The organism is Pseudarcicella hirudinis, assembly GCF_900115665.1.
GTDB lineage: Bacteria > Bacteroidota > Bacteroidia > Cytophagales > Spirosomataceae > Pseudarcicella > Pseudarcicella hirudinis.
Genome location: NZ_FOXH01000006.1, coordinates 173,014 through 230,684, shown reverse-complemented (window position 1 = coordinate 230,684; position 57,671 = coordinate 173,014). Strand labels below are relative to the sequence as shown.

Annotated in this window: 53 protein-coding genes (2 of these 53 only partly in view); 14 read left to right on the top strand and 39 right to left on the bottom strand. The window is 39.1% G+C overall.

Going from position 1 to position 57,671, the window contains the following annotated elements; all coding sequences use genetic code 11:
* The 4 genes from hutH to BM179_RS12770 all read left to right on the top strand — a co-directional run.
* Nucleotides 1-445, top strand: partial view of a histidine ammonia-lyase gene (gene hutH / locus BM179_RS12785; protein WP_229632946.1) — the end only. It extends 1,130 nt beyond the left edge of the window; only the last 445 of its 1,575 coding nucleotides appear in the window; the start codon falls outside the window, past its left edge; the stop codon is at nt 443-445.
* 64 nt (nt 446-509) lie between these two features.
* Entirely contained in the window at nt 510-2,186 is a 1,677-nt protein-coding gene (gene hutU, locus BM179_RS12780; protein WP_092017397.1) for a urocanate hydratase, read from the top strand.
* 1 nt (nt 2,187) lies between these two features.
* Entirely contained in the window at nt 2,188-3,417 is a 1,230-nt protein-coding gene (gene hutI / locus BM179_RS12775) for an imidazolonepropionase (protein ID WP_092017395.1), read from the top strand.
* 10 nt (nt 3,418-3,427) lie between these two features.
* Complete coding sequence (locus BM179_RS12770) at nt 3,428-4,432, top strand: formimidoylglutamase (RefSeq protein WP_092017393.1); 1,005 nt, start codon at nt 3,428-3,430, stop codon at nt 4,430-4,432.
* Nucleotides 4,433-4,480: 48 nt separating this feature from the next.
* Here the strand turns inward: BM179_RS12770 and BM179_RS12765 are convergent, their stop codons facing one another.
* Nucleotides 4,481-5,323 carry a helix-turn-helix domain-containing protein gene (locus tag BM179_RS12765; protein WP_143095221.1) on the bottom strand — a complete coding sequence of 281 codons (843 nt, stop codon included), beginning with the start codon at nt 5,321-5,323 and terminating at the stop codon, nt 4,481-4,483.
* A gap of 43 nt (nt 5,324-5,366) precedes the next feature.
* On the bottom strand, nt 5,367-5,969 hold the full coding sequence (locus tag BM179_RS12760; RefSeq protein WP_092017391.1) for a TetR/AcrR family transcriptional regulator: 603 nt from the start codon (nt 5,967-5,969) through the stop codon (nt 5,367-5,369).
* A gap of 290 nt (nt 5,970-6,259) precedes the next feature.
* Here BM179_RS12760 and BM179_RS12755 point away from each other — a divergent pair, with 290 nt between their 5' ends.
* Complete coding sequence (locus BM179_RS12755) at nt 6,260-6,976, top strand: SDR family oxidoreductase (RefSeq protein ID WP_092017389.1); 717 nt, start codon at nt 6,260-6,262, stop codon at nt 6,974-6,976.
* A gap of 11 nt (nt 6,977-6,987) precedes the next feature.
* Here the strand turns inward: BM179_RS12755 and BM179_RS12750 are convergent, their stop codons facing one another.
* The 7 genes from BM179_RS12750 to BM179_RS12715 form a co-directional block, all read right to left on the bottom strand.
* A complete protein-coding gene (locus tag BM179_RS12750) occupies nt 6,988-10,545 on the bottom strand; it encodes a VCBS repeat-containing protein (protein WP_092017387.1) in 3,558 nt (1,185 codons plus the stop codon).
* Nucleotides 10,546-10,561: 16 nt separating this feature from the next.
* A complete protein-coding gene (locus BM179_RS12745; RefSeq protein ID WP_143095220.1) occupies nt 10,562-10,987 on the bottom strand; it encodes a hypothetical protein in 426 nt (141 codons plus the stop codon).
* A 79-nt stretch (nt 10,988-11,066) separates the two neighbouring features.
* Complete coding sequence (locus tag BM179_RS12740) at nt 11,067-12,515, bottom strand: RagB/SusD family nutrient uptake outer membrane protein (RefSeq protein ID WP_092017383.1); 1,449 nt, start codon at nt 12,513-12,515, stop codon at nt 11,067-11,069.
* A 31-nt stretch (nt 12,516-12,546) separates the two neighbouring features.
* The gene (locus BM179_RS12735) at nt 12,547-16,014 is read right to left on the bottom strand and encodes a SusC/RagA family TonB-linked outer membrane protein (RefSeq protein ID WP_092017382.1); all 3,468 of its coding nucleotides are present in this window, start codon (nt 16,012-16,014) and stop codon (nt 12,547-12,549) included.
* 77 nt (nt 16,015-16,091) lie between these two features.
* Complete coding sequence (locus BM179_RS12730) at nt 16,092-17,126, bottom strand: FecR family protein (RefSeq protein ID WP_092017380.1); 1,035 nt, start codon at nt 17,124-17,126, stop codon at nt 16,092-16,094.
* A 266-nt stretch (nt 17,127-17,392) separates the two neighbouring features.
* Nucleotides 17,393-18,217 (bottom strand): class I SAM-dependent methyltransferase, encoded by an 825-nt coding sequence (locus tag BM179_RS12720; protein ID WP_092017376.1) that lies wholly within the window; start codon nt 18,215-18,217, stop codon nt 17,393-17,395.
* Nucleotides 18,218-18,472: 255 nt separating this feature from the next.
* On the bottom strand, nt 18,473-19,852 hold the full coding sequence (locus tag BM179_RS12715) for an MFS transporter (RefSeq protein WP_229632945.1): 1,380 nt from the start codon (nt 19,850-19,852) through the stop codon (nt 18,473-18,475).
* Between the two features lie 439 nt (nt 19,853-20,291).
* On the opposite strand from BM179_RS12715, the gene BM179_RS12710 reads away from it, so the two are divergent.
* Entirely contained in the window at nt 20,292-21,164 is an 873-nt protein-coding gene (locus tag BM179_RS12710) for an AraC family transcriptional regulator (protein ID WP_092017374.1), read from the top strand.
* A gap of 57 nt (nt 21,165-21,221) precedes the next feature.
* Here the strand turns inward: BM179_RS12710 and BM179_RS12705 are convergent, their stop codons facing one another.
* Both BM179_RS12705 and BM179_RS12700 read right to left on the bottom strand, forming a co-directional pair.
* A complete protein-coding gene (locus tag BM179_RS12705) occupies nt 21,222-21,971 on the bottom strand; it encodes a GLPGLI family protein (protein ID WP_092017372.1) in 750 nt (249 codons plus the stop codon).
* A 41-nt stretch (nt 21,972-22,012) separates the two neighbouring features.
* On the bottom strand, nt 22,013-24,814 hold the full coding sequence (locus BM179_RS12700; RefSeq protein ID WP_177219388.1) for an outer membrane beta-barrel protein: 2,802 nt from the start codon (nt 24,812-24,814) through the stop codon (nt 22,013-22,015).
* Between the two features lie 269 nt (nt 24,815-25,083).
* Between BM179_RS12700 and BM179_RS12695 the strand changes: the two genes are divergently transcribed.
* Nucleotides 25,084-26,085 carry a Gfo/Idh/MocA family oxidoreductase gene (locus BM179_RS12695; RefSeq protein ID WP_092017368.1) on the top strand — a complete coding sequence of 334 codons (1,002 nt, stop codon included), beginning with the start codon at nt 25,084-25,086 and terminating at the stop codon, nt 26,083-26,085.
* A 61-nt stretch (nt 26,086-26,146) separates the two neighbouring features.
* Here the strand turns inward: BM179_RS12695 and BM179_RS12690 are convergent, their stop codons facing one another.
* Together BM179_RS12690 and BM179_RS12685 are read right to left on the bottom strand one after the other, a co-directional pair.
* Nucleotides 26,147-26,563, bottom strand: coding sequence for an organic hydroperoxide resistance protein (locus tag BM179_RS12690; protein ID WP_092017366.1), 417 nt, complete (start codon nt 26,561-26,563; stop codon nt 26,147-26,149).
* Nucleotides 26,564-26,626: 63 nt separating this feature from the next.
* On the bottom strand, nt 26,627-27,061 hold the full coding sequence (locus tag BM179_RS12685; RefSeq protein WP_092017364.1) for a MarR family winged helix-turn-helix transcriptional regulator: 435 nt from the start codon (nt 27,059-27,061) through the stop codon (nt 26,627-26,629).
* A 201-nt stretch (nt 27,062-27,262) separates the two neighbouring features.
* Between BM179_RS12685 and BM179_RS12680 the strand changes: the two genes are divergently transcribed.
* Nucleotides 27,263-29,536: a GH92 family glycosyl hydrolase gene (locus tag BM179_RS12680; RefSeq protein ID WP_092017362.1), complete on the top strand. Its 2,274-nt coding sequence runs from the start codon at nt 27,263-27,265 to the stop codon at nt 29,534-29,536.
* A 110-nt stretch (nt 29,537-29,646) separates the two neighbouring features.
* On the opposite strand, the gene BM179_RS12675 is transcribed toward BM179_RS12680, so the two are convergent.
* Nucleotides 29,647-30,831, bottom strand: coding sequence for a lanthionine synthetase LanC family protein (locus BM179_RS12675; protein WP_092017360.1), 1,185 nt, complete (start codon nt 30,829-30,831; stop codon nt 29,647-29,649).
* An 85-nt stretch (nt 30,832-30,916) separates the two neighbouring features.
* A complete protein-coding gene (locus BM179_RS12670) occupies nt 30,917-31,603 on the bottom strand; it encodes a LuxR C-terminal-related transcriptional regulator (RefSeq protein ID WP_092017358.1) in 687 nt (228 codons plus the stop codon).
* 538 nt (nt 31,604-32,141) lie between these two features.
* On the opposite strand from BM179_RS12670, the gene BM179_RS12665 reads away from it, so the two are divergent.
* The 3 genes from BM179_RS12665 (at nt 32,142) to BM179_RS25340 (ending at nt 34,330) form a co-directional block, all read left to right on the top strand.
* A complete protein-coding gene (locus BM179_RS12665) occupies nt 32,142-33,353 on the top strand; it encodes a sensor histidine kinase (RefSeq protein ID WP_092017356.1) in 1,212 nt (403 codons plus the stop codon).
* Nucleotides 33,353-34,084, top strand: coding sequence for a LytR/AlgR family response regulator transcription factor (locus tag BM179_RS12660; RefSeq protein WP_092017354.1), 732 nt, complete (start codon nt 33,353-33,355; stop codon nt 34,082-34,084). Before BM179_RS12665 ends, BM179_RS12660 begins: the two co-directional genes overlap by 1 nt.
* Before the next feature lie 102 nt (nt 34,085-34,186).
* Nucleotides 34,187-34,330, top strand: coding sequence for a hypothetical protein (locus BM179_RS25340; protein WP_177219387.1), 144 nt, complete (start codon nt 34,187-34,189; stop codon nt 34,328-34,330).
* A 169-nt stretch (nt 34,331-34,499) separates the two neighbouring features.
* On the opposite strand, the gene BM179_RS12655 is transcribed toward BM179_RS25340, so the two are convergent.
* From BM179_RS12655 to BM179_RS12560, 22 genes are all read right to left on the bottom strand, one after another.
* Complete coding sequence (locus BM179_RS12655; protein WP_092017353.1) at nt 34,500-35,996, bottom strand: TolC family protein; 1,497 nt, start codon at nt 35,994-35,996, stop codon at nt 34,500-34,502.
* A 66-nt stretch (nt 35,997-36,062) separates the two neighbouring features.
* Complete coding sequence (locus tag BM179_RS12650) at nt 36,063-36,308, bottom strand: hypothetical protein (protein WP_092017352.1); 246 nt, start codon at nt 36,306-36,308, stop codon at nt 36,063-36,065.
* A 44-nt stretch (nt 36,309-36,352) separates the two neighbouring features.
* Nucleotides 36,353-36,763, bottom strand: coding sequence for a hypothetical protein (locus BM179_RS12645; protein ID WP_092017351.1), 411 nt, complete (start codon nt 36,761-36,763; stop codon nt 36,353-36,355).
* Nucleotides 36,764-36,802: 39 nt separating this feature from the next.
* Nucleotides 36,803-37,042 carry a hypothetical protein gene (locus BM179_RS12640; RefSeq protein WP_092017349.1) on the bottom strand — a complete coding sequence of 80 codons (240 nt, stop codon included), beginning with the start codon at nt 37,040-37,042 and terminating at the stop codon, nt 36,803-36,805.
* Nucleotides 37,043-37,393: 351 nt separating this feature from the next.
* A complete protein-coding gene (locus BM179_RS12635) occupies nt 37,394-37,606 on the bottom strand; it encodes a hypothetical protein (RefSeq protein WP_143095219.1) in 213 nt (70 codons plus the stop codon).
* A 24-nt stretch (nt 37,607-37,630) separates the two neighbouring features.
* A complete protein-coding gene (locus BM179_RS12630; protein WP_092017345.1) occupies nt 37,631-37,849 on the bottom strand; it encodes a hypothetical protein in 219 nt (72 codons plus the stop codon).
* 300 nt (nt 37,850-38,149) lie between these two features.
* On the bottom strand, nt 38,150-38,446 hold the full coding sequence (locus tag BM179_RS12620; protein WP_177219386.1) for a YbaB/EbfC family nucleoid-associated protein: 297 nt from the start codon (nt 38,444-38,446) through the stop codon (nt 38,150-38,152).
* Nucleotides 38,447-38,485: 39 nt separating this feature from the next.
* Nucleotides 38,486-38,737 carry a hypothetical protein gene (locus tag BM179_RS12615; protein ID WP_143095218.1) on the bottom strand — a complete coding sequence of 84 codons (252 nt, stop codon included), beginning with the start codon at nt 38,735-38,737 and terminating at the stop codon, nt 38,486-38,488.
* A gap of 93 nt (nt 38,738-38,830) precedes the next feature.
* A complete protein-coding gene (locus tag BM179_RS25335) occupies nt 38,831-38,992 on the bottom strand; it encodes a hypothetical protein (protein WP_177219385.1) in 162 nt (53 codons plus the stop codon).
* A 230-nt stretch (nt 38,993-39,222) separates the two neighbouring features.
* A complete protein-coding gene (locus BM179_RS25330) occupies nt 39,223-39,378 on the bottom strand; it encodes a hypothetical protein (protein ID WP_218159214.1) in 156 nt (51 codons plus the stop codon).
* A gap of 604 nt (nt 39,379-39,982) precedes the next feature.
* On the bottom strand, nt 39,983-40,156 hold the full coding sequence (locus BM179_RS25325) for a hypothetical protein (RefSeq protein ID WP_177219383.1): 174 nt from the start codon (nt 40,154-40,156) through the stop codon (nt 39,983-39,985).
* Between the two features lie 12 nt (nt 40,157-40,168).
* Nucleotides 40,169-40,348, bottom strand: coding sequence for a hypothetical protein (locus BM179_RS12610; protein ID WP_092017338.1), 180 nt, complete (start codon nt 40,346-40,348; stop codon nt 40,169-40,171).
* A 48-nt stretch (nt 40,349-40,396) separates the two neighbouring features.
* Nucleotides 40,397-40,573: a hypothetical protein gene (locus tag BM179_RS25320; RefSeq protein WP_177219382.1), complete on the bottom strand. Its 177-nt coding sequence runs from the start codon at nt 40,571-40,573 to the stop codon at nt 40,397-40,399.
* A gap of 546 nt (nt 40,574-41,119) precedes the next feature.
* A complete protein-coding gene (locus BM179_RS12600) occupies nt 41,120-41,305 on the bottom strand; it encodes a hypothetical protein (protein WP_092017335.1) in 186 nt (61 codons plus the stop codon).
* 107 nt (nt 41,306-41,412) lie between these two features.
* The gene (locus tag BM179_RS12595) at nt 41,413-44,991 is read right to left on the bottom strand and encodes an ABC transporter permease/M1 family aminopeptidase (RefSeq protein WP_177219381.1); all 3,579 of its coding nucleotides are present in this window, start codon (nt 44,989-44,991) and stop codon (nt 41,413-41,415) included.
* A 37-nt stretch (nt 44,992-45,028) separates the two neighbouring features.
* Nucleotides 45,029-45,892, bottom strand: a complete 864-nt coding sequence (locus tag BM179_RS12590) for an ABC transporter ATP-binding protein (protein ID WP_092017331.1) — start codon at nt 45,890-45,892, stop codon at nt 45,029-45,031.
* 39 nt (nt 45,893-45,931) lie between these two features.
* Nucleotides 45,932-48,124, bottom strand: a complete 2,193-nt coding sequence (locus tag BM179_RS12585; RefSeq protein ID WP_092017329.1) for a peptidase domain-containing ABC transporter — start codon at nt 48,122-48,124, stop codon at nt 45,932-45,934.
* 28 nt (nt 48,125-48,152) lie between these two features.
* Nucleotides 48,153-49,343, bottom strand: a complete 1,191-nt coding sequence (locus BM179_RS12580) for an HlyD family secretion protein (RefSeq protein ID WP_092017326.1) — start codon at nt 49,341-49,343, stop codon at nt 48,153-48,155.
* Between the two features lie 320 nt (nt 49,344-49,663).
* Nucleotides 49,664-49,843: a hypothetical protein gene (locus BM179_RS12575; RefSeq protein WP_092017324.1), complete on the bottom strand. Its 180-nt coding sequence runs from the start codon at nt 49,841-49,843 to the stop codon at nt 49,664-49,666.
* Nucleotides 49,844-50,019: 176 nt separating this feature from the next.
* Nucleotides 50,020-50,199, bottom strand: a complete 180-nt coding sequence (locus tag BM179_RS12570; RefSeq protein WP_092017322.1) for a class I lanthipeptide — start codon at nt 50,197-50,199, stop codon at nt 50,020-50,022.
* A 46-nt stretch (nt 50,200-50,245) separates the two neighbouring features.
* Complete coding sequence (locus tag BM179_RS12565; RefSeq protein WP_143095217.1) at nt 50,246-50,542, bottom strand: hypothetical protein; 297 nt, start codon at nt 50,540-50,542, stop codon at nt 50,246-50,248.
* Between the two features lie 221 nt (nt 50,543-50,763).
* A complete protein-coding gene (locus BM179_RS12560; RefSeq protein ID WP_092017318.1) occupies nt 50,764-51,354 on the bottom strand; it encodes a hypothetical protein in 591 nt (196 codons plus the stop codon).
* A 181-nt stretch (nt 51,355-51,535) separates the two neighbouring features.
* On the opposite strand from BM179_RS12560, the gene BM179_RS12555 reads away from it, so the two are divergent.
* The 3 genes from BM179_RS12555 to BM179_RS12545 all read left to right on the top strand — a co-directional run bounded on the left by BM179_RS12555 (nt 51,536) and on the right by BM179_RS12545 (nt 56,065).
* Nucleotides 51,536-52,333 carry an ABC transporter substrate-binding protein gene (locus BM179_RS12555; protein WP_092017316.1) on the top strand — a complete coding sequence of 266 codons (798 nt, stop codon included), beginning with the start codon at nt 51,536-51,538 and terminating at the stop codon, nt 52,331-52,333.
* Between the two features lie 132 nt (nt 52,334-52,465).
* On the top strand, nt 52,466-53,734 hold the full coding sequence (locus tag BM179_RS12550) for a sensor histidine kinase (RefSeq protein WP_092017314.1): 1,269 nt from the start codon (nt 52,466-52,468) through the stop codon (nt 53,732-53,734).
* A 156-nt stretch (nt 53,735-53,890) separates the two neighbouring features.
* Nucleotides 53,891-56,065 (top strand): TonB-dependent receptor, encoded by a 2,175-nt coding sequence (locus BM179_RS12545; protein WP_310586948.1) that lies wholly within the window; start codon nt 53,891-53,893, stop codon nt 56,063-56,065.
* Between the two features lie 65 nt (nt 56,066-56,130).
* On the opposite strand, the gene BM179_RS12540 is transcribed toward BM179_RS12545, so the two are convergent.
* Together BM179_RS12540 and BM179_RS12535 are read right to left on the bottom strand one after the other, a co-directional pair.
* On the bottom strand, nt 56,131-57,072 hold the full coding sequence (locus BM179_RS12540; RefSeq protein WP_092017312.1) for a YeiH family protein: 942 nt from the start codon (nt 57,070-57,072) through the stop codon (nt 56,131-56,133).
* Nucleotides 57,073-57,159: 87 nt separating this feature from the next.
* Nucleotides 57,160-57,671: the 3' portion of a LysR family transcriptional regulator gene (locus BM179_RS12535; RefSeq protein ID WP_092017310.1), read on the bottom strand. 373 nt of this gene lie beyond the right edge of the window; 512 of the gene's 885 nt are visible here — the last part of the coding sequence; the start codon falls outside the window, past its right edge — the gene reads right to left on this strand; its stop codon occupies nt 57,160-57,162.

The following is a 57,671-nucleotide window of genomic DNA, read 5'->3' as shown; positions in this document are numbered from 1 at the left end:
GCTTATTTCAGGTCAAAGGAATCTCCCGCCATTTTTAGTTAAAAATCCGGGTTTGCATTCAGGATTAATGATTCCGCAATATACTGCCGCCAGTGTAGTCAGTGAAAACAAACAATTATGTACCCCCTCTTCGGTTGATTCCATTGTTTCTTCAAACGGACAGGAAGATCATGTCAGCATGGGCGCTAACGGCGCAACCAAATGTCTGCGTGTTCTGAATAACATTGAAAAAGTACTGGCCATAGAATTACTTACAGCAACTCAGGCACTGGAGTTCAGAAGGCCTTTGAAAAGTGCAGGAATTATTGAGGATTTCGTAAAAGAGTACAGAACACAGGTCTCATTTAACGAACAGGACAGGGTTTTATCTTCAGATATAGCCAGAACGATCGCTTTTATGCAAAACGATAAAACGCTCCGTTTTCTGGAAAACATATTACACTAACACACCGGAATATTCTTAATACATATTTTAAAGTACTGTAAATCAACGCTAAAATTTGTCAAAAATGGAAATCATTTCAGCGAAATACAACGTTCAAAAATATAAAACGCCAACCGGAAACACATTAACCTGTAAAGGCTGGATTCAGGAAGCAGCTTTAAGAATGTTGCTGAACAACCTTGATCCGGAAGTAGCAGAGCGACCGGAAGACCTTATTGTTTATGGAGGAAGGGGAAAAGCAGCCCGTAATTTCGAAGCACTTGACATGATTATAAAAGCGCTGAAAGTACTGGAAGATGATGAAACGCTGCTAATCCAATCCGGGAAACCTGTGGGTATTATGCCTACCCATAAGAATGCGCCAAGGGTTTTGATCTCAAATTCTCAACTTGTGCCAAAATGGGCGAACTGGGAGCATTTTGATGAATTGGAGAAAAAAGGATTAATGATGTACGGGCAAATGACTGCCGGGTCATGGATTTATATTGGTTCTCAGGGAATTGTGCAGGGAACTTATGAAACTTTTGCCGAGCTGGCAAGGCAGCATTTCGGCGGGAGTTTAAAAGGAACGCTCTCTGTCACAGCTGGTTTAGGGGGAATGGGAGGTGCTCAACCACTCGCAATCACCATGAATGAAGGTGTTTGCCTGGTAGCAGAATCAGAAAAATGGAGAATTCAGAAACGACTTGAAACAAGATATCTTGATATAGAAACTGAAGGTATTGACGAAGCCATCGACAAAGCTTTGGAAGCCAGAAAACAACAGAAACCTCTTTCAATCGGAGTACATTGTAATGCCGTAGAGCTATTAGAGCGTTTATTGGAAAGAAATATTATTCCTGACACACTTACTGATCAGACTTCTGCGCATGATCCTTTAACCGGATATTTTCCGCATACTTTAAGTTTATCACAGGCAAAGGTTTTAAGAGAACAAAATCCGGAAGAATACATCCGGCTGGCCTATGATTCTATGGCAAAACATGTAGAATTAATGCTTTCTCTACAGGAAAAAGGAGCTGTTACCTTCGATTATGGCAATAATCTGAGAGGCAGGGCATTTGAGCATGGTATTAAAAATGCCTTTGATTTCCCGGGTTTCGTTCCGGCTTATATCCGCCCGCTTTTTTGCGAAGGAAAAGGCCCGTTCAGATGGGCAGCATTATCGGGAGATCCTGAAGATATTAAGGTTACTGATGATTTAATTTTAAGTATTTTCCCTGAAAATGAATCTTTAAAAAAGTGGATCAAAATGGCCGGAGAAAAAATTGCCTTTCAGGGACTTCCGGCAAGAATCTGCTGGTTAGGTCAGGGAGAAAGAGAGAAAGCCGGACTCGCATTTAATGAATTGGTAAAAACCGGAAAAGTAAAAGCTCCGATTGTAATTGGCCGTGACCATCTCGATACAGGCTCTGTTGCTTCTCCCAATCGTGAAACTGAGGCTATGATGGACGGCTCAGACGCCGTAGCAGATTGGCCGGTTCTCAATGCACTGATGAATACTGCCGGAGGCGCAAGCTGGGTTTCACTGCATCATGGCGGGGGGGTTGGTATTGGCTATTCTATCCATGCCGGGATGGTAATTGTAGCTGACGGTTCTGAAGATGCTGCTGAAAGATTAGGAAGAGTATTAAGAAATGACCCCGGACTTGGTGTAATCCGTCATGCAGATGCGGGTTATGAAATTGCGAAGCAAAAATCCAGGGAACATGGGCTTGATTTAGTGGAAAAACTATCATAAAATGCTGATTATTAACATAAAGGAATTATTCGGCATCAGAGAAAGTGTTCATTTTCTGAGAGGAAAGGAAATGGCAGAACTACCTTCAGTCAGGAATGCCTATATCCGGATTACAGAAGACCGGATTGCCGCTTTCGGAAGCATGAGCGATCTTTCACCAAGAGAAATAAATGAAACAGATTGTATTAATGCAGCAGGTCAATTCATCCTGCCGGCATGGTGCGACTCACATACACATCTGGTATTTGCAGGAAGCAGAGAAAACGAATTTGTTGATAAAATTAAAGGACTGAGCTATGAGGAAATTGCCCGGAAAGGCGGTGGAATCCTCAATTCTGCCGGATTGCTGAACGAAACTTCTGAAGAAGAATTATTCCGTCAATCCTGGCAAAGACTACAGGAGGTCAGAAGTTCGGGAACCGGATCAATTGAAATAAAAAGCGGTTACGGCCTTAATACAGAAGCTGAGCTGAAAATGCTTCGGGTTATTCGAAGATTAAAAGAACATTCTGACCTGAATATAAAAGCAACGTTCCTGGGGGCTCATGCTTATCCAGCCGATTTCAGAAACAATCATCAGGGTTATATCGATCAGATCTGTCAGGAAATGCTTCCACGGGTCGCTGAAGAAAAACTGGCTGATTATATAGATGTCTTTTGTGAAGAAGGCTTTTTCGGAATACCTGAAACACAGCAAATCTTAGATGTTGCCAGTCAGCTTGGAATAAAGGCCAAATTGCATGCCAATCAACTTAAAAATTCGGGCGGAGTACAATTAGGCATCAAGAATTCTGCTGTTTCAGTAGATCATCTGGAATGTATCGGAGAGGCCGAAATTGAAGCGTTGAAAAACGCTGATACCATCCCTACCTTACTTCCGTCTGCTGCATTTTTTCTGAGAATGCCCTATCAGCCTGCCCGGAAAATGATTGACAGCGGTTTGGGCGTGGCATTGGCATCGGATTTTAATCCCGGTTCTTCCCCCAGCGGAAATGTTCCGCTTTTGATTTCTCTGGCCTGTATTCAACTGAAAATGACCCCCGAAGAAGCCATTAATGCCATTACAATCAACGGCGCTTTCGCTATGGGGCTTGGACAGGAAACCGGAAGTATTACTCCGGGAAAAAGAGCTGACCTGATCTTCACAAAAGCGATTCCTTCTCTGGCTTATCTGCCCTATAGTTTCGGCAGTAACCTGATTGATAAAGTCATGTTAAAAGGAAAATTCTAACCAAGGCGTTATGGAATATTTCAGGCAATATCGTCCGGAAGAATTAAGGACCCTGGTCAATATAAGAGCTCATGAAACAAAACTCGGAGAAGTGGCCGGTTTAGGAGATTTTTCCGGAAAATTTGTCATAATAGGCATTCCCGAAGATATTGGTGTAAAGGCCAATTCAGGAATCGGGGGAACAGATACGCTTTGGCCTTTCTTCTTAAAAGCATTCCTGAATATCCAAAGTACAGATCTTCTTTCCGGAGAGGAATTATCAGTTGCAGGCTATTTTGACTTTTCTGCCCTCAGGAAAAATATCAGCCAAAATCTTTCCGATTACAGAAAAGCGGTGGAAGAAATTGACAAAGCGGTAGAGAAAGTTATACTTGAGATTGCCGGAAAGGGCAAAATTCCCGTTATTATCGGAGGTGGTCATAATAATTGTTATCCGATTATAAAAGGTGTTGCAAAAGCCTTGTTTCCGGTACAGATTTCAGAATATGCTGCTATCAATTGTATTAACCTCGACGCACATTCAGATTTCAGAGTCAGGGAAGGACGCCATAGCGGTAATGGGTTCCGTTATGCTTATGAAGAAGGATTTTTAAAAAAATATGCCATCATCGGGTTACATGAAAACTACAATTCTCAGCAAATCCGGGAAGAACTTCTTACAAATCCTGATATAGATTTCACCTACTGGGAAGACATCTTCCTGAGAGAATCCATTTCTTTTAAAGAAGCTGTCGATAAGGCCATTGCCTTTACTTCCGATAATTTTACCGGAATAGAACTGGATTTGGATTGCGTAGAAAATGTTCTTTCCAGCGCTATTACTCCGGTAGGTTTGTCAGCACTTCAGGCCCGGCAATTTGTGTATCAGGTTTCACAAAAAACCCCTGCGACTTATCTTCATATCTGTGAAGGAGCCATTTCTCTTGAAAATGGTTTACAAAATCTTTCTACCGGAAAATTAGTAAGTTATTTAGTCAGTGATTTTATCAAAGGTCTGAAACATTCACCTGTTTGAATAGAATTACTTTGGGAGAGATCTCAAACGGATTCTTTACGAACACTATTATGATTTATATTTGGACAATCTGAACATCTTTTGCTGAAAACTTTCAGGAGTCAGACCTGTCTGTTTTTTAAAGAATCTGCTAAAATAGGCCTGTTCACTAAAACCAAGATCAAAAGCAATCTCTTTAAAATTCTTTTCTCCGAAACTGATTTCTTTCTTTGCTTCCAGAATCAATTGGTTATGCAGAAATTTAGTAATGGTAAGGTTAAATTTCTCTTTCAGAATTTCATTTAACCGTTTGGAGGTAAGTCCTATCTTTTCTGCGTAAAAGGCGGTACTTTTTTCTTCCTTAAAATTTGCAATGACTAACTCATACAACTTCTTAAGCCGCTTGTCTTCAAAGCTTCCGACAACCGGTGAAGACTGACTTTCGCGGTAAGCATGTATCAGAAATGCTTTGAGATAGGCTGAAAGAAGACATTCGTCCTTTTGCCCGCTTTCTTCGGCCTGAATTAGACCCAGAACCTGTTTCAGCGACTGTTCGGTTCCCCCTGAAATAAGCACCCCATCATTTACAAAAGGGTTAAACAAAAACTTCAGATGATCTGTTTCAATGCCGTCGAGCAGCTCTCTTGAAATTGCCATAGCTACACCATTGAGTCTGCAGCCGGGAGCTGAATAAACCTGATTAGGTGCCAGAAAATAGATTTCTCCCTTTTTTACAGGATAAGGCTGAAAATCAATAAAATGGGTCCCGCTATCCGACCAGAACCAGAGAATCAGAAAAAAATCTCTGCGATGATTCCCGGAAATCTTTTCCGGATCAACTTCGGATAAAGTAATTACCCGGAAAAAATCTCCGTCAAGCTGAACGACGGGTATAGATGAGTCCTTTTTCAATATCTGATTATTAAAATCTATGATTTCCGGCAGAAAATTCCTTTCAGGAAATCTTTTCGAGGCATTCGTTCAATAAATCTTCATTCATCGGGGTAAGCATTCCTTTGATCCCCAAAAGAAGAGCCTGCATATATTTACCGGTAAGATCAGTCCTGGCATAGAAATAATTATTTTCAGCGATAAAATCATCTACCAGAAAGAAAAAGACCTTACATAATATCTCTTCATCGATTTCATGTCTGATCAGGCGGTCGTTTTTTGCCTGATTAAGCAAGGGAATCAAATGATTGTTTTTCAATTTCTCCCGGCAATTCATGAACTTTTCATTTGCATTATAATTCTTTCTGAGGTCAAAGAAATAGGAGCTTTTAATTTTGGCCAGTTCCCGCAAAATGCCTTGATAAATGCCCGCAAGCACAATCATCGGATTATTTTCCTTCATTTTAATAGTCCTGATGATCTGCTCAAAATGTATCCAGCCCATTTCTATACACTCAATTACCAGATCTTCCTTGTTATCAATAAATGAGTACAGTGTTTTTTTTGAAATTCCCAGTTTATGAGAAATATCATTCATTGTAACACTTTTCACTCCGTACTTTCCAAACAACAACATCGACTCTCTTAAAATTTCATTTCTGGTCATTTTCAAAATCTTAAATCCGGTAAATTTTTTCGGGCATTTTCATATTCAGATCCGGGATATTTCCTTTATGCCGGTTCTCCGGCAAAGTTCAGATTTTGACCTGAAAAAACTGAATACTTTTTGCCCATTCTATTGGACAATCTGAACATTTCTCAAGTAGCTATTGAAATAATACTGTAGAAAAAACAAAAGATTTATACTTTTCTGATCAGGCTTGCCGTAAATTTGTAAGGCTGATCTCCGGAAAAATGATCATTTCAAATACGCTAATCTTCGAAAACCTTTAACCAATGCATACGTTTTTAACTGACAAGGTCGTGCTTTTATCGGGTGCAAGTGCCGGAATCGGACGCAGTCTTTTATTCAGATTAATTGAAGCCGGAGCACTCGTTGCTTTTTGTGGAAGATCTGAACAAAAAATGAACGATTTATACCTTGAAATCGGAGCGGAAGAGATGAAAAAACATTTTTCAGGTATTTTCTGTCTTTCCAAAGAAACAGAGATTGTAAATTTTATCCGGGGAATCCATGAAAAATTTGGCCGGATCGACTATCTGATTAATTGTGCCGGATTAAACTCAGCAAGAGGAAATGTCGAGGAAATCAATACGGAAGATCTTGACTGGATGTATAAAATTAACCTGAGAGCTCCTATGATTATGATGAAGGAAACCTCTAAAATCATGAAGCCTTTCAAGCAGGGAACCATTATTAATGTACTTTCTACGGTCTGTTTATTTTCGAATGAAGGAATCGGAGCTTACACTGCCTCCAAATCCGGACTTGATGCACTCACGAAAGTATTCCGGAAAGAAGTCAGAAAAGACAATATTAAAGTTATCTCTGTATATCCGGGTGGTGTCAATACCGGGTTCCGTGATACTGTCAGGGAAGATTATCTTTCTCCGGAAAGTGTAGCAGAGACCATTCTGAAGACGATGAACCTTCCAGCGGAAGTAATGCTGGATGAAATTGTCTTAAGACCCGCCATAGAAAGGAACTTTTAATAATTGTTTTCTCATTTTTTTTCAAACGCGATTCTGGTTTTTCCTTTTGAATCATGTAAAATAACCCTGAGTGTTTTCTCAGGAATAATAATCGTTCTCGAAGACTGTGAAAGGTATGTTGATCCGTACGAAAGCTCCAGTCTTTGAGTTTTTCCCTCAGAAGAGGTGATTTCCGCAAAGGTGTCTAATGTTCCTGTTTTGATGATGCCCTCAGATTGGGTGCTACGTTGAACAAATGTCTTCAGACTGTTATTATTTTGCCCTGCCAATATCAGACTTTTACCATCATTTAACACCAGTTCTGCCAGCCCTTTTCCATCTCCATCTACAAAGAAACCACTTGCTGAGGGTCTTAAAGGCATAAATCCCCCCTTTCCGTCTCCTTTCAGAAAAACACCATTAAAAGCATCGAATTGTCCGGTAGTCGATTCGGTGGCATATGAATTTCCAACCATCAGTAAGTCGGGGTTCCCGTCCTTATCATAGTCTCCGGAAGTCATGCCATAAACCGGAGCTTCCTGTGCCGGAATAGGTAATTCATGAACTTTAAAATGGCCTCTCCCCAGATTTTCCAGATAAACCGATGAGAAAGTGCTGGCTTTTGCCTGATAGGCTTTGTTTAACACCTCTTTTGAAAAAATATCTGAAATAGCAGATTTGGCATACTCAGCATAAGTAGGGAATTTTTTACGCAGGAAATTCATCTGACTGGTCATTTCATCACGGGAATATACCGGAAACAAAGATTCTCCCACATATTGACAGATAATCGGATCTGTACTCCCATTCTGGTCAAAATCATCTGCAAAAATCGTTACAGGTTTCTCAGCGGAAGTTTTCCATTCCTGATTCAGTCCCAGATTCCCGGCTACATAATCGGTATCACCATCTTTATCAAAATCTCCGGCAACAAGGCTGTTCCACCAACCGTGCATAGCTGATAAACCCGTCTGATTGGTAACATCCTTAAATTTCCCCGCCTGATTTTTCAGAAAAGTAACAGGCATCCATTCCCCTGCCAGAATCAGATCAATCCAGCCATCCTTGTCAAAGTCAGTCCATAAAGCCGAACTAACCATGCCTATATTGTTTAACACAGGACAAACCTGGTTTGTAATATTGATAAAATGTCCTCCTTCATTCCGCAGGATAAAACTGCTGACAGGCATTGGATAGGCCCCCGGAGACAAAAACCCTCCGACGAACAGATCCAGATCACCATCTCTGTCAAAATCAGAAGCATTTATTGTAGAACCGCTTGAGGAAATAGCAGGTAAAGCATTTACATCCAGGCTAAAATTCCCTTTCCCGTCGTTTTTATAAAGGCGATCCCGATAATATACAGAGTTCTGTTCAAACTCATTGCTCCCGCTCACTACGTACAAATCCAGATCACCATCCATATCTGCATCAAACAGTAAACTTCCCATATCTTCTTCAAATTTCTCACCTGTCACCAATGGGAAATTTTTAAAACGGTTCTTATTCTGCTGTATAAAAACTGATCCGGAATGGTTGAATGCTCCTCCGACGAAAAAATCTTCTTTTCCGTCTCCATTGACATCTCCGACGGCAATGCCCGGACCGTTTTGTGATAATAAATGTGGCAACAGGGGTTGTATCTTAAAATCTATATACAGGTCATCAGTATGCCAGTAATGAATATTTAACTGATTTGATGCTTCCTGAAAAATCGGTGATGGTTTCTTAAGAATATGTTTTTTCTGATTAATTGCGTCAGCCTGTTTCAGAATAAGTTTCTGATCTGCCTTTACCTGTTTTAAGAGCTGACTTTTCCCATCGGGCCAGACTACTTTTACAGAATCTACTTTTTTAGTTTCATGGCCTAAACCGAAATGCAGAATATTCTCTACAGAAGATTGATATCCACGATAAGGAGAATGTTCGATAAACTGCTTTTTCCCTGAATTATATAATGTCACTTTAGCGCCGAAACCAAACGGATTCTTTTTAGTTCCTTCCAGTTGTACCCTCAAAAAATGATTTCCGGATAAAAGATTACTTCGATTCCGGTAAACAAAAGCGTTTTCATCTATATTGTTGATAACCAGATCTAAATCCCCATCGTTATCCAGATCTGCATATGCTGCGCCATTGGAAAAAGCATTTTTTGTAAAACCCCAGTTTTTCGACTGATCTGTAAAGCTCAGATTTCCCTGATTATTCCGGTAAAGATAATTTGAAACACTGGCTCCCTGAATGGTATTCAGAGCCTTCATAAGGTATTGATTATCTGTGGTTCCCTTTCTGTACTGATCCATACGATAGGCTACAAAATCACGATTTGTTATATCCTTCGGAAAACCATTTGTTATCATTAAATCCCTGAATCCATCATTATCATAATCAGCCAGCAGAGCACTCCAGCTCCAGTCTGTCCGATGAATCCCTGCCATTCTTCCTATTTCATTAAAGATTGGTTTTCCGGTTTCGGGATCAGGTCCATCGTTATGCTGTAAGGTGTTTCTCATATACTGTGGAAAGTACCCGTTCCGGATTTCAGAAAGATGACGATCATAATTCATTAATCCAGTCATATTCTTCCTTCTCTGGTCATCATTCGGGAGCATATCCACCGTAATAAAATCTACCAGACCATCATTGTCAATATCTGCGGCATCATTTCCCATGGCTGAATAACTCTGATGCCTGAAATAGCCGGAAATCTCATCTGTAAATCTTCCGTCTTTCTGATTGATATAGAGGTGATCGTTTGATAAATAATCATTAGAAACATAGACATCCGGCCAGCCATCTTCATTAATATCTACAATAGAAATTCCAAGTCCATACCCTTCCATCTGAATTCCGGCAAATACGGAAACATCTGTATATCTGATTTGGCCCCCGGTCTGAGCTCCGTCGTTGCGGTATAACTTATCTGTACTTCTGGCAGAACCATCCTTAATTTTCTCATGGATAACATTAGGCCCGACCTTTTCCATGACATTGTTGACCAGATACACATCCAGGTCTCCATCCTTGTCGTAGTCAAAGAATGCTGCCTGAGTTGTATGCCCGGTATCAGCCAGTCCATATGCAGCAGCCTGTTCTTTAAAAGTAGCATTGCCCTGATTTACATAAAGCTGATTGGCTCTTTTGGAAATATCCCCGGGTCCGGCTCTGCAAACATAAATATCCAGTAAACCATCCTGATTAATATCTGCCATCGCTATTCCGGTAGTCCAGCCATCGAAAGTATTAATTCCCGCTTTTTCAGTAATATCTTCAAATTGCAAATCTCCTTTTCCCGGTGTTGACCGATTGAGATACAATCGGCTGTTACACATATTTCCACCCAGAAAAACGTCTGCCAGGCCATCATTATTAATATCTCCCAAACCTACCCCTGAACCGTTATAGAAATATTCAAAAGTAATAATGTTCAGTTTTTCATCTTCTTTCAGCACATTTTTAAAATGTATGCCTGTCTGATCCGGAGACATCAGCTCGAATAGACTTTCTCCAGCATTTTTTTCTTCCTGCTTTAGCTGACAGGAAAGAAAAAGCTGTCCGATGACAAGTAAACAAAACAGTCTGAATCGCATTAATTATTGGTATGTCTTAAGGTTTTCTTTGGGAGGGTACAGGAGAAAAACGACGTATTTCGAATACTTCCTGATTTTTACCGGAAAACATAGGTTTCTGAATCTTCTTCAATACCAGTTTCTCAGGTGTGAGTGCAAGAATTTTGTATCCGGTCATAAACTGACCTTTTGAGTCAAAATAAGCCAGAGAATCTTCCCTGATAAATTTATAATGAATCCTGCGGATTTCACCATCCTTTTTCATGAAAACGCTGCCGGTACTGTCATACTCATATACAATATTCTCGTCTGAATCTACAATGGCAATAGCCTGTACAAATCCATTGGTAAAATGATACACAGAATCAGCCTTCCAGGCGCCCAGAATCTGATTTTTATTGAAAGCTGGTTTCGACTTACAATGAAAAAAGAGCAGTGGTAAAAAAAGGAAGAGTTTTTTCATTGAGAACAATCTCTGATTCATATTAAACAAATAAAGAGCAGCAAACCTGAGTTGGTCTGCTACCCTTTTATTTCAATCTTTAATTATAATTCGGATTTTGTTTTAAAATCCCGTTACTTAAATCAATTTCTCTTTGTGGTAAAGGGAAATAGTAATGTTTTGGTTTAATAAAGTTTCTTCCCGGCTTGAATGGACCTCTGTCTTTTTTATAATGCGCCACAATGTCAATCAATCCGGCTTTGTCCCAGCGCATAAGATCCTGGTGACGCTCATTTTCACCGGATAATTCCACCCTGCGTTCGTGCATAATATCTGTCATTGTAGCATTGGTCTTAGTATTTAATCCTGCTCTTGTACGAACAGCATTCAGTTCAGCATCTCCGTTTTTGCCGGATCTGATTTTTGCTTCAGACACTAATAAGTAAACATCTGCCGATCTAAGCAAAGGTGCATTTAGTCCCTGATCCATATCGCCGGTACTCGTGAAATCAGTATATTTTCTGAAAGCATGTCCCGTTACACGAGTCAGATCAGCTGTAAATTCTGTGATTCCATTCGCTTTTCTGTCAACCTTATCTCCTTCGCTCAGTACAGAATACGCTCTGCGGGGATCTTTAGGTTCAAACTCCTGCACAAGGTCTTCGATCGGTTCATGAAAACCCCAGCCACCCCATGCGCCCGGAGTATGGTAATAAGCCGGGGAATTATCTGTTGTCCATCCGGATTTATATTGCAAGGCAAACAGGGCTTCTGAATTATTCTCAAAAGCTCCCTGAAAATTCTGGCCATAGTCGGTTACAAGTTTATATGCAGTATTTCCGGTAACCTTTGCTCCGGCTGCAATCGCTTTGTCCCATTGTTGCTGATAAACATATAATTTTGCCAGAAAGCCATACGCTGACCCCTGTGTTGCTCTTCCGGCATTGTCTCCGTCATAAGAAACCGCCAGTCTGTTATCGACAGCTTTCAGAAAATCTGCTTCTGCCTGTGCCTGTACCTCTGCAAGGCTGGATTTGGCTTTATTAAAATTCCCGGATTGAGCATCTGCTTCTAAAAGAATCGGGACTTCTCCATAAATAACTGATAAACGCCAGTAAACAAACCCGCGAAGAAAATATGCTTCTCCCATACAGCGACGGCGAAGGGCTTCATCCATGTTTACTTTCGGAGCATTAATCAATACGGCGTTGGCACGGGAAATTACTTCATATTTAGTGGACCAGGTTGCACCGATATGAGAATTTGTCGCATCAAAAGTAAAAAGCTCCAAAGAGGTCTCATCCGGGTGATCTCCGGCACGGTTCATATCATCTGAGCAGTTATCAAAAGTATATTCTGTATGTGCATAGCCATCCTCATCCAGCAAGGGAGAATAAATGGCATTTGTGGCAGAAACCACATCATCTCCGTTTCTCCAGAATTTATCTGAGGCTGTTTGTCCGTATGGTGTTGATTCGAGTAAGTCACTTCGGCAACCTGTAAAAATCAGGAGGAAGATTAATATTGCTATGATGTTATTTTTTTTCATTTTTCCGAATTTTTTAGCAGGATTAGTTGATTTAGAAAGAGATAGTTGCTCCGACGGTAAATGTTCTTGCCTGTGGATATTGGGCATAATCAACATTTTGTTGCGGATACTGCCCTGCCGACCGGTTTCCTTCAGCATAACCTAATTCCGGATTCAATCCTGAGTAATTTGTAATTGTGAAGATATTCTGTCCTGTTACATATAGTCTTGCCGTAGCAATTTTCAGGCGCTCAGTCAGACTTTTCGGTAAGGTATAGCCCAATGTAACATTTTTCAATCTCAGGAAATCTCCGCTTTCTACAAAAAGATCCGAAGTTCTGAAGTTCTTATTCGGATTGGTAGCACTTACCCTCGGAATTGTGTTGCTCGAACCACTTCCCTGCCATCTTCCTGCATTTTCAGCGTACATATTAAAGGAATAACTGGCATCCAATCCCTGCATTCGGTCTGCATTGTAAATATCTACTCCTCCTACGCCAAGGAAAAATAAATTCAGATCAAAGCCTTTATAGGCGAAATTCGTATTAAAACCATAGGTTACCTTCGGCTGAGGGTTTCCGATAATTGTCCGGTCTTTGTTATCAATTACTCCATCACCATTCAGATCTACAAAACGTACATCTCCAGGATGAATCAGACCTTGTGCTTTCCTCGGATCTTTTGCTATCCCTGCATCTGCGTTGATCTGATCCTGACTCTGGTAAAGACCGTTTGTTTTCCAGCCATAAAATGTTCCGTAGGCACTTCCTTCGTATGACCTTGTAATTTCCTGATCGGTACGTCCGTAAGTCTGTCCTCCCAGAAAACTGCCCGGCGTCAGAAGTTTAGTGATTTTGTTTGAAATAAACGTGGCGTTTCCACTCAGTGTGAAAGAAAACTCTCCTACTTTTTTCTGATATGTCAGCTCTATCTCAAGACCCTGGTTTCTCAATTCTCCCACATTCTGGTCAGGAATAGACGCTCTTCCCAGTGTTCCAACCGCAGGCGGAGCCAAAAGCATATTTCTGGTATCTTTTATGAAATAATTTACGGTAGCCAGAATCCGGTTTTGCATAAAACCCATGTCCAGGCCGAAGTTGGTCATTTCAGCTGTCTCCCAGCCGATATTCGGATTCGGTAATCTTCCCTGCGCAGACCCCGTTGTATTCTGATCTCCGAAAGAATAGCGATACGTTGAATTAATTAAGGCTAAGTATTGCAGTGAGTTAACATTCTGGTTACCCAGTTGTCCCCAGCCACCTGTCAGTTTCAGGTTGCTGACAACCGGGCTGAGGTTTTTGAAGAACGGTTCGTCGGAAATACGCCATCCGAGTGAAAAAGCAGGAAAATTTCCCCATTTTTTACCGGGAGCAAATTTTGAAGAGCCATCTGCCCGGAAAGTCGCTGTTAAAAGATAACGGTCTTTGAAAGCGTAATTTACACGCATGAAATAAGATTGAAGGGCATCGTAGCTTTTTCCGCCATTATCATCTCCCAAAGAAACGATCGTACTTGCATAACGAAGATAACGCAGCTCAGGATCCTCACTGGCAAAATCCCTGCCCTGACTGGCCGAATAAATGTCATTAAAGGTCTGAGAGGTATATCCACCCACAAGTCCTATCGCATGTTTACCAAAAACTTTGTCGTAAGAAAGGAAATATTCCTGCAAAAAGGCCCAGTATTTATCATTTTTTACTGTCAGCTGATTCCATTGAGAAGAGCGAAACTGATCCGTTATTTTGACTTCAAAGTTCTGAGAATTGGTAAAAGTCGCATCAATTGCAATATTCGCTCTCAATTTCAGCCCCTTCACAACTTCCAGCTCTCCTGAAACACTTCCCAAAATACGGTTACGGGCATTGTCTTTATCCTGATTATCAATAGTATAAACAGGGTTGTTAATATCTCCGAAAGCGCCTTTATCTTTAGTGGTACTATAAGTTCCGTCAGGATTAAAAACCGGAAGTCCAGGATGAAAACGAATAGCAGACCAAAGCAGACCGTCCTGTGCAGAAAGGGTATTCGGCGCATTGTCATGTGTATTGGTAAACTGAAGATTCTGGCCGATTTTGAGGCGGTCACTGATTTTATGATCTGAGTTAAGACGGAAGGTATATCTTTCGTAATACGATTTCCCTATGATTCCCTGTTCATTATAATGTCCGGCGGAAATAACAAAAGAGGAATATTTCCCGCCCCCGCGCAATGACAAATCAAGGTTTTTGGTAGTTCCCTGGCTAAAAATCTGATCCTGCCAGTTCGTTTTTTGCTGCTGATACTGAGGGTCAAGCCAGATCGGAGGAACATCCAGTCCATCGTTTTTATATGCTTCCTGTTTTAATTTTGAATACATTCCTGCATCCAGTACAGGTAACGTTTTTATTCTGTTGGATACGCCGTAATAACTGTTAACGGTTAATTTAAGCTTATCGTCGAATTTACCTCGTTTAGTAGTAATCAAAATCACACCATTCGCAGCTCTTGTTCCATAAATAGCTGAGGCTGAAGCATCTTTCAGTACGTCCATCGACTCAATGTCATTAGGGTTGACGTCATTCATACTTCCCGCCGGAACCCCGTCAATTACGATTAACGGGTCTGCATTGTTAACCGTTCCAAGACCTCTGATGCGGATTGAGCCTGCATTGCCCGGAGCTCCGCCATTTCTCACTACGTTCACCCCCGACATTCTTCCCTGCAAAGCCTGCTGTGCCCCTCCGGAAGGAAGATTCTGAATATCAGAGCCTTTCACAACGGATACTGCTCCGGTTACATCCTTCTTTTCCTGTGTTCCATAACCTACAACTACTACCTCCCCTAATTCTTTGTTATTGGTTTCAAGCGTTACTTCAAAAACAGTTTTATTATTAATCGCAACTTCTTTCGTTATGAAACCAATGTGTGAGAAAACCAGCACACCTTTATTATCAGGAGCATTAATAGAAAACTCACCATTCACATCCGTAACTGTTCCGACGCTTGTGCCTTTCAGTTTTACACTTACTCCCGGAACGCTTTCTCCTTTGTCATCAAGAACTTTCCCTTTTACCGGAAAAGCGATAGCCTTCAATCTTGCTTCCAATTGGTTTAAAGGATTATTACCGGAAAATTCCGGAGACAATGCCGGATTTTCATCCTTAATCATTCCTTCAGCCGGTGATACTTTTGGTAATTTTATAACAAAAACATCCTTTTTTATCTGTTTGTAAGTCAGTTTGAGAGGTGATAATAAAGCATTTACTGCTGTTTTCAGGTCATTCCCCTGTTGCCACAGGTCTGAAGCAACATACAGATTATCCAAAGCTTGTCCTTCATATCCAAAAGTGATATTATATTTCTTTTCCAGTTCCCTTAATGCTTCTTTTACGAGTAAAGGATTTTTACCCTTTTTACGCACCTGGCCGAACTTGTTTGTAGCCAGCAGCTGCGCCGAAATCGGGTCAGAAATCAGCAGACAACACAAAATCAATAGCCAGGCTGAGCTCAGTTTCCGGTAATTAAGTAAAGTTATTTTCATTGGATTTTGTTAGATTGGGTTTCGTTAATTTGTCAAAAGTCAAACAGGTGAGTTCTATCAGAAAGTACTGGTTTTTTTTATCTGACCGCAGGATTCTGGGCAATCAGAATGCGGTTTTTCTGTTTTTCAATTTTCAGATCAAGCATTTCAGAAATAGAGACCAATAATAAACTCAGGTCTCTTTTAGGAAGTTTGATGGTGATTTTCCTGCTTTTCAGGGAATCATCTGCAAATTTTACTTTATAACCAAAATCACTTTCGATCATAGAGGCTACCTCAAGCAAAGGTGTGTTATCAAAAACAAACAAATTATCTTTCCATGTGCTATAAACTTCCGGAACCACATTTCTTCTGGTTACTTCTCTTCCGGCATCATTCGAGACCTCAACTAATTCTCCTGGTTTCATAATCAATGAGTTATCATCATTATCCAGATAAAGCTTCACCTTCCCGGAGTTAAGAACTACCCTGGTTTTATTGATTTTTTCAGAAACCGTAAATTCGGTTCCCAATACCTCTACTTTCAGTTTATCAGGTGTTTTTACGATGAACTTCTGATGGTTTTGCTGGTGTGTAACTGAGAAATACCCTTCTCCTGTTAACGTAACTTCTCTGGCTTGCTGTGGTTTCCAGGCCCCGGACCATTCAATTGAAGAATTTGAATTTAAAACAACCGTCGACCCATCAGGAAGACGAACTGATTTGGTTTCACCTTCGTGTGTGACAATTACAGTATTTTCTGTACGCTGAAACAGCATAACATAAAGTCCGATACAGCAAAGGAGTCCGACGAAAGAAGCTGCATATTTAAAGAAGTTTGGTTTTGATATCAATTTGATAATCAGACCTTCTGGCTTTTCTTCTTCAGCAATCTGATCCTGAATCTTCGACCATACTTCTGCCATAGCATCATTGGCCGATACCTCAGGATTAATTACCCAGCCTTCAATCAGGGTTTTAGCCGCAGAAACGGTTTCGAACTTTTCCGGATTACTGATTATCCAGGCCTCCCAAAAAGCGATGGCTTTTTCATCCGGATTTTTAAGCCATTTAATAAAATAAGGATCAGCTGCAAAATCAGCTGTGCTGTATTTGGTATAGTCAATATTCATAAAAAAATCTGCGTATTCCGGAGGAGTAGATTGTCTTTTGACAATCCGGTTTTCCGAATCAAAGGAGCAATGGCAGCTGGTGGGGATTTTTACCGGTTTTTTTTCAAAATATTTTCAACAAAGAAACAAATAAATCATCAACAAACTGAAAATCAATTTATTATCACATTAAAATTTCTGAAAATATTTTTCAAAACGTCTGAAGAAGAAAAGTAAAATGCCTGAGTTCTTTCCCATAAAGAGAAAGCTCAGGCATTCGAAACAATTTAAGCCTTTTGAGCAGCAATCATCATATGAGGACTAAATGACAACAGGGATTTTTCTTTTTCCGTGAGTTGCAATAAGTCCATCATACCCTGCTTTCTTTCAGGATTATGTCGGTTTTCATAATAATTCCTGTCAAGCCAGATCATCCCTTCCACGGCAAATGTGTCAATATATTTTAAACCTGTCTCTTCGACTTCATTAAGCAATTCAGCAGGTTTGTGATAGAATCCCTGTACCAGTAAACCCGGCCAGTTCGGAGGGGGGTTATGTACGCCGGTGCTAAGTTCTGTTTTACACATTTCCAGAAAACCAGGCTCATGAATAATCCCATTGAGCAAACCAGCAACGGTTGTAGCAGCACTATTAATGGCAAAACCAAGCATAATGCCTCCTTTTTTCAAAACCCTGTGTGCTTCTGCGATCGCTTTGATTCTATCCTCTCTTGCCTGTAAATGATATAAAGGCCCATGTAATATTACCAGATCGGCAAAATCATCTTTGAACTCCAGTTTCCGGGCCTCTCCCAGATAGCAGCTGAAAGTACTTTTACGTTTGGCTGCTCTTTTCTGGGCTTGTTTGATATGCTTTTCAACCGGATCCACCAAATGAACTTTATGTCCCAATCCGGCAAGCCATTCAGAATAGATCCCCGGGCCACCGCCTACGTCAACAATTACAGCCTGAGGATTCGGTATAAATCTTCCGATAAGGTCTTTGTTTCTCTCAAACTCAAGCGGTCCAAGGCCTAACTGCAATCGCTCTTCTTCAGAAGTCTGTGTATAAAAAACATCTATTTCATTATGAACTAACTGAGATTTTTTCATGGAAATCTTTATAAATTGAATTTTAGAAGGGATTTGTAACTATATAGATATACGTTCTCAGCCAAAGATTACAGATATCTATGGCAGAGAAATTTACATTTGATATTTATAAAGACAGTTTAATCTGATAAAGGTACAAAATGTCATGATTTTTAATATTCTTGCTATTTAAGATTTGAGTATATTCTTCATAAAAAAGAGTGTACCGCCAGATAATCTGACAATACACTCCTGAAATTAAAGCGAAGTGAGGGATTAATGTCCTGCTCCTTTAATTACATCTTTATCAAAATCAATTCCCTGTTTTCTTAATACACTCTGTACTCTGATAGCGAAGAATGCCAGATAAAGGAACCCGATTACCGGAACAATGTACGAGAGCTGGATACCGATAGAATCCGCCAGACGTCCCTGGATTACCGGAACAATTGCACCACCCATAATCATCATAATCAGGAAAGCCGAGCCCTGGTTAGTGTATTTTCCTAATCCTGCTGTAGAAAGAGAGAAAATAGCAGACCATAATGCCGAACAGAAAAGACCACCGCTGATAAAAGCAAACAAGGCAACTCTTCCGGTAGTAAACAAACCAATTGTAATAGCAATAGCGCCTAATGATGCAAAAATAATCAGGGTTCTTACAGGTTTATCATTGCTTAAGAAGAAGGCAATAATTAAAGAAATTACACAAACCCCATAAATATATAAACCGCTGATATCACTTCCTCTGATGGCATTCACGATCAAAACAACCGCAAAAGCAACAAACGGCACTACTACTGTAAGGATATTTTTGGTTTTTGGTGAAACATCAAAATTCGGAATAGAAGCAGTCCATCTTCCCATCATCATACTTCCCCAGAAAAGAGAAACATAAGGAGAAATCTGTGAAGCATCCAGTTTCTCGGAAACTTTAAGGTATTCCCCGAGGTTACTTCCGATTGTCACTTCCACACCAACGTACATAAAAATAGCAATCATTCCCAAAACCAATTGCGGATATTTCAAAACCCCCGTTCCGATTTCAACTTCTTCATCATTGGTAATATGCGGTAATTTTGACGCTTTGAAAAACCAGGCGAAAAGCAGGAAAATTGCCCCTAAAATCAAATAAGGCATTTTTACAGACTCGATACTCGCATTTTTAGCAGCATCTTCTGAAATCGCACCAAAAATAGCTGCACTAATCAGAACCGGTCCGATAGTGGTACCAAGGTTATTCACCGCTCCACCCATGTTAATCCGCTGTGATCCGGTTGAAGGATCTCCCAAAGCAATCATAAATGGCTGGGTAGCTGTCTGTTGTAAAGAGAAACCTAGTCCTACGATAAACAAGGCCGACAAAAGTAATTCAAAGGATTGAATCTGAGCTGCGGGAATGAATAATAATGTCCCGACCGCTGAAATAATCAACCCGTAAACAATTCCGTTTTTGTAGCCAATCTTGTTAAGGATATCCTTTTTCAGGAAACCTGAAACCAGGAAATACAAAATAGAACCAACGGTGTATGCAATGTAAAATGCAAAATCCACTAATTGGGACTGCCATTGCAACAAATGAAATTTATCTTTGAAAAGTGGAATGAGAATTCCATTAGAGGCTGCCACAAATCCCCAAAAAAACCATACGGTCATCAAGGTGTATAAATGTGACTTAGAATTACTTTTGGACATGAAGATATTTTTTATAGATAATTTGGTTAATAATACCGCTCCGGTGGATAAAGGAGCTTTTTCCTGCAATTTAGATTAAATTAAAAGATGGTTAAAATAATTTCATAAAAATGCCTGAAAAAATACTATTTCTGTCTTCTGATTCTTTCTAAAGTGAAATTTTCAGCTCTTGTTCACTGTGAAACAGTATAAAACCAGTCCACAGGTTCTGCAATTAAATTATCTTACACTACGTACAATTTTATCCCAATATTAGTGCAAACTAGTCTAAACCGTAAAATGAACCATTATTCAGGTCTATTTTTTATAATACAAATTAGATTATTTCAAAAAAAAATTGGAATTTGCGAACAAATAAATTGCCATTTTTCTAAGCATCTTTAACTGTTTTGATTTTCCTATGAATAAAATTTACCGTGAGATTACCCCGCTGACTGCGAATGATTGCTTTATGGTTTTTGCCAGGAAGAAGAATAAATTTGATTTCCCTTTACATTTTCATGATGAGTTTGAGCTTAATTTTATAGAAAATGCCCAAGGTGCCAAAAGGGTTGTAGGAGATAATATTGATATTATTGATAACCTGGAATTGGTGATGGTCGGTTCGAATGTTCCTCATGGCTGGTTTACACATGAGGCAAACAGCGAAGAAATTCATGAAATTACCATTCAGTTTCACCGGGATTTATTTGATGAAAAGCTCCTGAAACGAAATCAGCTTAGTTTTATACGGTCAATGCTGGAAAGATCGGCCCGCGGAATTTCTTTCTCTCCGGAAACGATCCAAATGATTAAGCCCCGCCTGATTGCACTTTCCCAGAAAAACGGCTTTGATTCTGTGCTGGAGCTGATGTCTATTTTACACGATCTTTCTGTTTCCAGAAATATCAAAACCCTCATGACTTCCACCTTTGCCAATGATACCTTATCATACAGCAGCCGGAGAATTGAGAAGGCTTTCGAATTTATGCGAAACAATTATCATCAGGATGTTTCTCTGGAAGATATTGCGAAAATCGTCAATATGACTGATGTGAGCTTCAGTAGATTTATTAAGAAAAGAACCGGAAAGACATTTATCGAAAGTCTGAACGACATTCGTCTCGGACATGCTTCGAGGTTATTAATTGATACCACGCTGACTATTGCAGAAATTTCGTTCAAATGCGGATACAATAACCTGTCTTATTTCAACAGAATTTTCAAAAAGAAACATGGCTGCACTCCCAAAGAATTCAGGGAAGATTATTCAGGAACAAGAACCTTTGTATAACAATTGATTATAAAAAAAGCAGTCCGGAAAGAACCCATATCTTTCCGGACTGTTTTTTTAATACCTTACCATCCAGATCCAGTTGGCATTTTCCTCTTTTGTTTTCTCTTTTACAAATTTGTACAGCATTTCCTGGTATCCCTTTTCGGTCAGTTTCTTACCTTTCAGTTTTTTGGGCAAATCCATTTCATTTCCCAGTTTTTTTAACTCTATTTTGGTCGCTTCAATAATCACAGCCCCATCATTAATGTCAAGCTCGAGAATCATTCCCGGTAATCCGTAAAGCCGTTCAGGTCCTGCATTAAGGGGGATATCCTGGGCAAACCAGGCAATTATTTTTTGTTTTTTAACAGTATCCTCAACCATTGCCTTCATACAGATATGACCCGCCACATCCTTTAAGTCATTCAGTATTTTCCATTTGGGCGTTTGCAGAGAATCTTCAATCAGGTATCCTTTTCCCAAAAAGTCTACAAGATCAGTCATCGTATTTTTCTCAAAATTCCGGTTGATATTGAACTCCTGTTTTCCCCAGTCATACCCTTCCGATTCATCGCTTTTCTCTTCTGAATGCGTGTATCTGCTCCCGTTTTCATTAAAATACAACAGCATATATTCTTTCCAGTCATCCCTTCCGCCAAACATATAGGACATTTTGTCCTTTTCCTGTTTGGTAACATAAGACAACTGGCTGATTAATTTAGTCCAATAAGTAGTCCTTGTATATTTCACCACACCTTCATTGGTTTGTGAAATTGCTGAGAAAGAACTCATTACCATTAATAATACAACTATTTTCTTCATCATTTATTCAGTTAAAATTCTTAATATCTTTTATCGGGAAATGATTACCAACCTCCGTTTTTCTTCAGTTTATCAGCATGGCCTTTCATATTGTAGGTAAAGCTCAGCATAAAATATCTTGCCAAAGTCAAGGCTCTCTGGGTAGTAACATAGTTTTGAGAAGCCATCTGAACAATATTCTGGCGTTTATTAAAGATATCAAATGCCGCCAGACGTACTTCTACCTTATTTTCTTTTCCAAAAAGTTTTCTGACAGAGCAATTGTAAATAGGAATATTCTGATCAAAACCAAAACGATCGTTGCGGTACGTTTTATAATCAAGATTGGTTTCGAGGAAAAGTTTCTTCGCAAAATTCCATTTTACAGAAGCATCTATACCATGGTTTCTTATCTGCTGATTCTGGCGTTCTTCAATGGAATAATTGATATTATTGAAACCCAGTCTTCCCGAAACATTCATGAGTAATTTCTCACTTGGATTTATATTAAAGCCTAATCCCAATTGATAGGATTTATTATCCGTCTCATTCTTTACTCCATTAATAAAAGTCGGGCTGTTGCCGATTGAAGCATTCCCATTCAGGTTAAGCGTAAATTTAGTTTTGACAATCGGGAAACCGATATAAGTTCCTACATTAAAATTCTTTCCGCCGGAAAGGTTCTCTGGTCTGGTTCTGGTAACAAAATTCTCATCAACGGTCTGGTTATAAACGATCTGACTTGAATAGGAATTATATTCTGTCCAAAGGTTAATGTAAGAAAAAGTTGCAGGATCAAACTTGTTAAAATAAAGGCTCAGGTTATTACTTTTTTCAGGTAATAAATCCGGGTTTCCGGTAATAATGTAAAAAGGATTGTTATTATTGACAACCGGCTGGAGATAACTGATATCAGGTGCCTGAACATTCAGGGTATAATTAAGGCTTAAATAGGTATTATTTTTCAGCGCAATGTCAGAAGAAATATTCGGTGTAACGGCATCATAGCTTTTTGTCAGACTTTGTGCAACAGGGTAGTCTTTTCCACCGTAAAGTTTCCCTTCCAGATCAAATCTGAGTGCTGCCAAACCTACTGTTACATTGACTCCCTTAAACGAATATCTTAAACTCGTACCGACCCTGTTATAGTTAATGGTGTTCTTATAAAAAGTACTTAAACTGTCGAAACGGCTGTTATTTCTGAGTGCGTTAAATGCCTCTCTCCCTACTTCACGGTGATCGGTACTGAAATTATAAAATGATTCCCAGTACATTTTCTTAGAAATCGGTTCAAGGAAAAACAGACTTGATTTTATCAGTGTTGCTTTATTCTCATTCTGGTTTAACTGCCCAAGCGCTTTGACCTGTTCATTTACGTTTGTGGCATTCAGAAAACGACTGAGTGAATTAAGATTTTCCGTTCCATCCGAAGAGTTGGTATTTAAGCCCGTACTTAAGGCAAAATTTCTGCCTTTTTTCTTGAATTTATGTCTGAAAATCAAAGAACCTGAAAATCCCAGCGAATTAAGCTTTGAAGAATTATCTATTTTAGAAGTAGTATTTAATGTATTTTCATCCGTAAAATACCTTTGGCTCTGATTGGTTCCCACATCTGAATGACTCACCCGAAGATTCGCCTTGGCTATCAAGGTATTACTTGAGTCAAGCATTTGCTCTACCCGCATTGCTACACTATGATTTCTCCGGAAATCAGTTTTTCCGGTCGTATCAGTATTTGAGAAAAAGCTATTCTGTAAAAAAGTCTTCTTCTCTTCAAACTGATCCAGCGACAACCGGGTCTGATTATAGAAATAGCTGCTGCTGAATTTGGTCTTTTGAAAGGTATAATTATAATTCAATCCGGTTCCAAAATTGTTGGTAAAACCTTTTCCATCAAAATTATTGAGCAGATCACCTCCGTCGAAATTGTACCTGGATCCGCCATTGGCAAAGCCAAAATCTCCGTTATCGTTATTATTGAATGAGTTATTTCCTTTAAATTCCCCGTAATCATTCCAGTTTACACCCGTTTCATTGATATTATTAGTGTAACCTAATATTGAAAACTGCTCTTTTTTGTTGAAACGGTTATAATTCCCTCTCAGCACACCTCTTGATTCCGTTCCGGCGGCAACCGTCACTTTTCCGAAAGCACCTTTTTTAAATTCTTCTTTTAGCTCCAGATTAATAGCCTTTTCTTTTTTTCCATCATCTACGCCTGTAAGTTTTGCCTGTTCAGATTTATCGTTAAATACCTGAATTTTAGAAATAGTCTCCGCACCAAGGTTTTTTGTTGCGGCTTTGGGATCATCTCCGAAAAACGTTTTCCCGTCAACAAGTACTTTTTTCACATCTTTTCCCTGTGCTTTGATATTTCCACTTGCATCCACCTCTATTCCGGGAAGTCTTCTGAGCAAATCTTCTACTGACGATCCTGGTGGGACTTTAAAAGAAGAAGCATTATATTCGATTGTATCACCTCTGATTGTCAGCGGGGCCCTGGCAGTTTTAACAACCACTTCAATGAGTTCTTTAGCAATGGGTTTGATTTTCAGATTGCCCAGATCGTTTATTTCAGAAGCGGAAGGAGACAAAACCTGTTGGTATGGCAGATATCCGACGTAGGAAACTTTCAGAATATAATTGGCATTTCTGACATTTTTAAACTCAAAAGTACCTGATTCATTGGCTCTTGCGAAATTTACCAGGGATGAATCTTTGGGCTGAAGCAACATGACCGTAGCAGCCGACAATGCCGTTCCGGCAGTATCCTTAATGCTGCCTTTGATAACAATTCTCGAAGGATTCTGAGCATTTACGAGATGAGTAAACAAGAGAATACTAATGAGGAGTAGGATTTTTTTCATTTTTAAATAGAGCGTTAAATAGTAAGGTGAGGCGGAAAATTTTAGATCCCCTCTCATTTTTAATTAACTATAAACCTAGTTTAATTTCTCAAATACTCATAGTTAAAAAATGTTAACCGGTCGATATTTGTGATGAATTAATATGTTTAAAGCCTTCCGGAGTGATTTTATTTTTAACTTTTTCAAATTAAATCTCCTGTTTTCAACCATTTTATAGAATTACTGCGCTAATTTTAAGCTCCAAATACGTCTTTATCCCTTCAAATATTATGGTAACTGTTGCTTTATTAGGTTTTGGTTTATCCGGCAGATATTTACAAGCTCCTTATCTTTTAGCCAATCCCAATTTTCGTTTAAAAACTATACTTTCCGGCAATCAGAATCCTCAGGAGATTTATCCGGGAGTAAGTGTTTCCCGTTCACTGGATGAAATCCTGAACGATCCGGAAATAGATTTCATAAGTGTGGCCACTCCAAACGATACACATTATGAGTATGCTAAAAAAGCATTACTGGCAGGGAAACATGTTCTGATCGAAAAACCCTTCGCAGCAAATACAGAGCAGGCAAATGAGCTGATAGAATTGTCCAAAAAGCAAAATAAAGTACTTACGGTCTTTCAAAACAGAAGATTCGACAGTGATTTCCGTACTGTCAGGCAAATTGTACAGAGCGGAGTGCTGGGAGAATTGCTAAGTTATGAAGCTCATTTCGACCGCTATAAACCGGTTCTCAATACCAAACAATGGAAAGAAACCGTAAGTCCGATGAGTGGTATTCTTTTTGATCTGGGTTCACACCTTATCGACCAGGCTATTTCTCTGTTTGGCACACCTGACGAGGTAGCAGGAGAGACTTTTATTCAACGGGAAAATTCCAGTGTAGATGATGCATTTAACGTCCGTCTGAGTTTTGGAAAATTAAAAGTAACCTTAAAATCAAGTCTTTTGGTTAGAGAAGAAGGCCCGAGATATGTTTTACACGGAACAAAAGGCTCTTTTGTTAAATATGGAATGGATATTCAGGAAGACCAGCTGAAAGCGGGATTAAAACCTGGTTCGGTTGATTTCGGAAAAGAACCTGCGGCAAACCGGGGTCTGTTAAATACAGAAATAAACGGGCTTCATTTCAGGGGAACCGTTGAAACACTGGATGGAAACTGGGATATTCTTTTCCAAAATATCTATGAAGCGATTACAGAAGGAAAAGAATTGCTGGTAAAACCGGAACAGGTTGCCGAACAATTGAAAGTAATCGGAAAAATCAGATAAATTAAAAAAGAATCCCGGCCAAATGACCGGGATTCTTTTTGGGATTTTATTCTTTCGGAACTTATATTACTGAAAGTTCTACTTCAATATTACCCCTTGTGGCATTTGAGTAAGGACAAACCTGATGTGCTTTTGCAACCAATTCCTCGGCTAATTCACGTTCAACGCCCGGAATAGTTACATTAAGTTTTACTGCTAATGCAAATCCTCCGTTTTCATTTTTCCCAAGACTCACTTCTGCGCTTACCGTAGTTATTTCAGTTTTCATTTTCTGGCTGCGAATCACAAGATTTAATGCACTGTCAAAACAAGCTGCATATCCTGCGGCAAAGAGTTGTTCCGGATTGGTGTAAGCACCACCTCCCCCGCCTAACTCTTTAGGCATACGGGTTTCAAGATTTAATACATTATCAGAAGATTCTACATGACCATTGCGTCCGCCTGTAGCAGTAGCTACGGCAGTATATAATTTTTCCATTGTTTGCTGTGATTTGTTTAAGTACTGATTTTATAGTTTTATGATAAAGTGTAATTTCATTGTCTAGGTGCCCTGTTTATCAAGGACTTCCAATAATTCGTACAACTGGCTTCTTAAAGCAACCGCCTGATCAGGATTGAGATTCAGCTGACATTGTATTTTAGAAGGTATGTCCAAACACTCATTTCGAAATAACATTCCGGATTCAGTAAGATGAATATTCACGACTCTTTCATCTGATTTATCTCTTATTCTTTCCACCAGACCCTTTTCCTCCATTCTTTTTAATAAAGGAGTAAGTGTTCCGCTATCCAGCCAAAGCTCCTTTCCGATCTCCTTCACGGTAAGCTTCTTATGTTCCCACATCAGCATAAGAATAAGGTACTGCGGATACGTCAGACCCAACGGTTCAAGCAAAGGCCTGTACAAAGCCGTTACTTGCCTGGACAAAGCGTACATCGGAAAACAAAGTTGATATTTCAGCGTTAATTCGAGCATTTTCTATTTTGTTTGTACAAAATTATATTGTATACAATTTAAATGCAAGCAAAATATTACTTTTTTTAGCGGCTGAATGAAAATCGTGTTAATTCAGTCAAAAATGTACATTTTGATAGTAGATTTAGTTTTTATTACTCTTTAGTCAGAAAACCCGGGCTTTATTCATAAGCATTTAATTTATCTATCATTCTTATCATCATGAGGTATATCTTATTTTTTCTCTGTTTTTCCCAGATTTGCTTTGCACAGAAGAAACCCTTGCAATACGTAAATCCATTTATCGGATCCGCACCGAGCAGTACAGAGAGTGCTCAAAAACATAGCGAAGCGGGTTCAGAACTAAAAGGACAGATTGTGCCGGCTATTGGTGTTCCGCAGGGAATGACTACCTGGACTCCGCAAACGCGTGCGACAGAATTGAAATGCATTCCCCCTTTTTATTACAATGACACTAAAATTCAGGGTTTCAGAGGGACGCACTGGATGAATGGAAGCTGCGTACAGGATTACGGAAGCCTAACGATTATGCCCTTATCAGGCAAATTGAAAGTAAATCCAACCGAACGGGCCTCTTCTTTCAACCGCAAACAGGAGATTGCTGGACCTTCCTACTATAGTGTTACTCTGACCGAAGCTAAAGTTAAAGCTGAAATGACCGCTACCTGCAGAGCTTCTATTCTGAAATTCGGATTTCAAACGAACAAAGACAATTTTATTCTTATCGAACCTAACTCAGATGAAGGGGAAGGTTTTGTTGAAATTCATCCTGAAAAAAAGGAAATTGTCGGATATAATCCTGTTCATCGCATTTATCAGGGATCAGGCAAACCTGCCGGGTTCAGTGGTTATTTTGTCATTCAGTTCGATAAAGCTTTTGAGGCTTCAGGAACCTGGCAGAATAATGATATAAAATGGAACAGTCTGACGTCTAAAGGAGATGGTAAAAAACAGTCCTTAGGAGCCTTTGTAAAATTTGCCGGAAATATGGTCAAAGTAAGGGTCGGAACTTCTTTCTCAAGCCTGGAGGGTGCCAGAAAAAATCTGGAAACGGAAATACCTGATTGGAATTTTGACAAAGTGAAAGCGCAATCTGAAATGGCCTGGAAAAAAGCGCTTGGAAAAATCAAAGTACAAGGCAGCGAAGACGACAAAGTACTTTTCTACTCAGCTCTATATCACAGTAAACTCACACCAAGGGTTTTCTCAGATGCAGACGGAACCTATCCGGGTTTTGCAGACGATGAGAATTTTTACAAAGCAAAGGGCTTCAGTTACTATGAAGACTATAATCTTTGGGATACTTACAGAGCCGTCCATCCTTTGCATAATTTACTGGAACCAAAAATTTCATCGGATATGATGGAATCCCTGGTGAAAAAAGCTGAACAGGGCGGCTGGATGCCTATTTTCCCTTGCTGGAATCAATATACCGCTGCGATGATTGGTGATCATGCAATTGCCGCCATCGGAGATGCCTATATTAAAGGAATCAAAGGTATTGACATTCATAAAGCATATCAATACATGCAAAAAAATGCCTTTGAAGTCAATTCTGACCCTAAAAGTTATGAAGAAGGAAAAGGGAGAAGGGCATTGGCGACCTATCTGAAATATAATTACATTCCTTTGGAAGATTCTGTCTGGCAGGCTTTCCACAAAAGAGAGCAGGTTTCCAGAACACTTGAGTATGCGTATGATGATTTTGTGCTGGCACAGGTTGCTAAAAAACTGGGAAAAACCGAAGATTCTGAGGTATTGATGAAGCGGTCTCAAAATTTCAGGAATGTGATTGATCCTAAAACCGGCTATGCCCGGGGGCGTTATGCCGATGGAAGGTGGATCGAACCATTCAATCCTTTTGCCATGCGATCGAGTTTTATTACTGAAGGCTCTCCGGCACAATACACATTTTATGTGCCGCAGGATGTTCAGGGTTTGATCGAAGTAGTTGGCGGGAAAAAGAATTTTGTCTCGAAATTAGACACTTTGTTTGATAAAGGATATTACTGGCATGGAAATGAACCCAATAATCAGATTGTTTACCTGTATCCTTTTGCCCATTCAGCCTGGAAAACGCAGGAAAGAGTCCGAAAAATTATCAGAGAAGAGTATAATTCCGGTCCGGGAGGACTTAGTGGTAATGAAGATGGCGGACAGATGTCTGCCTGGCTGGTATTCAGTATGGCCGGGTTCTATCCTGTTTGTCCAGGAACACCTTATTACATAATCGGAAGTCCGGTTTTTGAGGAAACTGTTATTTCTGTATCAGGCGGTAAACAGTTCATTATCAAAGCAAAAGGCAATTCTGACAAAAAGCCTTATATCTTTTCAGCCAGATTTAACGGCAAACCATACCCGAAGGCATATCTCACGCATGAGCAGATTATGAAAGGCGGGATTTTGGAACTGGAAATGAACAGCAAACCTAATCCTGAATGGGGTAATCCGCCGCCAGCGGGATCTGAGAAATAAACTAACTTACTAAACGGGAAGGTTTAAAATGAGAAAGGCCGAAAAAAACAAAAGTCAGGCTCATTGAACCTTCCCTTTGCGATTTTTCCCAAACTAATTATTCAGATTTTTTATAACAATAGTATTTCTCCCCAATTCAGTTCTTCTTCAGAGATATATGAGAGTAAGGTTAACCCGATTCCCGGAAGCCCTTCCAATAAACTTGTTTCCTTGTCTTTATAATGCCCATTCGGTAATTCTACGGATAAATAGTCAAGCGTCTCTCCTATCCAGTATTCATAACTTTCCCGGTAATTTCTGTTTCCGCTCATTTCATAAAGCTTTCTGTATAAATGAGCCACTCCGGCCGTACCGTTTTTAAAGTTAGAATCAGTAATTTTAGTAGCAATGTCTCTGTAATTGAATCTGTTCAATACATTTTTGAAAGTCATGATTGTATTTAATCCGGTAAATTCAGCCATCTGGGCAATACTCTGGCTTTTAAGGATTTCATTGACTTTATACAACGTAAAAGCTACACCAAGATCACCATCACTCCAGGCCAGCCGGCTATTGAAATGGGGTTTGCCGTCTGAGTCAATATATTTGGGGAAGAAGCTATATTTCCCCTCCAGAATATCCACTCCCTGACGATAACTCATAATAAAATTAGCGGTTTTCAGAATCAGCTCTTTCAGGGCTTCTGTCTCCGCACCATAATGATAGGCTTTTACCAGCACAATGAGTATTCCGGCCATGCCATGAATTAAACCAAAGCAAATTTTACAATTGGGATCTCTGTCTCCGCTTTCGAAATAAATTCCCCAGTTGTTTTCTCCGGCCTCTTTCAAAAGCTCATCGATCAGCAATTTCACATAACTTCTGGCTTCCTCATCAGGGTTTCTTCTCAGGAAATAATGCATGATTCCGATTGAGCCTTTCAAATAATCGAAATTATGCTGCTGAATCAGCTCTTTTGCTTTTAACAGTAATATTTCATTGGAATCAGGCCCTTCGCTTACCTCAAAAAACGCTTCTTTCTTATAATAATTTGCAAGATCATTCAATCCTGCTTTCCCAAAACCCAAAGAATAACTCAAGGAATCTGACATTGTTATCTCCTCCGGATCTGCACAAGCCTGATTAAACAACGTAATACTTTTCTGCGCGTAGCACTCTTCTCTGAAAACACGATACAGCACATAATAATACAATGATAAACCTGATTTTCCTTCCATCAGACCAGCTGATTGGCAAGAGGAGTTTTCAAGAATCTCATTGATCTGGTTTATATAATCTTTAGCCTTTTCCTTCATGAAATAAGTTGTAGTGGGCTATTGTTGAGAAGTTTTGGTTTTGGGTACAAAAATTTACAATATCAATTATACTTTACAAAGAATTTTATGCTGCCTGCTCTAAAAAAGGTTTAAGCGTCAGGGCAATAGAAATCAATTGATTACGACCTTTAATATTCAGCTTTTCCATAATATTTGCCCGGTGATTATTCACTGTGGCAGCACTGATATAAAACATATCTGCGATTTTGGGTGTGGTATAAGATTTGGCAATTGCTTTAAGCACTTCTTTTTCTCTGTTTGTCAGACTTTTCAATAATTTGATTGTAGGCGTGTATTCTTTCACTTCTTCATCTTCGAGGCTCATCAGCATACTGTTTAATTGCGGGGAAATATATTGTCTCCCAGACAAAATTTCCTGGATACAGTAAAATAACTCACTGAGTGCAAAACCTTTATGCAAATGTCCTGCTACCTGAATCTGCGCCATCATCAACTGTCTGACCGCTTCCTGCGATTCTGTAATCAGAATTACCAGGGTATCTAATTCTTCTCTGGCTGCTGAACGGGCAATTTCAAGACCATCGAAAAAAGCAAGGTCGGAACTGATAATACTGGCAGTCGGAGAAAGTCTCCTGATTTGATTAATCGCCTCTCTCCCGTCAATGGCAAAACCACTGACAATGAATTTCCGGTGTTGCAGGCTTTCTCTCAGTGTTTCACATAAAATCTGGTTACTATCCGCAATGAACAGCGACTGCGATTCTTTACTTTGTCCTTGGTGTATCATCATGTTTGCGGGTTTCGTTATCCGTTTTTTCCTAAATTGTCATTCAAAAAGATAAAAGTCAGCCTGAAGTATTTATTAATTTGGATTAGAGGCTAAGCATTTTTTGGTTAAAGAGCTATTCTCAGGCTGACAGTACTCATTCATTAATTTGGTTCAGAGGCAATTTTATTATCTTATCTAAAGCAGGTAAAAATAGTCGTAGGATTTTCAAATGATCGTGAGTTTCTTTCAAATCTTGAAATGGTTGTTTTTTTAACTTGCAAAGGCTTAGTTGTAAGTAAATTTCTCATAGTATTCAGGGATTAGATAGAGGTTGATATAATTTTCTGTTTCTGTAATTTATTTACATTCCAAAGGTGGCTTACAAAAATTAAAAGGAAAATTCTAATACACCAAACCGCCGAATTGATATAACATCCGGGTAACTTTGTATGGATAATCGCCAAAATCAACCAATAGTTATGCTGATACATTGAATCTGGTTATTCATAAAGACAATTCTACTTAAAGCACTGATAAACAACACTATAACTTATTTAGCATGCCAAATCTACAAACAACTGATTCTTCATCAGGTCTAAACTTATGGACTAAAAATCATCCTGTTTTCCTACGTCACCTGATTATCTGGGTCATTTATTCCATCTATCAGCAAAGTATTGTTTTTTACGTAACCAAGGGAAAGGTCTTTGACATTTACAGCTTCCTGCTGAACTCAGTGCTGGATGCTTTCATTTTTTATGCCAGCTTCTATATTTTTCAGCATTTCCTCAAACCCAAAAAATATGTTTCAGTTTTTATAGGATTGCTTGCCCTGATTGCCGCCTTCTCCGGCATAAAATACGGATTTGAAAAAATAATTTTCCCTTGTGCCGGAATCCAGGTTGCGGATGTCTTTTCAGCTGATATTAACAAGTATGTTGCTGCCAATATCTGGAATACGATTCTTTATTCCGGCTATGGGCTGGGGTATTTTTATGCCCTGAAAGCCATTCAGGCCGAAAAAGACCAGAGATTACTGGAAACCGAGAAACGGATCCTGATTGAATCTGAGCTTTTTCATACCCAGGAAATTTTGCTTAAAAACCAGGAAATTCTGGAAAAAACCCAAAAGGTACTTTCTCAGGAACATCAGCTGCTTGAAAATGAGCAGGAGTTAAAACGGCTGGAATATGAACGGAATCAGGCACAACTGGCTTTTCTGCGGTCTCAGATTAACCCGCATTTTCTTTACAATACGCTCAACTTCTTCTATGCAAAAGTGTTATCCCACTCCAGGGAAGCCGCCGAAGGCATTCTCGTGCTGGTAGAAATGATGAAATATGCTTTAAAAGAGGAAGACGGAAACGGTAAAGTAATGCTGGATAAGGAAGTACAGCACCTGGAAAATTTCATTAAACTGAACCAGTTAAGGTATAACAACACCTTGTTTATACGATTTAATAAAGATGGCATGCTGGCATTCCGGACTATCATGCCTCTGGTTTTGATAACCTTTGTTGAAAATATCATAAAACACGGTGATTTACAGGACATTGAAAATCCGGCTGTAATAGATATGAAAGTAAATAACCAGGGTTTACTTTTCTTCACTCATAATAAGAAAAGGAACGGTCCTAAGGAAAAATCTACAGGAATAGGTTTGCAAAACACAATCAATCGTCTAAATTTGGGCTACGGTAATGATGGCTACCACCTAGAAATTGATGAAACTGATTTGTTTTATACTGTAAACTTAAGGATAAAGATATAATGAGATGTATTGTTGTTGATGATGAGCAAAGCGCACTTGAAGTTCTGACTACTTTTATAGAGCAAACCCCCTTTCTTGAATTGGTTATTGCCACTACAAATCCTATAGATGCGATTGGAATACTGCAAAAACAATCTGTTGATGTATTATTTCTGGATATTCATATGCCTCAGATCTCAGGACTTAATGTCGCAAAACTGGTGAAAGGCAAAACCAAAGTTATTTTTACCACTGCTTATTCTGATCATGCTGTAGATGCCTTTGACCTCGAAGCAATTGATTACCTTACCAAACCTATTTCTTACGACCGCTTTCTGAGAGCTGTTCAGAAGGCTATGAATTCAACCAGCGGTGAAGGTCCGGCGATTACACATGAGAAGTCGAAAGAAGAAGATTTTTTGCTGATTAAGACCGAAAACAAAGGAAAATTCATCAAAGTTAATGTGAAGGACATTGCTTTTGTAGAGGGCTTAAAAAACTATATCTCTATTTATACCAAAGAAGAGCGTGTTATCACTCTGATGAACATGAAAGACCTTGAAGAAAGACTGCCGTCAGACAGTTTTATGAGGGTTCATAAATCATACATTATTTCACTGGACAAGATTAAGATGATTGATGGCAATCAAATCTTCCTTCATGAAGTTAAAGGAGCTGTTCCGTTAGGGGAAAGTTACCGGAATCCCTTTTTCGATGCCCTGAATGCCAAGGTTATGGGTGGCAAAAAATAGTTTGGTACCTACTTTTTGTGTTTTGGTGTAGATTTATTTGTAATTACCTGACATATAGTAATTTAGATTTATAATTAATCATAAACTCTAAACACTTAAAACATGAAACAGGTAATTGAAATCAAAAATTGGGATAACGATTCTGACGAAGTCTGGTTTGAAGATGATGTTTTTTTTCCGGCTTCTCAGGATGAACTTGAAAGCATAGAAAACGCCATAAAATCTATGGATGGATCTGGTTTCTGAAGATTAGCTTCGTTAGTCAGAATAGTCCGGTTCCCTTAGTAATAGAGAACCGGACTATTTTTTTGATAATTCTCCGGAAAAAAATACGCAGCAATCCTGAGAATCAAAGAAGTTTCCTCCTTTCATTCCAGGATTGCCGGTTGGTTTTATAGTTTATTGTTCTGAAATGTTAAAAGTCTGTGTTTTTATTCTGATAGAAACTGAGAATTTTAAGTCTGAAGACCCTTTCATATTTAGCCTGAATCCGGTTATATCTGGCTTTGTCAAGCTGGGTTTTTGCCAGATTGTAATCTACAGAACTGATTTTGCCTAAGTTGAAGCTGTATTCTGCTACCCTAAAAGCTTCTTCCAGTGATCGGACCTGGTTTTCCAGGGCTGATACCTTTTGCAGAGAAGCATTGTAGTTGTTATATGCCTGTTCTATATTCTGCCGGAGCTGTTGTTTAACATTTTCTGCCTGACATTCCGCCTGCTTTTTTTCAATAACGCTTTTCGCTATACGATTCCTGGCAGAATACCCGTTAAAAATGGGGATTTTGATATTCAGGACAATTCCTCTGTTGAAGTTTGTACCGAGCTGGTCGAAGTATTTGAACTTCTGCATTTCCCCGCCCTCAATCGCCTGTTTGATATAAACCGGAGATTTCACCCCATTTGTCAGTACATAGGCATCATCTGAAGGCTTTTCGATATAGGTGACCGACCCGTCTTTCACAAAGCGTTCTCCGGGTGCTGCACTTGAATACTGAGTCCCTAATCCGAAGTTGAGTGTAACAACCGGGTATTTCGATCCTTTCGCTATTTCACGGCTGATTTCTGCACTTTTAATACGCATTTCTGCGGCCTTTACTTCCGGTCTGATTTCTTTTGCCAGAGAAAAAATATCTTTTGAAACAATATCAGGATTCGCTGAAGGTGTTTCAACTGCCTCAATTCTTTCCAGCAACAGCTCTTCATCATCGTTAAGGTTCATCAGCTGGCTCAGTGAAAGTTTCGCAGATTTGAGGTTAATTCCTGCATTTACGATATTCAGCTCATCGTCCGAAAGCTGGGCTTTGAGGTCAAGAACATTTTTATAGGGAATAATACCATTTTGCACCAATTGCTCTGCTTTAACAATCTGAATACCAGTCAATTCTCTTTGTGTAAGCGATACATCCAATAAATCCTGATTGCTTAAAACCTGTAAAAAGGCCAGGGTAATGTTTAAGGCAATCTGATCTCTTGAGGCGTGAATATCTAATCTGGCTGCTTCAAGATTTAACTGACTTTGTCTGATACCATTCTGAAGCTGATACCCGCTGAAAATCGTAAAGCTTGAATTGATCCCAAAATTATTTGATGTAATCTGCTGATCTACAAAAGCATTTGTATAAGGATCAATACTTCTTCCGGAATTAAACCCCTGATTTACTGTAGCATTGACCGTTGGAAGCCGATTAGCTTTTGCCTGATTCAGGTTAACAATTCCTGTTTCAAGCTGCAACTGGCTTTGCTTAATCTGAAGATTATTTGCCCAGGCAATTTCTATACAATCCTGTAAGGAAAGCTTGCTGTTGTATTTTCGGGCAGGCTTACCTGAGGCAACCAGAGCCGTCATTGTCTGAGCTTGAATGATAAATACATTGCCATTCAAAAGAAGAAGTAAAAGTAATTTCCTGAACATAGCGCGGATAGATTAGAGATTCAAAAAGGGCATCTTTTCGAATGAAGTCAGATGCCCTTACTTCTGTTAATGTTTTTCTTCTCCTTCAGTTTTAATGACAGGATTCATAACACCCGGTGTCGGATTTTTCACAGGCTGGACAGGTACGACGACAGGATTTTTTCCAACCTGATTATCTCCATCCAGCAGCTGATGGTCTGAAGAAGAGCCGGAATTTGATGACTGCGGGACAATATCCTGACTACCATCCTTACAGGCCCATATGAAAGCCCCGCTTACCAGCGCTATCATAAGTAAGATTCTTCTTTTCATGTTTTTATAAGGTTTATTGAGGTTTTTAATGTGTACACCGGATTTCAGATGGTTTCAACCAGTTTCATTTCAATATTTCTAATGATTTCATTACAATTTGCACAGGCCTGTGCTCCTTGCTGGGCAAACCACCGGCATCTTTCCCGGATAGGGCAAGGTTGAAGACTTCCCTCCAGGCTTCTGTCAAGCGCTTTTACAATCTTGCCAACAAGCCCGCACTGATGTCCATCCCATTGATGGCATCCTCCTTTGGCACAATTGCCTGTGAATCGAAAGCGTTCTTCAGCCGGTCTGCCTTTGGCAGCTTCTTCTACAAAGGTTTTGTCGATAGGAATCGGTTCCGGAAGGTATTCAACTTTTCCGTCTTCCTGAACAATTCCAAAGAGTGAAGCTCCTGGTTTAGCTACGTAACTTGGGCAAAGTAATGCGTCTGAGGCAGATTTTTGAGTGCTCATAATGAGATGGATTTAAGGGCTTGTTAGCATTGATTAGAATTAAGACAATTCGAAAGGATCAACCGGAGGTTTGATATATCCGACAACCACATCGATGATTTTTCCGATTGGCTGAGAGCTAAGTCCGCCGGCAATCTTCAAAACTGTGTCTTCGTTAAGTTCTCCAAGGTTATCAACCTTGGCAAGAGCTTTCATCAACTCCTGTTGAGCAATTGTTTTTTCTTCGGAAGTCAGGCCTTTCATAGCTTCCGACATCTGCTGGATTTTTGAGATTTCCATTTGTTGTTAGATTTGAGGTTAAATAATTATTGTTTTGAAATACAGTCTTCAGGATTTAATATTTGCCGGAAAGGCCTTTATACATATTCTGACAAAAACCTTCCGGCAATAAATCCATTTCTTAAAGAGGTTTAGAGTTTTGCAACCGAAAATCATTTAATGATCTGATTTTTAATTACATATCAAATTTATCTTTCTTCCCCTCTGAATAAAAAAAATATACACCAATACCCCTTAAGTAGATACATAATTGCCTGTTCGGAGTATATTAAACGTTCCCGGAGAACATAAAAAAGACGGACCACAGGCCCGTCTTAGTATGAAAGTATTCCGGTTGAAGGATTGCAGGAATTATGCCTGGTTTGAATTAAGGAAAAACCCTAAAAACCACTTTGTCAAATCTGTTCCTCCTTTAATCTGACGGGAAGTCTCCTCATCCATTTCCCCGAGATTGTCAATTTCAGCAAGAGATTTCATGAAACTTTCTTTCAAAAGCATCTTCTGTTCAGGCGTAAGCGCCTGAAAGGATTCTGAGAGTTGTTGAATTTCAGAGATTTTCATCATTCCGGAGATTTATGATCAGGTGAATTATGCCAACAGCAGTAAATCAGGAAGTTTAATCGGAGGCTGAGGTAAAATTCCTCCTGCGATAATAGTTCCGTTTTTTTCAATAACACCACCAGCATAAAGCTTGCGTGCGATTTCAGGGTTTATTTCATTCAGATTGTCAATTTTAGCCAATTCAGACATCCATTCCTGTTGTGTTTGTCCGGGCTTTCTTTGCAGGGCATTTTGATGCTTGTTCATGTTTGTGAGGTTAAATTGTTTAAAGGTTTATCGTTAAAAAGATTTAGAGGCATTTATATGATTAAGATTATGGTGGAACTTCAGGACAGACACGACCATGGCCTGCCTATTTTGAATAAAAGTATGCTGTCCGGGCAGTTCTTCGAAAAAAAATACACCAATACCTCTTTTGTAGGGACGTAAAGCCTTTTCCACTAATCCTGACATGTCAAAAGACAGGCAAGGTATTGCGTAGCTTGCCTGTCTTCAGACTTCTGTTAATACGATTGGTTCAGGAATCGGATAGCTGATGCGGCGTTTTTACTGCGCCTGCTGGCTTAAAAAGTTAGCCAGAAAGGTTTGCTTTACTTCTTCGAGACGAGCGTCAACTTTTTCTATCGCATGATTTGTTGCTGTCAGTATATAGTTCTGAAGAAGTTCTTTCCTGATAAATAAATTATTTTCTATTTCCAGGTTCTGGATTTGTCTTTTACCGTTGATGGTAATTTTAACTTCTCCGTTTTCAGATTGTGCAAAAACCGAAATACCCGCCTGAATTTCAGCTAATTTCATTTGCATATCTTTTACAACGGCCATATTTTGTTGGTTATCATTCATAGTTTCAGAGGTCTTTTTTCCTTTCAGGAAGTTCATTTACTACAAAATATTACTGAATTTTATAATTGTTGCGAGAGCAATCAAACTATAGCAAACCGCTTTAAGGAACTCCCATTTATCAGATGATGTCTGCACTTTTATCCAGCTTCTGAGTGAGAGACAGGTAAACAATAATCCTAACGACAATTTTTCATATACCTTTAAATCATTCATAAAAACCGTTGCGATAAAAAACATTACAGACAATACTCCCAAAATCTGTAATAGCGATGAAATTCTAGAAACTTGCATGTTGTTAATCTGGTTTATCAACGAGGTTTATTCATTCTCTTTAAGTTGATGCAGGGAGACTTAAGAAAGTTTCCCTGCATCATATGGCTGGTACTACAAGAATAATGCAGCAACAGTACAGATTGCAATTACAGCTTTTCCTGCATAGTAACCTGCTTCATAAGCAGTGATACCACCTGAGATTACTTCCATTTCAGAAGCAGAAATTGCACTTACATTGAAATTAGCCAAGTCAAGAGAATAAGTTGTGTTCATCGTTGTTTTTTGATTTAAAGGTTAAAAAAAGTATTAGTTATTTGTAAAGATCTGTTACTGATTTATTGATCAGAATGCATCAAGGAAGCCTTTGATAAATTCACCTACTGCTTTTCCCCAGCTATAAGTTGTTGAGCTACCACCTGTGATTTCTACTAATTCTGAATAAGTTAAATTTTCCATTTTTTGTTAGTTTAAAAGTTTATAAAATAGATTTGAGTTTGTAATTATTATCTGGCAAGACCGTCGTTAACTCCTTTGAAGAAATCTTTTACGTCTTGTTTGAATTCTTCCCAAGAGTATCCTCCGTCGATTGAGATCATTTCTTTTGAATCCAATGCTGTTAATTCTGAATTTTCGAAGTTGAAATTTTTAGTCATTTCCATGTTTTGTTTAAAGTTTAAAGGTTTATGTTTTTTTATTGATTGTTATTGTCCTTTAGATTTCGAGGCCTCGTTTATCTTATTGACATTACAAATTTAGCACATTGAGAGGGGCGATTTCAATAGTATGGATTCATCAAAAATTCAGGTATTTTGTAGGTGATTACTACTATTTTATAGTGAATATTCAGGATTCTGACTCTTTTTAATCAAATTTTCATGGCCTGAATTCTAAAAAATCCTTTGCAAATCTCCGGTAAAAAAATCGGCTTTCGGGTAACATATTCTGTGAAGAAAACCTTTGGTATCTGTAAAGTTGCTGAACTCCGGACAAAAGAGAAGAGACATAAAGATGTGAGATCTCTCAAATCCGGACATCGTCCAGGACTTCAATAATCTTACAGGTGCATATGCGGGGGAAGCAAAGTCTTAAAAAGAGATGTCCGGGCAGGAACAAAAAAAAGCCCTGAAGTTACCAGGGCTTTGGGGCTAACCAATAAGAGCTGTAGTTTATTACTGAAACTACTATTTAAAAAAAGAAATAATCCGGGGGAAATTTAAAGGGTAAGATAAGATTGCCCTGCCAGTCAGCAGAGATCTGCAAACCTTATCTGCGGTCTTTAAATTTAATTACACCTAAATCTGACAAAATCTCGTATAAAAATATTGCCCCGGCAAAAGTCAGCAGACCATACTTTATATACTCATTCGAAGTAGTTATGGCAATAACTAAAATTACAAAACCCGCTGTTCCTGTGATTAAAGATTTTCCCCGTGCCATTTTCTTTGATTTTTAAGAATTAACAAGATATCCTCCCCAGAATGCTAACTCGCCAATTGGTCCGAAAACTACGCCTACTACGATAGCAGTAACGATTGTTTTTGTAGACGGGGTTTGACCACCATTAATCTGAGTTGCTTCTGCAAAAGAGATTTCTTCTAAATTTACTGATTTTAATGTAATGTTATCCATGTCTTTAAGTTTTTTTAGTTGTGAATAAATGATGTCTTTTTACTGAGCTTATTTAGCGTTTCTTCTGTCACTTTCAGCAGCGTCTTTTCCAACTGAGTAGCAGAAAGCTACAACTGCCAGTGCTAATCCGGCAAGTTCGATCCAAAGACCACCGTTTTGCTCTTTCATTTCATTAGCGTTCAGTTCAAGAACACCCAAGTTTTCCAGGTTGAGATTTTTAGTCATTTCCATGTTTTGTTAAAAGGTTAAAGGTTTATGTGTTTTTTGAGGTTTTTGTCATTCAGATTTCGGTACCCCGTTTATCTTATTGACATTACAAATTTAGCATATTCAGAAGGGCGATTTCAATAGTATAGATTCATCAAATTCCGGGGTATTTTATAGTTAATTACTACTATTTAATAGTGAATTCTGATGGTTTTCCCGATTTTTAATACTGTTTTTCTTCAGAAATATACCCTGACGCATGTGTTGTATTTTAGCGGAAACAGGATCTGAAAATACCCTGAAATTTTCATTTTTCTCCTGAATTCATACCCGGTTCTTTCTGTAATTTTAAAAGGATTTGCAGAGACTCTGAAGCCAGCCAGACTCCATTAATAGCCTCCTGAATTACAGCCCTTTTTATGAGAAAATGAACGTCAGGATTTCACTCCGAACCAGATTGTTTTTAGCATTTAAATCCCAAAGAGTCTCAGGACTTCCAGGCAATAAAAAAGCGCAGGATTCGAGTTCCTGCGCCGGGGCAATCATACATACGGCGGTATTCTATTATAGCCCTAATGCATTAAATACATCTCCTGCAAGATGCCAGTTAGAGCTATCTCCACGGAACGAGTCAATAACGTTACCAATGGTATGACAGGCATTACCTATCGCTCCGCCACCCTGGTTTTCAATCAGTTCTGCATTAGACAATTCAGTTAATTCTACATTGTTTTTCAATGAATTCTGCATGTTTTTAAAAGGTTTAAAGTTGAAAAAATAAATAAATCGGCATTCTTCTTTGGAACGAAGGTTCGTCACAAAGGAATATCTTGATAAATACAGCGAACCTTGAGAGGTTATTGCATTTTTTCTGTTAGCTTCAGGTTATCAATAGTGTGTCTGTCAATCAGAATGTTCAGAGGATCGATACCTGCTTTTAAAGGCTCCTCTTTTACAAAGATTTTCAGCGAGTTACTTCCGGTATTTACCCGGTGTCTGCGGTAATAAATCAGTTGATCTTTTCCGTCTTTTGCAGGTTTGCCATATAGCCCGACCCACACCCATTCCGATGCTTTCAGGGGTTTCTCATTCCCGACACTATCAGCTCTTATTTTACTGAAGGTTGCTTTTAAATCCACTTCAAAACCTCCCTTCCTTTGAATCACATTCGCTTCATCTACTTTGTTTTCATAAAGCGTAATGTTTTCAATAAAATCCGTTATCAGATATTGAAGCGTATCCGGTGTCACAGCCCTTAGCTCCCTGGTAAGATCGGCCGTGGTGGGATAAATTCCTGATTTATCAACCTTTAAATTATTCCACTTCTGTAGAAAATTCATCAGCGCAGAGTTTAGTTTCTTCTCACCTATATAATCCTGCAAAGCATAAAGCACATGCGATCCTTTGTTGTAATGAATATAAGATTGCCCTTCCACCAGGTCCAGAGGCATTTCTTTTTTATGTTCATTGGCCCTTCCGCTCAGATAATCATCCAGCTCATATTTTAGAAATTCCTGCATTTTTTCTTTAGGATAGTGCTTTCCCATTAACATTAAAGCGCTGTATTCTGCCAAAGATTCTGAGAGCATGGCAGCACCTCTGACATCCGCTCCGGTAACCTGATGCCCCCACCATTGATGCGCTATTTCATGTGCAGTAACAAAATAGGGCATATCAATATCTTTCTGATCATCAATTTTCATGACAAAGCCCATATTTTCTCCAAAAGGAATTGTATTGGCAAAAGACTGTGCAAAACCCAGATATCGTGGAAATTCCATAATACGCAGTTGCCGGTGCTGATAAGGCCCGAAAGCCTGCTGATAATAATCCAGTGCATCCTTCATAGCGTTCATCATACGTTCTATATTATACGTATGATCAGGATGATGATATATTTCCAGGCTTATACCTTTATAAACTTCTTTTTTAACCTCATACTTCCCCGAAACAATGGAGTAAAAATACTTTATCGGGGTATCCATTTTATAAGTAAAATACTTTCTCCCGTCTTTTTCCCGGGTTTTCTGTAAATAACCAGGCGCTAAAGCGGTCTGATCCGCTTCTGTTCCGATTGTCATTTCAAAGTTGATCAGATCGGCATCATCTGTCGTATAACTTCTCGATTTCCCGATTGGATTTTCCCGAACCATCATTCTTTCCTTAGGCTTCAATCCATATTTTTTACGATCATCGTCTGTACTGAGCTCATATTCTTCGTTATATCCCAAAGTCGGCAGATAATTCTGATCGAGGAACGTCCCGTTATAAACAACCCTCATATCTCCTTTATCATTCCGGAATCCTTTTGTATCATATTTCAGACTGAAACTAAACTTCAGGCTGTCATCCGGTAACAATGGCCGGGCTAAATGATAAATATAATAGTGAAAATCCTTCACGAAGCGGCTATCGAGTTTTGAAGCCTGACTTAGTTTCATATATTCAGGCGTCATATCATCTGAAGGAAAACACTGAATATGTATCTGATCTATAGGCTTTTTACTCTTATTCCTCAGGATAAAAAAACCTTCCGCACTAAACTGACGGCTTTTCGGATATAGTTCAACATTGAGTTTTACATTCGTAATTTTCGGTTGATTCAGTTTCTCAAAACCTTTCAGTTTTTTCTCGAAATTTGCCTGAGTTTCATTCTGCTGTTCACCGCTTTCATATTTATTCAGCACATTTGTATTGTAATAAATATAGAATCCGCTCGAAACAAATAAGATTAATGCCGCCAGGAAAAAAACAATAAAAGGTCTTGACAACTGGTCATTCCCTACCTTAATTCTCCGGCTTAATAATTCTTCCGAACCCCTTACTGCCAGTAGTGCTGCCAATCCGAACAGAATCAATGCAAATGACAGCCAGTAAAGGTTCAGCCAGCTGAAAGAAATCACAGAATGTCCGAATCCGTTCATTTCCGAATATTCTGTCAAAGACGCCGAGTCGAAGGTAAGAAGTTTATGATGAATCCCTATCAGTTCAAAAAGTGTAAGAATGATAAAAAATGCTATCATAATACCGTGTCCCGCAAATTTATTATTGACAATTGTATGGACAAAAAATCCAAGTAACATCCAAAGCATCAGACTCAATAATCCAAAGCCGAGTGACTTAATATATAAAATCCATTCAAACTGATAATTCCCCTGTACTGCCTGCAAAAAGACCCCTGTAAATATTACTGAGACATATAAGGAACAGAAAGCAAGAACCAGAGCAAAGTATTTCCCAAGAAGGCTTATTCCTGAAGATGAAGGTGTTGCATCTTTAATAAGGTTGATTCTCACATCTCTTTCTTTCCAGATAAGATCTCCGCAATAAATTACCATGATGATGTATGAAAAGAAACCTGTCAGAATCGCCGAAGCATTAATCATAACAGAAGTCCCGGGAATTATACTGGTTCCATACCAGCCTTTCACAGATGTGGCACTGTAAACAAACCATGCCAGCCCGCAAATACACAAGGCTCTGAACGGCAGGTCTTTTATTATAATTCTGAAATAGAAAAAGGTCATCGTCTGTAAACTCCTCAGTCCCGAGATCCGGTTAAAAACCGGATGCACCTCCGGTATTCCGTTATCTGCATATTCCTTATGCTTACCTGCGGTTCCTGTTTTCTTTTTCACAATAGGATTAAGAACCTGCGAAAGTTTGAAAGTATAATAGGTCAGTATCAAAATCCCAACTGAAACAGCGGTCCATAGCAGGCGGTTTTTCAGAAAATATCCGGAATAGGTTACATTTCCGGTATTTTGTTGAACAATCGACCAATACCGGGTTTCATAACTCATGGCTTTTATGCCAAGCGGATCCAGGAGTGCTGCCAGCTCTTTATTATCCAGTTGCCCAAACAAGGTATTCGATATCTGATACAGCAGAAAAAAGGCAATTCCCTGCACAAAAATCACCAGCATTTTTCGGCTTAATGCTCCTGATGCGAAAAATACTGAGGCTAAAATAAAGCCATTGGGAATTACTATTTTAAAATACGGTGACCAATACCGGAATATTGAAAACGCCTGCAAACGATCAGATTCTCTCCAGGGCATAAACTCTCCGATCATTAATCCCAGGGGAATACCTGTGAGAATCAGAATCAGGATGATGAATGAACCTGCAAATCTGCCAAAAAGGTAATCAAATTTAGAAATAGGTGTAGTAAAGAAAATGGCTTCTGTCCGGTGTTCAAAATCACGGATAACCGCTACACCCATGATAGCGGAAGTAATAAATATGCCTAATATATAACTCAGAATGGCTTCAAGCTTGAAAATAACCAGACTGGCATTTTCCTTAATTTGTCCGCCTGTTCCAAAATACTTAATCGCATCTGTTGTGACGAGTGTAAAGCCCACCAGCACTGCTGTGAGGAAATACAGATAAACGGCAGGGCGTTTTTTTCTGTATCGGAACTCAAATTTCATTATTTCAAACCACATAGCTAATCAGGAATTTAGGAAACTAAGCAAGAATTCTTGAAAAATAAACATCTTCCAAAGAAGCTTCAATATTGCTGAAACCGGAAGGCGGGGTATCTGCCAGTACATGAATGACCGGCTCTCCGGCAATCATTCTTTCTGAGATTACCCTGAATAATTTCCGGTAATCATCAAGTTCTTTTTTCCTTATTCTCTTTTTCCAGATTCTTCCGGAAAGTGTATCAATGGCAGTATCCGGACTCCCTTTATACATAACCGTTCCCCGGTTGATAATCGCCATATCCTGGCAAAGTTCCTTCACATCTTCTACAATATGCGTTGAAAGGATTACAATTGTATCTTCTCCCAATTCGCTCAGCAAGTTCAGAAAACGATTCCTTTCTGCCGGATCCAATCCTGCTGTCGGCTCATCAACGATAATTAGCTTCGGGTTTGCCAGTAATGCCTGAGCAATCCCGAAACGTTGTTTCATCCCTCCGGAATAACCGCTGATATTTTTGTTTCGTACCTCCCAAAGATTGGTTTTATGAAGAAGCGCTTCCACCACCTCTTTTCTTTCTTTTCTGTTGGCAATTCCTTTCAGTACTGCTAAATGATCCAGCATCAGTTCCGCATCGATTTTAGGATAAACCCCGAACTCCTGAGGCAAATAGCCCAGAACCTTTCTGATTTCCTCTTTTTGTTTTAACGCATCAATATTTCCGAGATAAATACTCCCTGAATCCGGTTCCTGCAAAGTAGCAATGGTTCGCATCAGAGATGATTTCCCTGCTCCGTTAGGTCCCAAAAGGCCAAATAGTCCTTTATTTATCGATAAGTTTATTCCGTTAAGAGCCTTTACGCCATTTGCGTAAGTCTTGGAAAGGTTTTCAATTACTAGCTGCATATTAGTCCGGGATTTTTCAAAAATTTCATACAATCAAACTCAGGCAGCCATTGAATAAGGCTGTGCTGTTTCTTCCATACCAAACTGTTGTCTCCACAGTTTGTTGTAGTTTCCTTCGGGATATCGGATCAGTTCTTCGTGGGTTCCTTCTTCAACCAATTTCCCGTCTTTTAATACTACAATTTTATCCGCATTACGAATCGTACTTAAACGATGTGCAATGATAATGATTGTTTTGTTTAACTGTCTTAAGGTCTGGATAGTTCTTTGTACATATTGCTCAGAAACGGAATCCAGGGAAGCGGTAGCTTCATCAAGGATCAGAATTTCCGGATTCCGGTACAAAGCTCTGGCAATAGCGATTCTTTGCTTTTGTCCCCCTGATAAATTCGCTCCGTTTTCTCCGACATAAGCGCCAAACCCTCCGGGAATTTTCTCAACAAATTCAGTAATTCCGAGCATCTGGCAAATTCCGACGATTCTTTTCATATCAGGATCATGCTCACCCAGGGCAATATTTTCGATAATACTTCCTGCAAAAAGATCTGTTTGCTGCGGCACTACACTCACAATTTTCCTCAGACTTTCATTTTGGATGTGCTTAATATCGAATGAACCAATATGTATTGTACCGGATTGTAACTTGTATAAATTCTGAAGCAGAGACATCAGTGTTGATTTTCCGGAACCACTCTCCCCTACTACAGCTGTTATTTTTCCTTTTGGTAAATCGAGGGTTAAATCACTAAAAACACTTACCCTAGAACCATATCTGAAAGAGACGTTTTTGAAATGGATATCATCTACCATATCTTTCTCAATTACGAATTTGTTTTCCACTTCTTCGCGCTCCAGATCCATGATTTCAAACAACCTGTCTGCTGCGATCAAGGCATCCTGAACGGTTTTATTCATAGAAATAAGGCTGCTTGCCGGACCCGTAAAATATCCGATTAAGGAATAAAAAGATAAAAGTTCTCCCGGAGTCAGTTCATTATCAATAACCAGGGCAGAACCTACCCACAACAAGATAATAGTCAGCAGCTTAGAAATGGCATCTGTAGCATTATTTGTGTACAGACCATTGATACTGGCAGTATAAATTGTTTTCAGTAAAGAAACAAATCTGGTTTCAGTTTTAAGATTGGCATAAGGTTCAACCCCGAAACGTTTGATCGTCGCAGCATTTGTCAGTGATTCAACCAGCTGGGTTTCCAGATCAGCAGAGTTCTCCATTAATTTCCGCTGTTGTTTTCGGTTAATCCGGTTGGCAATATAATAAACAATACCATACATCGGAATAACGGAAAGCATCATCAATGCCAGTTTCCAATAGTAGGTAAACATCAGTCCGAATGAGAAGATGATTACAAATAAATTCACTACCAGATTCAGCGCCACATCATTGATAAATATCCGGATTTTCACCGCATCGTTTACCCTTGAGATAATTTCCCCGACACGCATGGTATCGAAAAACTGCTGAGGTAATTTCATCAAATGCTTATAATAGCCTAAAATCAGCTGGGCATCAATCTTCTGACCGGTCTTAAGCGCAAATATGGTTTTCAGTGAACCTATAAAAAGCTGGAACAACAGCAATAATACCATGGTAACGCTTAACAGATTCAGCAGATTTTTATTTCCTTCTATCAAAACATGATCCGTAATTTTTTGGATATAGATTGACGTTGAAAGTCCGAGAATAGTATAAAGTGCCGCACCGAAAAGTGCCTGGACCATGATTGTTTTATGCGGGTTGATCAGAAACCAGAACCTTCTCAATACAGAAACTTTCTCGTCCCCTTTCTTAAACATCTGTTCGTCAGGCAGTAACAAAATCAATACGCCCGTCCACTCCTTTTTAAACTCCTCATGCGTTTTCTTATGGATACAGCCGTCTCCCGGATCCATTACCACAACATATTTGTCTGTTACATCATAAATTACCACAAAATGATGTAGTACTTCTTTGACAATAATATGGGCAATTGCCGGCTTCGGGATTTTTTCAAGACTTTCAAAGGTACCTCTGACTCCTTTTGCCTGATATCCGAGTTTTTCAGCCGCTTCTATCATTCCCAATACATTTGTCCCTTTTTTATCGGTACTGGCATATTGGCGAATCCTTGAAATCGGGAGGTTTAATCCATAGTGTACTGAAACTGAAGCCAGACAGGCTGCTCCGCAGTCAGTTATATCGTGTTGTTTTATTTTAATGCCTCGTTTCATTTGTTTTAAGGGTTTAGAAGGGAAATTTCTATTGAACGTATTTGGTATTGTCTGCTACTTCTGTAAGCTTGGGATTTACCCAATCATCAACTTTATCAAACAATAACTGATACAAGGTTCTTTCTGTCACGACGAACCTTGCCCGGATTGTCATACCTTTTTTAATTTTTCCGGAATACCCGCTTTTCAGTTTCAGTTCCTTTGTCTCAAGCAGGCATTTTACTTTAAAAATGGGTTGGTTGTTTATTACCACAAAATCATTCGCAACATCCGTGATAAGACCTTTTGCAAGCCCCCATTCGTTATAGTTAAAGGCATCAACCTGTAATTTCACATTCATTCCTTTCTTCAAAAATCCGATGTCATTTGGTTTTACATAACATTCAACAACCAGATTTGAATCAGGAGAAATAATACCCAGCAATTCTCCGGCCTGCAGATACGATCCGGCGTATTTTCCGGCAAGCTGTTGTACCGTTCCGGAAACAGGCGCTTTAATGGTATAAAGTTCTTTTTCCTGTAACAATTGGTTTTTCTGCGCCAATAGCTCCGGCAAAGCCATTTTATGACTGTTAAGGTCTCCCTGCCACTGAGCAAGCTGCCGCTCTATCGACGAATGGTATTCAGATACAAGGTGATTGAAAGCGTATTCTTTTTCATCAAATTCCCTCATTGCAATAACCTTCTGTTCGTATAACTTTCTGTCCACATCAAGCTCTTTCTTTATTTTTCTTTGCTGCTGGAGGTTTTCCATCAACTGGAATCTGAACTGATTATATTGCTGCCCGTACAGAGAAGAGGTTAAACCCTGAACTTTGAATACAGAGCCGGAATCAGACTTTGCCAGCAACTCAAGGTCATGTATCAGGTTTTGTTTTTCCAGTATCTGAAACTCACTCAGTCTGATCTTGCTATCCAGAATCTCCGTTTTGAGTTTATACATACTCTGGCCTTCTTTTACGGTTTGATTTTCTTTTACCTGAACCTCAGAAACCGTTCCTGATACAAGTGGTTTTATCTCATTTTTTTCGGCCATAGTCCGGATTACACCACCACTCTGTACAGAAATATCGACCTTAATAAATGGCAGGGCAATAAAAACCACTAAAAGGGCCAGCATAACAGAAATATAGATAAACTGGCTTTTTACTGTCACCTTTGGCAGATATGCTTCTGTAGTATTTTCTATAATTTCTGCCGGGAATAATTGATTTTGCATAGTCGGGAAATTTTACGTTCTGTCCTGATAAATTTTGCTTATTCAAACTTGCCTTTTTATGGCATATTTTTAAAAAAAAGTACACCAACAGGCCCTTCGTAGGTACAAAAATCATGAACCCGGTAAACCAAAAGCCTACCGGGTTCTCATTGTATATGGTGACAGAGATGCCGCAGAGGTATTTGTTCAGATGAAGTAAACAAAACCAAGAAGTGTATCTTCTTCTTCCTGAGTAAGTTCTGCCAGGGCAAGTTCTTCATCGCTAATGACTGTAGTTTCCAGTTGTGTGTTCATAAGTATCTTTGATTTAGCGGTTGAATCTATATCGTATCCGGTAAAGGCCAGGGCATCGGATCCGGAAGCGGAAATGGTTTCGGAAACGGGAATGGCGTTGGATAAGGAAGCGGGAACGGACGTGGAAGCGCTAATCCACCTTCAATACCGGACATTTCATTTCCTGACAATTCTGTCAGCATTTCCGGTTTAAAATAAATGTTCATCTTTTATATGGTTTAAAGGTTTGAAATTCAATATTATGCGCAGGGAAGCGGAAACATCTTCAGGTGTATGGAAGACATTGAAATGATTTTACAGGAATGGGTCCCAGGCTTCTTTGATAACTTGTGAAGAGAGGGGTTCTCTCTCCACAAGGCAATCACACGGCTTTCCATGATCTTTATTCTACGTCACGGATGACAGTCAGAACCGGACAAAAACAAGATTGAATAATTGTTTTTGTAATAATCGGATCAACAAGGGTATTTCTTCCTCCGTCAACATTGGTAACCTCATTGTTCGTAAGTTTTGAGATAGATTGTTTGTCCACCACAAGCTTTTGGTTTTTGTTCTTTTTCATGATAAGTTAAATTAGAGTTTAGATTTGTTTTGATTGTTTAAAATGGTCATTTTCTGGTTGTTATAACAATAGAGCTACTATCTTTCAACCCTTGTACAACCTGAGAATTATCATATTTCAAAGGCATAGAGATGACGTTTTCAAACGGCTTTCTGTCATCAGAAGGATCAACAATAACTGATTGACACGAATTGAAAAGGAGAACTATTCCCGTTAAAATCATAAAAAAAGCCTTTCTTTCCTGAGCAGGATGCCGATATACTGAGCCTGAAACTTTCTGTCCGGGGCTTTTTTCATTATCCGGGGCAATCTCTGCCGGGGTAAAAAAGGCTTGTTTTTTCATGATTTCAAAAGCGTATTTAATGATGTTGTTTAGAGGTTTCTGATTCAAATTTGCAGCAGAAGCGAAGCAAATGAAAAAAAAATACACCAACCAGCTTTTGATAAGTATGATCCTGCAAATTCAACCGATGTGCAGGCTATATTGAGAAGGGAAGATCCGGGAGAAAAACCGAATGGAAAAATGAACAATAACTAACTAATAATCAACAAATTAAATCTGGTTCAAAAAGAGCTTTTCCCGCTGTAAAACATATCAGGATGGCTTTTTACATAATTGTACATTTCAGCAACCCGGACTTCATTAAACGGTGGAACAGCATCTTCTAAATGTAACCTCCAGGGTAAGGTATCCAGGATGGCAAGAAAGGAAGGGTTATCAGCATAGTGCTTTCTCAGATTTCGTTTCGAAAGAAAGATCAAAGGTGATGCTGCATCCTTACTGAAATAATATAATGAAACCGTAGATTGATTGCTAACCTCCAGCTTATAAATGAAAATACCCTCTTTATTTATTACTTCGTATGCTTTTCCTTCAGAAAACCTCCAGTCTTTTCCATCCTTTCTGAAACCGTAGGCATTTTTCCCGTTTAGTATAAGAACACTATCCTGCACCACTTTTACCTTGTCATAAAAGGCAATCATTTTTCTGGCATTTGTATAACTAAGCACCTGATTTTCAAAATCTTTTGCATTGACATACACCCCATCCAAGGTAACCTGAGTTATAATCCTCTTCGAGGACTGCGCCATAAGCACGCCTGAAATTCCTGACAGAAAAAACAATAAAAGAAGGGAAAGAAGGTATTTATTCATATTGGTCTAATTTGGCGCAGTAAAGGTCTCAAACCAACATTAATCCAGTGTTACATAAATATTAAGGGAAAATTAATTTTGGCAGATTCTAATCCGCTCTTTCTTACACGCTTAAATAATTTCCTTTGCTCCGTTTCTGTTTCAATGACCCTATAAAACTCTTTTTAACTATTTTTGCGGCATGAAAATTTTTAAAGACCAGCTAAACCGGATCATCAGATTACCTGATCAAATGCCTCTCCGGATTGTTTCATTGGTTCCCTCTCAAACAGAACTTTTATTTGATTTAGGCCTTGATGAAGAAGTAAAAGGTATTACAAAATTTTGCATTCATCCTGAAAACTGGAGGAGAAGCAAACCTAAGGTTGGAGGTACTAAAAACGTAAATATTGAGACTGTTGCCGCACTTAACCCAACTTTAATTATTGCCAATAAAGAGGAAAACGTAAAGGAACAAATCGAGGCACTCGAACGAATCGCACCTGTCTGGGTAAGTGATATCAATACCCTTGAAGATGCCTGTGAAATGATTGAAATGGTTGGAGAAATTGTCCGGAAACCTGATAAAGCTATCTTACTTGCCCGGCAAATCAGAGAAAAGTTTTCCCTGATTCCTCAAAGAGAAGTAAAAATACCAGCTGCTTATTTCATTTGGAAGAATCCATACATGGCAGCCGGGAATAATACATTTATTGATGAAATGTTAAATCATTTCGGTTTTGAAAATATTTTTAATACTTTCGAACGCTATCCTGAAGTTACCCTCCAACAACTTGAGGCTTCTGCCTGCAGGCACGTTTTTCTTTCTTCTGAACCTTATCCGTTCAAACAATCTCATGCCGACGAATTACAATCCATTCTGCCTCAGATGCAGGTAAGTCTTGTGGACGGAGAAATGTTTTGCTGGTATGGGAGCAGACTTTTACCGGCGGCCGACTACCTTCTTAATTTATCTGAAAACCTTCATCATAAGAACTAACGGATTTGTATAGAATGCTCCTTTTAAATTTTATTCTGACAAAAAATCTCTTTTTTCCATAAAATCTCTTGAAATTACTACAGCTTTTCTACAGAATCTGTCACGAAATTGCGTACTTAAAGTACTGATTTTATGAAACTTTTCCGGAAAACTATTTTATATCTTTTTCTTGCTTCATTGCCCATTGCATTAATCGGCACAGGCGTACTCTATTGGCTGATTCATAAGGAAATAATCCATGAAATAGATGAGCTGATGCAAAGCGATCTGAAGAAAGTAGAAGAGAATCTTATGAAAACCAATCCGGAAAGCATACAGCTCACAGACTGGAATGAAAATCCGGGTATTACCATTGTTCCGGACAATATTTATATTCCTCAGACACTAAAAGATACGATTCAGGGAAAACCAGGAAAAAGACATAAAACTGTTCCCGTCAGGCAGCTGAAAGCTACTGTTAAAACCAATCACCATAATTATCTTGTCGTCATCAGACAACGATATGATGAATTTGAAGAAATGGCCCGAAAGCTTTCGGTAACAGTAGTAGTATGCTTTTTAATTTTAACAGGTATTCTTGTTCTCGTGGAATTATGGGTATCCAGACAATTATGGAAGCCTTTTCATGCAATCATCAGGCAGTTAAGCAATTACAGGATTGAGCAACAGGAATTGAAAGACCTGGAAGCCGGAAATACGGAAGAATTTAAATTACTGGCCCAAACACTTCAGCAAATGACCCAAAGCATAAGAAATCAATTCTTATTGCAAAAACAGTTTACTGAAAATGCCTCTCATGAAATTCAGACGCCGATTGCCATTATTTCAGCAGAATTAGAAAGCCTTCTGCAGGTTCAGAATCTTCCTGAAAAACAGCTTCTTCATATTCGGAAATCATCTGAAGCATTACGCAGGCTGACGCAGTTAAATAAATCTCTGCTCCTGCTTACCAAAATTGAAAACAACCAGTTTTCAGAACAGATCAATCTCAATATCAGCGAGTTGGTTGAAAACACTCTTTTGCTTTATGAGGATTTTTCGGAGCATAAAAACCTTCAGGTTATCCAGGAAATTTTGCCGGAGCAATTTCTGAAAATCAATCCTCATCTTGCCGAAATTCTCGTCGGCAATTTGTTAAAAAATGCTATCAGGTACAATCATCCCGGAGGAAAAGTAATTTGTCAGGTTGAAAACAACTCATTAAGAATCAAAAATACCGGAGAACCCCTCCCCTTCCCGGAAAAACTCCTGTTTTCAAGATTTGTCAAACATCCTAAATATAATGAATCAACCGGGCTTGGATTAGCGATTGTCAGGCAGATTTCAGAAACATATCACCTGAAACTCAGCTATGAATTTGATGCTGTTAACGCTGAACATATTTTTACCGTTTCCTGGTAAAATCAGCGTAATGGCAATTCCTTGTTCCTGATTTTTTCTGAAGAATTCTGTGGAAGATCTGATACTTCAGTTTTTCTCCAAATTTCAATAATAGTTTTACTAAAAAATGTAATTGCTCAAATGAAAAAAAGTAGTTTTTATTTAATTCTTCTTCTCTTGTCTTCGATAACTGTATGGGGACAAAATACCTCTTTACAAATAAAACTGGAAGATGCTCAGACGCATGAACCTTTAATCGGTGCAACGGTAAGAGTAAAAGGTAAAGGGTCAATCGGTGCTTCCGCAGATGCCAGCGGGATTGCTTTATTCAAAAGCCTTCCTTCCGGGAAACTGTCCTTTGAGGCTTCTTTTGTAGGATACGAGTCTCAGTCATTTGAGCTTGAATTACCGCTTCCTGATAGCAAACAGCCTTTTCTAGTAAGTATGGCCGCTTCGCATGAAGCATTGGAAGAAATTACAGTCTCTGCTTCCAGAACCAATTCCAGAATTGAGGATTTACCCATAAAAGTAGAAGTTTTAGGTCAGGAAGACATGGACGAAGAAAGCTCGGTTGTTCCGGGAAATGTGGCCAGTATTCTGGGGGATATTTCTATCATTCATATCCAGAAAACTTCTCCTACCAACGGGAATCAGGCCATAAGAATGCAGGGACTTGATTCTAAATACACCCAGATACTCAGAGACGGGATCCCCCTTTTCGAAGGTTTTTCGGGTAATTTAGGGGTTTTACAGATTCCACCTTTGGATTTAAAGCAGGTTGAAGTAGTAAAAGGTTCAGTTTCTACTCTATACGGCGGCGGAGCAATCGGCGGGATGATTAATATTGTTTCTAAAACGCCTACTTCCACAACTCCGGAGTTTACAGGTGTCCTGAACAGAAGTAACCTGAAAGAAACCAACCTTAATGCTTATTATGCTCAGAAATATGGAAAAACCGGTTTGACATTATTTGCAGGATGGACGAATCAACAGGCTGTTGACGTAAATTCAGATGGTTTTTCGGATAGTCCCTTGATTAAGCAGTTTTCGTTTCACCCACGTTTTTTTTATGATATTTCGGAAAACAACCATGTGAATGTTGGCTATTCATTTATTACAGAAAAACGAGCCGGAGGCTGGGTGAATGATGTAAACAATGAAGTTGTGAGCGGGCCGAACTTTGTAAGTGCTACTGATTTTCAAAGACATACGGTTGATTATAATTTCAAACACGGTTTCAGAAAAGGACATGACCTTACAGTAAAAGGAGCTGTGAGTTATTTTGACAGAAATTTCACGGAAGGTTCTAAATTTTTTAAAGGAAATCAAACTTCTTCTTACACAGAAATTTCAGATTATCTGGAAATAGGAAATCATAAGCTTGTTTTTGGAGGGAATTATACACTTGAAGATTTCCGCAAACCAAATACAGACAGCACTTTGCTGAACAGCTATAATTATAATACATTAGGCTTTTTTGCTCAGGATGACTGGCAGTTTACGCCAAAGGTTTCATTGCAGACAGGTTTACGGGTTGATCATCATAATGTTTTCGGGACTTTTGTTTTACCAAGAATTTCCCTGATGACTAAACCAAGCCAGCAATGGACGATCAGATGGAGTGTCGGAACTGGTTATAAAAATCCAAACGTCTTCGCAAATCAAACACCGGCCAATAAAGAAACAAGTGTCAGCTACTGGAATTTACTTCCTTTAAGTGCAGATATCAAACCAGAACATTCTGTCGGCAGTAACATTGATGTGGCTTATTCTGTAACAATTGCTGAAAAACTTAATATTCAGATCGATCAGGCGTTTTATTACACCAATATTACCGATCCTGTAATAGCTCAGGCCACTCCGGGTGCCTCTGTCCCGAGAACCTATCTGAGCAATGCAGCTTATGATATCAGGTCTTATGGTACAGACACCTATCTGAGAATGACTTATGAAGAATATGAGTTTTACTTAGGCTATAACCATACCATTGCCAAACGTGCAGGAACCGGAGAAACGGCTTACCTGCCATTCAGTCCGCAGGATAAGTTTTCACTTACATTGGCATACACGATTGAAGGGAAATGGAGATTTGGTGTGGAAAGCAGTTTCGTAGGAAATCAGTATTTGTATGACAATCAAAAAGTAAACAATTATTCTTTTTGGGCCGTAGCTGTAGAGCGTAAGTTCGGAGAACATTTAAGTCTGGTACTGAATGCCGAAAACGTTCTGAACGTAAAACAGTCTGATTATGAAAAGGTTGTTTCCGGAACGAATGCCAATCCGGTGTTTAATCCAATCTGGGCTCCGCAGGAAGGTGCTATTGTAAACCTTGCCCTGAAATTTAAGTTATAAGAAATCATTGCATTGAAAATCCATGAATTACACCTGGATGTAATTCATGGATTTTCTCATTTCTGTCAGAAAAGAATTACCAGCAGAGAAATCAGACTAATAAATATCCAAAGCAAAGCTCCCTGCAAAAATGGCCTCGCTCCCACTGATTTAATTGTTCCAAAATTCAATCCTGTACCTATCAAAAACAAAGTGACAGCCAGGCCTTGTCTGGCAAAATGTACCAAATGCTGGAAAATCCTGCCAAAATCATGTAAATAAGTATTCAATAGCATCGCTGCCAGAAAAAACAGAATGAACCAGGGTATCTGAATTTTACTGCCGTCTCCTTTATAAAATATAGTACTGAGCAATGAAAGCGGGATGATCCATAACGCTCTTTCAAGTTTCACCGTCGTTGCAATCTGTAAAGCTTCCTGTCCGAATTTTGAAGCAGCCCCGACAACAGAACTGGTATCATGAATAGCCATCGCGCACCACAAGCCAAATTCATGCTGGTTCAGGTGTAAAAAATGTCCGATCATCGGGAAAAGGAATAAAGCAACAGCATTCAGAATAAAAATCACACCTAAAGCTGTGCTGATCTGCTTATCTCCCACTTTTATCAGCGGTGAAATCGCCGCGATAGCACTTCCGCCACAAATAGCCGTTCCACAGGCAATGAGAAAAGAAAGTTTATTTTCGACCTTTAGTCTTTTTCCCAGAAAAATACCGATTGCCAAAGTCATGAAAATTGAAAATACTGTAAAACCTAAACCTTCCGCCCCTACTTTCATGGCCTGATGCAGATTCATTCCAAAACCCAGATCAACTACAGAGATTTTTAATAAGAATTGTGTCCATTTATGATTCAATGCGGCAAAGGGATTTCCTGAGGTCTGGGCAATTATGAACCCCAGTAAAAGCGCAAGAGAGGGATCTGTGAAAGGAAAAAGGCATATGATTAAGGCAATGATAAAAATCAAATGCCTGAAATTGAAAATAGTTAGCTGATGAGTTGTTTCCATTGTGTCTATTAAATTAATGACACAAAGATTGATTCCAAAAAGAGGATTAAAAAATGAAAAAATGTATTGTTCAATAACCAGAGGTTATCATTTAAAAGCAGCAAACTTCATAAAAAGTTCAGCTAAAGGAGAAGGCTGCCCCTGTCTGTAGACAAAAGAAAAGTTTCTTTTGATCTCCAGCCCGTCTATGTCAACCACCGTAAGTCGGTCATTTGTCAGCTCCTGCTGTACACTGTAAATTGACAGAAAGGCAAAGGCATTTGAATGAAGCAGGTAATTTTTAATGCTTTCAGTACTTCCCAATTGCATCTGGATCTCTAAATTACTCATTTTTATTCCTTTTTTCGCTAAATTACTTTCAATCATTTCCGTAGTTCCGGAGCCTTCTTCTCTGATAAGCAGTGGTATTTTTGTCAGTTCTTTCAGGGAAATTGTTTCTTTCCGGGAATTTTTGTTTTTCACATTACCAACCAACACAATCTCATCATTCAGAAAAGGAATATATTTTAAGTCAGAATTACTGGTATTCCCTTCCACAAGTCCCAACTCTATTTTCTTGTCGGTCAGCAGCTGCTCTATTTCAAGTGAATTGGCATTGG

Excerpts from the sequence above, each read along its gene's own strand:
- hutU (WP_092017397.1), top strand. The coding sequence starts at position 510 with ATGGAAATCATTTCAGCGAAATACAACGTTCAAAAATATAAAACGCCA.
- hutI (WP_092017395.1), top strand. The coding sequence starts at position 2,188 with ATGCTGATTATTAACATAAAGGAATTATTCGGCATCAGAGAAAGTGTT.
- BM179_RS12770 (WP_092017393.1), top strand. The coding sequence starts at position 3,428 with ATGGAATATTTCAGGCAATATCGTCCGGAAGAATTAAGGACCCTGGTC.
- BM179_RS12760 (WP_092017391.1), bottom strand. The coding sequence starts at position 5,969 with ATGACCAGAAATGAAATTTTAAGAGAGTCGATGTTGTTGTTTGGAAAG.
- BM179_RS12755 (WP_092017389.1), top strand. The coding sequence starts at position 6,260 with ATGCATACGTTTTTAACTGACAAGGTCGTGCTTTTATCGGGTGCAAGT.
- BM179_RS12750 (WP_092017387.1), bottom strand. The coding sequence starts at position 10,545 with ATGCGATTCAGACTGTTTTGTTTACTTGTCATCGGACAGCTTTTTCTT.
- BM179_RS12745 (WP_143095220.1), bottom strand. The coding sequence starts at position 10,987 with ATGAAAAAACTCTTCCTTTTTTTACCACTGCTCTTTTTTCATTGTAAG.
- BM179_RS12740 (WP_092017383.1), bottom strand. The coding sequence starts at position 12,515 with ATGAAAAAAAATAACATCATAGCAATATTAATCTTCCTCCTGATTTTT.
- BM179_RS12735 (WP_092017382.1), bottom strand. The coding sequence starts at position 16,014 with ATGAAAATAACTTTACTTAATTACCGGAAACTGAGCTCAGCCTGGCTA.
- BM179_RS12730 (WP_092017380.1), bottom strand. The coding sequence starts at position 17,126 with ATGAATATTGACTATACCAAATACAGCACAGCTGATTTTGCAGCTGAT.
- BM179_RS12720 (WP_092017376.1), bottom strand. The coding sequence starts at position 18,217 with ATGAAAAAATCTCAGTTAGTTCATAATGAAATAGATGTTTTTTATACA.
- BM179_RS12715 (WP_229632945.1), bottom strand. The coding sequence starts at position 19,852 with ATGACCGTATGGTTTTTTTGGGGATTTGTGGCAGCCTCTAATGGAATT.
- BM179_RS12710 (WP_092017374.1), top strand. The coding sequence starts at position 20,292 with ATGAATAAAATTTACCGTGAGATTACCCCGCTGACTGCGAATGATTGC.
- BM179_RS12705 (WP_092017372.1), bottom strand. The coding sequence starts at position 21,971 with ATGATGAAGAAAATAGTTGTATTATTAATGGTAATGAGTTCTTTCTCA.
- BM179_RS12700 (WP_177219388.1), bottom strand. The coding sequence starts at position 24,814 with ATGAAAAAAATCCTACTCCTCATTAGTATTCTCTTGTTTACTCATCTC.
- BM179_RS12695 (WP_092017368.1), top strand. The coding sequence starts at position 25,084 with ATGGTAACTGTTGCTTTATTAGGTTTTGGTTTATCCGGCAGATATTTA.
- BM179_RS12690 (WP_092017366.1), bottom strand. The coding sequence starts at position 26,563 with ATGGAAAAATTATATACTGCCGTAGCTACTGCTACAGGCGGACGCAAT.
- BM179_RS12685 (WP_092017364.1), bottom strand. The coding sequence starts at position 27,061 with ATGCTCGAATTAACGCTGAAATATCAACTTTGTTTTCCGATGTACGCT.
- BM179_RS12680 (WP_092017362.1), top strand. The coding sequence starts at position 27,263 with ATGAGGTATATCTTATTTTTTCTCTGTTTTTCCCAGATTTGCTTTGCA.
- BM179_RS12675 (WP_092017360.1), bottom strand. The coding sequence starts at position 30,831 with ATGAAGGAAAAGGCTAAAGATTATATAAACCAGATCAATGAGATTCTT.
- BM179_RS12670 (WP_092017358.1), bottom strand. The coding sequence starts at position 31,603 with ATGATGATACACCAAGGACAAAGTAAAGAATCGCAGTCGCTGTTCATT.
- BM179_RS12665 (WP_092017356.1), top strand. The coding sequence starts at position 32,142 with ATGCCAAATCTACAAACAACTGATTCTTCATCAGGTCTAAACTTATGG.
- BM179_RS12660 (WP_092017354.1), top strand. The coding sequence starts at position 33,353 with ATGAGATGTATTGTTGTTGATGATGAGCAAAGCGCACTTGAAGTTCTG.
- BM179_RS25340 (WP_177219387.1), top strand. The coding sequence starts at position 34,187 with ATGAAACAGGTAATTGAAATCAAAAATTGGGATAACGATTCTGACGAA.
- BM179_RS12655 (WP_092017353.1), bottom strand. The coding sequence starts at position 35,996 with ATGTTCAGGAAATTACTTTTACTTCTTCTTTTGAATGGCAATGTATTT.
- BM179_RS12650 (WP_092017352.1), bottom strand. The coding sequence starts at position 36,308 with ATGAAAAGAAGAATCTTACTTATGATAGCGCTGGTAAGCGGGGCTTTC.
- BM179_RS12645 (WP_092017351.1), bottom strand. The coding sequence starts at position 36,763 with ATGAGCACTCAAAAATCTGCCTCAGACGCATTACTTTGCCCAAGTTAC.
- BM179_RS12640 (WP_092017349.1), bottom strand. The coding sequence starts at position 37,042 with ATGGAAATCTCAAAAATCCAGCAGATGTCGGAAGCTATGAAAGGCCTG.
- BM179_RS12635 (WP_143095219.1), bottom strand. The coding sequence starts at position 37,606 with ATGATGAAAATCTCTGAAATTCAACAACTCTCAGAATCCTTTCAGGCG.
- BM179_RS12630 (WP_092017345.1), bottom strand. The coding sequence starts at position 37,849 with ATGAACAAGCATCAAAATGCCCTGCAAAGAAAGCCCGGACAAACACAA.
- BM179_RS12620 (WP_177219386.1), bottom strand. The coding sequence starts at position 38,446 with ATGAATGATAACCAACAAAATATGGCCGTTGTAAAAGATATGCAAATG.
- BM179_RS12615 (WP_143095218.1), bottom strand. The coding sequence starts at position 38,737 with ATGCAAGTTTCTAGAATTTCATCGCTATTACAGATTTTGGGAGTATTG.
- BM179_RS25335 (WP_177219385.1), bottom strand. The coding sequence starts at position 38,992 with ATGAACACAACTTATTCTCTTGACTTGGCTAATTTCAATGTAAGTGCA.
- BM179_RS25330 (WP_218159214.1), bottom strand. The coding sequence starts at position 39,378 with ATGGAAATGACTAAAAATTTCAACTTCGAAAATTCAGAATTAACAGCA.
- BM179_RS25325 (WP_177219383.1), bottom strand. The coding sequence starts at position 40,156 with ATGGCACGGGGAAAATCTTTAATCACAGGAACAGCGGGTTTTGTAATT.
- BM179_RS12610 (WP_092017338.1), bottom strand. The coding sequence starts at position 40,348 with ATGGATAACATTACATTAAAATCAGTAAATTTAGAAGAAATCTCTTTT.
- BM179_RS25320 (WP_177219382.1), bottom strand. The coding sequence starts at position 40,573 with ATGACTAAAAATCTCAACCTGGAAAACTTGGGTGTTCTTGAACTGAAC.
- BM179_RS12600 (WP_092017335.1), bottom strand. The coding sequence starts at position 41,305 with ATGCAGAATTCATTGAAAAACAATGTAGAATTAACTGAATTGTCTAAT.
- BM179_RS12595 (WP_177219381.1), bottom strand. The coding sequence starts at position 44,991 with ATGAAATTTGAGTTCCGATACAGAAAAAAACGCCCTGCCGTTTATCTG.
- BM179_RS12590 (WP_092017331.1), bottom strand. The coding sequence starts at position 45,892 with ATGCAGCTAGTAATTGAAAACCTTTCCAAGACTTACGCAAATGGCGTA.
- BM179_RS12585 (WP_092017329.1), bottom strand. The coding sequence starts at position 48,124 with ATGAAACGAGGCATTAAAATAAAACAACACGATATAACTGACTGCGGA.
- BM179_RS12580 (WP_092017326.1), bottom strand. The coding sequence starts at position 49,343 with ATGCAAAATCAATTATTCCCGGCAGAAATTATAGAAAATACTACAGAA.
- BM179_RS12575 (WP_092017324.1), bottom strand. The coding sequence starts at position 49,843 with ATGAACATTTATTTTAAACCGGAAATGCTGACAGAATTGTCAGGAAAT.
- BM179_RS12570 (WP_092017322.1), bottom strand. The coding sequence starts at position 50,199 with ATGAAAAAGAACAAAAACCAAAAGCTTGTGGTGGACAAACAATCTATC.
- BM179_RS12565 (WP_143095217.1), bottom strand. The coding sequence starts at position 50,542 with ATGAAAAAACAAGCCTTTTTTACCCCGGCAGAGATTGCCCCGGATAAT.
- BM179_RS12560 (WP_092017318.1), bottom strand. The coding sequence starts at position 51,354 with ATGAATAAATACCTTCTTTCCCTTCTTTTATTGTTTTTTCTGTCAGGA.
- BM179_RS12555 (WP_092017316.1), top strand. The coding sequence starts at position 51,536 with ATGAAAATTTTTAAAGACCAGCTAAACCGGATCATCAGATTACCTGAT.
- BM179_RS12550 (WP_092017314.1), top strand. The coding sequence starts at position 52,466 with ATGAAACTTTTCCGGAAAACTATTTTATATCTTTTTCTTGCTTCATTG.
- BM179_RS12540 (WP_092017312.1), bottom strand. The coding sequence starts at position 57,072 with ATGGAAACAACTCATCAGCTAACTATTTTCAATTTCAGGCATTTGATT.